This is a genomic window from Corynebacterium sp. HMSC074H12 (assembly GCF_001813755.1).
In the GTDB taxonomy this organism is placed as follows: Bacteria; Actinomycetota; Actinomycetes; order Mycobacteriales; family Mycobacteriaceae; genus Corynebacterium; species Corynebacterium hiratae.
Genome location: NZ_KV813939.1, coordinates 1 through 56,040, shown reverse-complemented (window position 1 = coordinate 56,040; position 56,040 = coordinate 1). Strand labels below are relative to the sequence as shown.

The following is a 56,040-nucleotide window of genomic DNA, read 5'->3' as shown; positions in this document are numbered from 1 at the left end:
GGTTAAAGTCCAGGGAGATGAAGCCCGGACCGGTGAACTGCAGGGCCACCGCGATAACGAAGAGCACCAGGCCCAGCCAGACGCTCTCATTCCAGGCAAAGACATCCAACCCAGCACCCGAGGCGTTGAGGCCGTGGATAGCGGAGAAGCCAGTGACGATAAGACCGAACATGGCCGCCAGCGGCGTCACCAGTCCCAGCAGCAGGAAGGCACCGGCGATAAGCTGGACGGTCGGCACGCCGATGGCAAGTGCCGCTGCCATGGTGTACTCGCCGAACTCGTTCTCCAGACCCGACAGGCCCTCGTTGCCGCCGAGCTTGAAGAAGGTCGAGGCACCCGCCACGAGCAGGTAAACGCTGAGCGCCAAGCGCACGAAGAGCAGACCGAAGTCGATGGTGCCGCGGCGTGCTGGCTCCGGCTTCTCCTCCACGGCTGCAGGCTCGGAGTCCACGGCGGGGTCGGCAACGGCAACCGTGCTTGGTACTTCCTCGTAGGTCTCAGTTGCTGCGGACTCGGTTGCGGTTGCCGATACCGGCATAGCGGTTGTCTGCGTATCAGGCTCGGCCATGGCCTCCGCGCGCGGGAAGGCAGTGGTCTCGGTTTCAGCTGCAGCGCTGTCGAAAGACAAGGACTCGCGGGTGGCGCTCTCAAAGGTTTCGGTTTTGGCTTCAGGCTCTGCCTCAACAGCAGGCTCCTCAGCCTTCTTCGGCTTAATCACCTGCGGCTCGGCGCGGCCGGGGCGTTGGAAGAGGCTACTCTTCTTCGGCTTATCGGCAGCTTCTGCCTCAGGCGTGCTGTCCTTCACGGAGTCTTTCCCCGTGTAGGTCGGGATATCGTCATCAAAGTCGGTGGCTTTATCAGGAGTTTTATCGCTCATGCCTCCAACTTAAGGCAGCACAGCGCCCTTATGGTGCATCTTTATCGGCGCGGCGCGTAGCTAAAACCGCACGGCCTGCGTCTAAGACATCTGCCGTGAGGTCCGCGAGCACCTCCGACTCCAATCGCCAGCGTTGCCAATAGAGGTCGATGTCGAGCGGGAAGTCGTCGAGAAGCACCAGCTCCCCCGTCTCCAGCAGGGGCTGGGCCTGCAGTCTCGCCACCAGACCCCAGCCCAGGCCGTAGCGCACTGCTTCGACATAACTCTCCGAGGAAGGAATCTGTGAGACCCGCGCGCGCAGGACATGGGAGTCGATGAAACGCTCGCGCATGGCGTCGTCCAAAGTCGCGTCGTTCGGCCCGAAGCCCACGATGGGCAGGGTCTCCCAATCTTCAAAGCCCTCCGCCAGGCTGGGTGCGGCGACGGCAAAGTAGCGCATGGTGCCGAGGTATGTAGATTCACAACCGGAGACTGGGGTTTGCTCGCGCGTGACCGCGCCCAGCACATCACCCCGGCGCAGCATCGCGAGCGTTCGGGCCTCATCCTCGATGCGGATGCGCAGCGCCGCCTCACCGCGCTCGGCGGTGCGCTGGATTACAGGTCTGAACCACGTGGCCAGGGAATCCGAGTTGATGGCAACAGTCAACGGCACGCGGGAGAGGCGCTCGGTGAGCCGCGCATCCGCCTCGGCTTGGACCAGAGCCATGCGCCGCGCGGCTTGGGCGACGATCTCCCCTGCCTCGGTCACGGTGACGGGAGTGCCGCGGCGCAGCAGGATTCGACCAGTCGATACTTCCAACGCCTTGATGCGTTGACTGACGGCCGAAGGAGTGATTCCCAACACAGCCGCAGCGCCCTCGAAGGAGCCTTCATCGATGATGGCCAGCAGAGTTTCAGTATGGAGCGGGTTCATGAAGCTATTTTAAACCAGCTGTAGAAGATTTAACTGGACTTCATATGGCGTTATACGCAGACTAGAAGCCATGTCAGTTTTGCTCGCAGGATTTGCGCTGGGTTTGTCCCTCATCATCGCCATCGGACCGCAGAATGCTTACATCATCAAGATGGGCATTAAACGCGATCATGTCGGCCCTATCCTGTTGGCATGCTTGCTTTCCGACGTCATCCTGATCACCGGCGGCACCGCCGGCGTCGGCGTCCTCGTCGAACGCTTCCCCACCGCGCTCATCGTGGTCAAGTACTTGGGCGCGGCTTACCTCATCTACTTTGGGTTCACGTGCTTCCGCGATGCGTTTAAGAAGCAACAGGAATCACTGGTCATTGAGGAAACCGCACCAGTGGCGCAGGTCGTTGAAGAGAACTCGGGCAGCTCGGGAGCACCGGGGAACTCAGTGCTTACGAAGATCCGCCCCCGCGTGCGCTCAAAATCCTGGGTCAAACCCGTCCTCGGTGCGTTGGCGCTGACGTGGCTTAATCCCCTGGCCTACGTCGACGCGCTGGTCATGCTGGGCTCCATTGCCAACCAATATGGCGACCAGCGCTGGGTCTTCGCCGGCGGTGCGATTCTGGCCAGCGCCGTGTGGTTCCCCTCCCTCGGCTTTGGTGCCTACAAGCTCTCCCACGTGCTGGCCAAGCCGACGACGTGGCGCGTAGTCAACATCGTCATCGGCTGCGTCATGCTTGCGCTGACGGCGAAGCTCCTGCTTCTCTAGTTCTTCTTTGATTCTTCAGGGAGCTCTTCGTCTTCGGCGGGGTCTCCCACCGCGCCGGTTTCCTCGACCCAGGCCTTGATTTCTTCGTCGGTGCGATCTTGCTCCACAGCCTCGCGCTCGGTGTAGTAGGAGTGGTCGTTGCGGTTTTCCTCCCACTTTTCCTTGTCGAAGTCGAGCTCTTCATCCGAGTCCAGCTCCTCCACCACATCGGAGACGAGATCCTCGAAGAGGGCTTCATCGTCCATGTTGGAGTCAGCGATCTGCTGGCCGATTTCATCGTCATAACGCGCTGCGTCGTACTCTGTGTCGGGGTGCAGCTTGAGGTGCAGCAGGGCGCGGATGCGCTCACGGCGCAGGCCCTCGTCCTTAATCTTGCCCAGGGAGCGCAGCCACCCAATCACCAAGATGGCCACGAGCACAATGCCCATATAGCCCAGGACCGGGTAGACGTACTGCATCAGAGCCTTGAAGCCGGCGAAGGAGACGGCGAAGCCAGCGAGGCAGCCGGCGATAAAGATGATGCGGTACTTGGACTCGTTACCGGAAGACAGGCGCTTGCCGAGCGCATAGAACATGCCGATGGCGGTATTGAAGATCATCAGGTAAATGATGATGGCCATGATGACGCCGAGTGTCGGGTGGATATTGTCCACCAGGGTCAGCATCGGGATATCGGAATCGCCGACGTTCTCCGCGTTCATCAGCAGCGAGAAACCGGCGATGGCCATGAGCACCGCGTAGACCGCGCCACCCACGATGCCGCCGACGCCTGCCTCGCGCGGGCTGATGTTATCGCCGCCGATCACCAGGGACATCGATACCGCCAGGATGAGGGCCAGGCCGTTGTAGTTCAGCGCGGAAATGAGCCAGTGCGGGATTGGGGACTCAATCGCCTCGGAGGCGGCAATGGCCGCATCGACGTTGTCCGGCATGTGCAGCAGCGTGTAGGTGCCGGCGAAGAGTACGGCGATAATGATGGTCGGCGTAAGAAGACCGATAACGCGGGAAACCTTATCGACGTCGAACATGCCCGTGATAAGAACGAGCACGAGCATGAGCAGGGAACCCACCCAGGCTGGCCAGCCAAATTGCTGCTGCATGTTGGATCCGGCGCCAGCCAGCATGACAAAGCCCACCGCAAAGAGCGTGAGGATCACCGCGACATCCAGAATGCGCGAAATGATCGGGTGGGTAATGTTCCGGAACACTTGGTTGTGTTCGCTGGCGTGGAAGTAGCTTCCCAGCTGAAGGAACACCGTGCCGGCGAGGGTCATGACCAAGCCGGCTACCAGGATTCCCCACATGCCAGGAATACCAAAGGACGTAAAGTACTGGACAACTTCCTGTCCCGTGGCAAAGCCCGCACCCACGAGCAAGCCAATGAAGGACAAAGCGATGCCCACGACGTTTTTATAAGACACGTTTTCCTATCTGTTTTCTAGTTTCTTCTTTTTATGCTTAGTGGCTAGTGCATAAAAACGCGCCATACTTTGGCACAAGCATGGCGTTACATAGGTTCTACCTTACGCCAACCTGATAGGAAAACATGTGTGCGGCTGTGGAGAGATTGCTCCTACAACCGCTCAAGCATGAGCCGGCTCACCTCTTAGTGCTCGGCAAACGTCGCGGTATCGATGACGAAACGGAATTTCACATCACCCGCGACGACGCGCTCATAGGCCGCGTCTACCTCGTCGACGCCCACCTTTTCGATCACCGCGCCCAGGCCATGCTCGGCGCAGAAGTCCAGCATCTCCTGGGTTTCCGCGATGCCACCAATATTGTTGCCGGTCAGCACCTTGCCGCCGCCGACCAGACGGCTGAGGCGCAGCGGCAGTGCTTCCGGCGGTAGGCCGACCACCGACATAATGCCGCGCGGCTTGAGGAGGCGCAGGTAATCTTCGAGGTCATACTCGGCGGAGATGGTGGACAGGATGAGGTCAAATTCGCCGCGGTGGTTCCTGAAGAAGTCTTCCTCTTCGGTGGTGGCCAGGGTACGGCTCGCCCCCAGCTTCTTGGCCTCCTCTGCCTTGCGCGAGGTGCGCGAGATGACCGTGACATCCGCGCCCTTGGCGGCAGCAATCTGCACGCCCATGTGCCCCAGGCCGCCCAAGCCCACGACGGCTACCTTCTGGCCTTCCTTGACGTCCCAGCGGGCCAGCGGAGAGTACGTAGTGATACCGGCGCAGAGAAGGGGTGCTGCCACGTCAAAATCAAGGGCCTCCGGGATGCGTAGGACGAAGTCCTGATTCACCACGATCTTTTCCGCATAGCCGCCCTGAGTAATCGTGCCATCGACATCCGTGGAGTTATAGGTTCCCACACCGCCCTTGAGGCAGTTCTGCTCCATCCCTGCCTCGCACTGCTCGCACTCACCGCAGGAATTCACCAGGCAGCCCACGCCGACGCGGTCCCCCACCTTGAACTTAGTGACCTCCTCCCCCACGGCGGAGACCACGCCGGCGATCTCGTGGCCAACGGTCAGCGGAAAGTGCGCCTCGCCCCACTCGTTGCGGATGGTGTGGATATCCGAGTGGCAGATGCCTGCTGCTTTGATGTCGATGACAACGTCATCGGCGCGCGGCTCGCGGCACTGGATGGTCACGACTTCGAAGGGCTCGTTCGGACCGGTCTTCTGCAGTGCTTTAGTAGAAATAGTCATGGCGACCACGGTACCCCGCAGCCGCCTGACCTCGCCTAATGGAAATCTCTACCGACTAGGAGAGCTTCTTCGCAATCAGCTTGTTGACCTGTCCTGGGTCAGCCTTACCCTGGGTGGCCTTCATGACCGCACCCACGATGGCACCGGTGACCTTCTTGTTGCCGGCCTTGTACTTCTCCACGATGTCCGGGTTAGCGGCCAGGGCATCATCGACGGCCTTCTCGATCGCGCCATCATCGCGCACGACCTCGAGCCCGCGCTTGGCGACGACCTCGTCGACGTCACCCTCACCGGCCAGCACGCCGTCGACCGCCTGGCGAGCCAGCTTGGTGGTCAGCTTGCCTTCCTTGACCAGCTCAACAACGCGAGCGACCTGCGCCGGGGTAATGCCGAGAGTGCTCAGTTCAACGCCAGCCTCATTGGCCTTACCGGTCAGGTAGGACACCCACCAGGAGCGGGCCTCGTCAGGAGTGGTGCCGGCTTCCACTGTTTCGATAATGAGATCGAGAGCGCCGGCGTTGACCAGGTCACGCATCTCCTCGTCCTTGAGGCCCCACTCCTCCTGGATGCGGGCGCGGCGAATCCACGGCATCTCCGGCAGGGTCTGACGGATTTCCTCGACCCACTCGCGGGAGACAATCACCGGCGGCAGGTCCGGGTCGTTGAAGTAACGGTAGTCCTCGGCGGTTTCCTTCGGACGGCCCTTGGAAGTCGAACCATCCGTTTCCTGGTAATGGCGGGTTTCCTGGACGATCTCGCCACCGTCGACAAGCACCTGCGCCTGGCGCTGCATCTCAAAGCGCACCGCCTGCTCCACCGAGCGCAGGGAGTTGATGTTCTTGGTTTCGGTACGGGTGCCGAACTCCTCCTGGCCCACCGGGCGCAGCGAAACGTTGGAATCCACGCGCATCGAGCCTTGATCCATGCGGGCATCGGACACGCCCAGTGCCGCGACGAGCTCACGCAGAGCAGAAACATAGGCGCGGGCGACCTCGGGGGCGCGCTCGCCAGCACCAATGATCGGCTTGGTCACAATCTCGATTAGCGGGATGCCGGCACGGTTGCAGTCCACCAGCGAGGTCGTTGCGCCGTGAATGCGGCCATCGGCACCACCCAGGTGGGTCAGCTTGCCGGTGTCCTCCTCCATGTGAGCGCGCTCAATCTCAACGCGCCACTCAGTGCCGTCGTCGAGGACGACGTCGAGGTAGCCGTCGTAGGCAATCGGCTCATCGTACTGGGAGATCTGGTAGTTCTTCGGCTGGTCCGGGTAGAAGTAGTTCTTGCGGGCGAAACGCGAAGATTCCGCAATCTTGCAGTTCAGCGCCAGGCCGATCTTGATGGCGCCTTCCACGCCCTTGGAGTTGACCACCGGCAAAGCGCCTGGCAAACCGAGGGACACCGGGTCCACGTTGGAGTTGGGGGCTGCGTTGAAGTTCGTGGGCGAGGTGGAGAACATCTTGGTCTCCGTGTTGAGCTCCACGTGAACTTCCATGCCCATAACGGGTTCGAACTTTTCAAGGACCTCGTCATAGTCCATCAGGTCATACATCGCAGCAGTCATGCGTGCCATCTTAGTATGTCAGCGCGACACCGTGCGCAACCGCCTAACCCAACAAGGTGATGCCGTGCGTAATGAGAATCTTGGCTATCATCGCCGCCGGATACACCATGGCATAGCCCAAGGCGACGCGCTGGTCAGTGTTCGTCCGATTGTTCACGAAAGCGAGCACGGCCGGCTGGGTTTGCGCGCCCGCCATAGCACCCGCGGTCTTCGTGGCACCGACGCGCAGGAAGCGGCGCATGACGAGTGCGAATCCGGTCGCCACCAGCGTCGTGATGATCATGCCGAGCAGGAGAATCTTCCACCAGGCTCCACCCGTAAAGGCACCGGCGATTTCCCCGCCCGCATTCGTTCCGGCCTGGGCCAAGAAGAGCAGCAGTCCGAGTTCGGAGAGGATTGTGTTGGCCGAGTGCGGCAGTGCGGTGACGGTATTGCCGATGCGCCCGATACGCGCCATGATCAACGCCACGATGAGGACGCCAGCGGCAGCGCCGAGGCTAAAGGAAGAGCCGCCTGGAAGCGGGATTTCGAGGTGGCCCACGAAAACGCCGAGGGCCATGCCGAGGCCCAAAGACACCGGGTTGATATCTGTCAGGCCTTGCGAGGAATCACCAAGAAAAGTGGAAATCTCCCGCAGGGACTTCTTGGAACCGACGACGCGCACGCGGTCGCCGAGCTCCACGATGTGTTCTGGGATAGCGACCTGATCATTATCGGCGCGACGTACTCGCGAGATACGCGCGCCCCAGCGATCCGCCAGCTGGTTATTGAGCTCCGCGATGGTCAGGCCCGCCAAGCTGTGCTCGGAAATAGTGATGCGGCGAAAGTCCAACTCGTGGCGGTCATCATTGAGGATCTGCGGGGACTCGCGCCCGGCTCGCTCGATGATGTTGTCCAGGTCCTCCGGGGCACCAACGAGCGTGACCACGTCACCGGGGTGCAGCACGTCGAAGAATTTCGGCAAAACGATAAGGTTGCTGCCCACGCGGCGCAGGCGTGTTACCTGCACTTCCCCATTGCCAATATCAGCGATCTCCGCGACTGAGATCTCGCGTTGAATCTGCATGTGCTGGCGCGTGACGGGTGACAGGGTGTCGTCGTCATTGCCGGCGTCGCGAAGCACGAGCACCGTCGCACCGAGCATGCCGATGACACCGAACAGGTAAGCCACCGCGTAGCCCACCGTAGCCGAGCCCGGATCGCCCGTGGCTTCCGACGCCGCCGCCAACGCCGGGGTATTCGTCACCGCACCGGCGAAAGTACCAGCGATGGTGGCATTCGACAGCCCAAAGACATAAGTGCCCAACCCCCACGCGGCAAGCGCCGCGACGATGAAGACTCCGATCATCGACAGCACTGGGCCCGTCGCCGTCTTCAGTGACTTGAAGAAGGACACACCGGAGTTATTGCCAATGCCGAAGGCAAAGAGCACTAAGCCGAACATGCCCAAAATAGGAGGAACGGAGGCCTCCACCCCGGCAGCTGATGCGGCTGCCGAGAATGCGATGCCGAGAAAAAGCACGGCCGCCGCGCCCAAGCTGATGCCCCGCGTCTTGATGCCGCCGAGTGCCATGCCGACACCTATGAGCAGAAACACCAAGAGGACCGGCTGCTCAGCCAGATAAGCTAATACGCTTGTCATCGCTACCTTTAGAAACTATGGATGAGCTAACGGTGGTGTTTAGCCAAACAGGGCCTGTGCGTTGGCATAACGCTTGGCCGGAACCACCTTCAGCTTGCCCACTGCGTCCTCGAGAGGCACGAGGTCAATATTCTCGCCATGGAGAGCCACACACATGCCGGACTGGCCGTTGTGCGCAGCACGGGCGGCATGGGTGCCGTAGCGAGTGGCCAGCACACGGTCATAGGCCGTCGGCGTACCGCCGCGCTGGATGTGGCCGAGTACGGTGGTGCGCACGTCGTAGCCGGTGCGCTTCTTGATCTCATCACCGATGACCTGGCCAATTCCGTTGAAGGTCTGGTGGCCGAACTGGTCCACACCGCCCTCTTCGAAGTCCATGGTGCCTTCCTTCGGCAGCGCGCCCTCAGCGACGCAGACGATGCCGTACTTCTCACCCATCTGGAAGCGGCGCTCCATGGCCTTGGTGATATCGGCGATATCGAACGGGACCTCAGGGATCACCGTGTAGTGCGCACCGCCGGCCATGCCAGCGTGCAGCGCGATCCAGCCAACGTGACGGCCCATAACCTCGACGATGAGGATGCGGTCGTGGGATTCAGCGGTGGTGTGGAGGCGGTCGATCGCGTCAGTTGCCACGGATACTGCGGTGTCGAAACCGAAGGTGTAGTCGGTAGCGTTGACGTCATTATCGATGGTCTTTGGCACGCCCACGACCGGGATACCGTTATCGGAGAGCCACTTGGCACCCTTGAGCGTTCCCTCACCGCCGATGGCGATGAGCGCATCGACCTCAGCATCAGCCATGTTGGCCTTGATGGTGTCCAACCCAGCCTTGAATTTATCTGGGTGGAGGCGGCCGGTGCCAAGGATGGTTCCGCCGCGCAGGAGGATGCGGTCGATCTCTGCGTCGTCATAAAGGTCACGGCGGCGGTCTTCCATCAGACCAACCCAGCCGTCCTCGTAGCCGACGACCGTATCGCCGAACTCGTTGGATGCGGTGCGAACGACCGCGCGGATAACAGCATTCAGACCGGGGCAATCACCACCGGATGTCAGTACAGCAAGACGCATGACATCCAATCTACTCGCTTCCCTATAGCCTCGCAGTTTCCGCTACCGCATGCAGGGTGTCGCGGAAGAAGAGCGAAGCCACACACCCCACCGCCAGCATCGCAACGATGACCACGAGGGAATTCGCGGCCCCCGCTACCTGCATGACTGCGGACACAGCGGCCACACCGATGACCGACCCCACCTGCCTGGACGTGTTGTAGACGCCGGATGCCGCGCCCATGAGATCTGCGTCAATATCGCGCATCGTCGTCGCGGCGTTGGAGCCCCAGATGAAGGACTGTCCCGCTCCCAGCGCCGCGCAGGGCAAGCACAACCACCAGGCCGACACTTCGGCCTGCATGAGGAACCACAGTGCGAGGAAGGTCGCAATCAGGATGCCGAAGCCCGCGACCGCCAGACGTCGTGGGTGCAGCTTATCCGCCAGAATGCCCGCCAAGGGCGACACGCACAGAGAGACCAGCGCCATGGGTGTGACGATGATTCCGGCATCGCGCGCCGACATGTCCTGCTCGACCTGCAGCCACATCATGATTGGAATCATCATCGACGCCGCCATAAAGCCCATGGACACGATGGCCACTGAACCTGCGGAGTAGTTGCGGTCCTTAAACAGCACGAGCGGGACGAGCGCCGCCTTCCCCCGCGATGATTGCAAGCGCACGAAGAGGTAGATGCCCACCACACCAGCAAGGAGCAGGACCCAAATCCACCACGGCCAACCAGTCTCTGGGCCCTGTTGCACTGCGAAGACGAAGCACGTTAACGCGATAAACGACGCCCCCACCGACACGAAGTCAATCTTCCCCATCGCCGTTGGCAAGGAAGGCACCCACAGGCCGGATAAGACAATCGCGGCGACAACAAAAGGAATATGGATCCAGAAAACAGCCTGCCACCCAAATGCAGCGACGACGAAGCCTCCCAAGAGCGGTCCGGCAAGTGTGGCCAAAGACCCAACCACTCCCCAGACGCCGAGCGCACGGCCGCGCCGCTCCCGCGCGAAAATACGGTTGATGACGGCCATAGTCTGCGGCATTTGAATCGACGCGCCGAAACCTTGCAAGGCTCTTGCTGCAATAAGAAACTCCACCGAGGGCGCTAACGCGCACAACAGCGCGCCGATGCCAAAGAGCCCGACGCCCAGCTGGAACATTTTCTTCTGGCCGTAGATATCGCCGAGGCGGCCGGTAAACAACAGCGGCACGACCACGGCGAGCAAATAGATGGCGGAAACCCACAGCACCTGGTTGACATCGGCGTGGAACTCACGGCGGACGTCGGGAAGCGCGACGGCAATCATCGATTGGTCGAGCAAGGACATGAAAAAGCCCAGTGATAGCGCGGCCATGGCGAGCCACCCTTGCTTCTCCGACGGCGGCGTTCCTGCGAGTTTCATGCAGCGAAGTCTAGCCACCGCACGCTCACGCGGCCTAAACTGAGGCGCATGGGAATGATTGATATCAAGAAACCGCAGGACGTATCGACGGCAGCGACCGTCACGCTGGGACTTATCGGCGGCTGGCTCACCGCCCGGGAGACTGGCATTCGCCCGCTTGGCGGCGTGGTGCTCGCCGCCGCTGGCGTGTGGGCGGGCCGCAGCTGGTGGGCTAAGACGAACCCGGCCACTACCGCTGGCCTGGCAGCTCTGTACACCGGCGCTTTTGGCCTCTCCCACCCGCTGGCTAAGAAAATGGGCTCCTGGCCCGCAGTCCTCACCGTCACTGCCGCGAGCGCTGGCGCTGCCTACGCGCTTTCCGACGCCAAGTAGATCCCCCTCCCACGCCCCTTCACGCTGTCCTTGACGGCTGGAGGGGCGTTTTACGTCCTCGCGCGGGCAAAGGCTCCAACATTTTTGCGTCGAACGTGCTGGCTAATGTGGGGTGGCTACCCCCGTTTATAGTAACGACTTGACACGAATTTAACGCAGGCTATGGCCATACGGGGTGTGTGGCACTAGAATCACGTTTAGAACACTTCTTCTAACACATGTTTATCTCGGGGGAGATACCCATGACCACTGCCACACGCCCACCAACCTTCTTCTTTTCCACCACCAACCCGAATAACCCACACGCCATAGCCCGCGCCAAAACACGACGAGCTGCCTATGACACCTGGGTCGGGGCTATGCCCGGCCTGCAGGCTGATATCAACACCACCGCACTATCCCTAGTCGCTGCCTGGTCACTGCCCGAAGGCCACATCAAATCCGGCCTGCGTGCCATCCACCGCCTAGATAGCCTGCCGAAAGTCAAAGCCATACAAGACACCCACTGCCTGCTCGACATCGAGTCCCTTATTGCTATTGATCAACCCATGTCAGCACTGACAGCCTTAACAGATGAAACCCTGGACTTCATCGACACCCTCCTGGCTGACTTCTTCACCCCTTCTAAGCCGAATCAGGCTTTTCCCACGCGTAGTCAAATCAGGCGCAAAGTCCGCGATATCTGCAAAACCCTCGATAACTCCATCGCCTACCAGGACACCCGCCCTAAAAATACGTACCGGTTTTCTTCTAACGGCACCTCAGCCTGGCTGGAACTGCACTGTGATGAAGACACCGGCATTAAACTCGACGCCTTCATCCACCACACCGCAACCAAGCACGATCTGACGATTCCGGAGGCAGTCATAAAACTGCTCTCCGGTGAGATTAAGCCTCCAGCTACTGTGGTGTTACACACCTATCAGGCCTGCGACATTGAGGATGCACCAACCTTTATTGAAGGCTTCGGCTGGCGGGCTAAGCCGATGCCGCATGATAAGACCCGGGACTTAACCGGTGACGTTGCCGAAGCCGATGGCTACCAACCAGGAATCATCATGCGCAAACATGTCGAAGGCCGTGACGGGACCTGCCGGGTCGGCGGGTGCGGCAAACCAGCTTTCCTTAGCCAGTTGGATCATCGGCATAACTGGGCTGAAGGCGGGCCGACCCACCCGAAGAACCTGGCGTGTTTATGCCAGGGTCATCACAATATGAAAACCGATGGCAGCCTCAAATACCTGCTGGACCCCTACAGCGGGGATGTCATCTGCCTGTTTGAAGACGGTACTTGGACTATCACCGAAGCCGACGGGCCGCTAGCACCAAAACAGAAACGGTGGGCACAAACAGTAGCCCAACACATCACCGCCACCAGAAAACGCGTACGCGAGGAAGCCCAACACTTAAAACAAGAACTCGACGACTACGCACAACAACAAGCCAAAGCCAAAGCCGAAGCCGAAGCCAAGGATGAGAGCAAGACCAACGCTGATGCCGGCACCGACGACATCCCCTTCTAAACCCCGTCGTTCCAGACGACGAAGAACTCAGACACACTCCGCGGAGGCTGAACCCAGACTCGTCGTTTCAAACGACGAAACCCGACCAAGGAAACCGAAAGGAAAAAAGAAAGACTACGAACCAACGAACCCACACCGTCGAATAAAACGACGAAGGCCGGCGGCCTCCCACGACAGTGAAAGACCCCGGCTCATGCGCACTACGGGCTGGCCCGAAGTGTGTCTACTACTTGCGCCCTGCTTCGTAGGCGGCGCCGACCTTGTACAGGCGGTCATCCTTAAATGCCGGTGCCATGATCTGCAGGCCGGTGGGCAAGTTGGTGTCGGATGCCATTCCGGAAGGAACGGACATGCCGCACACGCCGGCGAGGTTCAACGGCAGGGTGCACAGGTCGAAGTTGTACATCTCCATCGGGTCCTCGACCTTCTCGTCCAGCTTGAAGGCTGTGGTCGGGGTGGTCGGAGAAACGAGGACATCGACCTGCTCGAAGGCACGCTCAAAGTCCTGTGCAATGAGGGTGCGAACACGCTGCGCTTGGAGGTAGTAGGCGTCATAGTAGCCGACGGACAGGGCGTAGGTACCCAGCATGATGCGGCGCTTGACCTCGGGGCCGAAGCCAGCCGCGCGGGACAGGGACATGACCTCTTCCGCAGAGTGGGTTCCATCATCACCCACGCGCAGGCCGTAGCGCATGCCGTCGAAGCGGGCCAGGTTGGAGGAGACCTCACACGGCATGATGAGGTAGTAGGCAGCGAGAGCGTCATCGAAGTGCGGGCAGTCGACCTCAACGATCTCTGCGCCCTGAGACTTCAGCTGCTCAACGGCTGCATGGTACGCCTCCATCACGCCCGGCTGCCAGCCATCGCGCTCGAATTGCTTGATCAGGCCAACCTTCACACCGGACAAATCGCCGTTAGCGCCCTCCTTGGCAGCGGCGACTACCGGCGCGACCGGCTTGTCCACGGAGGTGGCGTCGAAGGAGTCGTGGCCGGCAATGATTTCGTGCAGCAGTGCGGTATCCAGGACCGTGCGGGCGGTCGGACCAGCCTGGTCCAGGGAGCTTGCAGCGGCGATGAGGCCGTAGCGAGACACCGTGCCATAGGTCGGCTTTACGCCCACGGTGTTCGTCAGAGCGGCCGGCTGGCGAATAGAGCCACCGGTGTCGGTACCGATACCCAGCGGAGCCTGACCAGAAGCAAGGGCTGCCGCGGTACCACCACCGGAGCCGCCCGGAGTGCGCTCGGTGTCATACGGATTGTGGGCCGGACCATAAGCGGAGTTCTCGTTGGAGGAGCCCATCGCGAACTCATCGAGGTTCGTCTTACCCAGGATCGGAATACCGGCCTCGCGCAGCTTGGTCACCAGCGTGGCGTCATAGGGTGAGACCCAACCTTCCAGCATCTTGGAGGCGGCGGTTGTGGGGGCGTCGGTAGTCACCAGCAGGTCCTTGAGCGCCAGCGGCACGCCAGCCAGGGCAGAGGCTGGTTCTTCGCCGGCGTCGAGGGACTTATCGACGGCGTCGGCAGCCGCCAGCGCTTCCTCAGCACCAACGTGCAGGAAGGCGTTGAGTTCACCATCGGTCTCCGCGATTCGGTCCAGGAAGGCCTGAGTTACTTCGCGGGAGGTGAGCTCGCGGGAGTGAATCTTCTCAGCCAGCTCGGCGGCGGTCAGTGCGGTAATGCCCTCGGTGGGCGCAATGAATTGTGCCATTCTTATTCGTCTCCTCCACCCAGAATCTGCGGAACCATGAAGCGGTCATCCTCGGTCGCGGGCGCCTGATCCAGAGCCTGCTCAGCGGTGAGGGTGCGCACGATGACATCCTCACGCATCGGGGCGTTAACGGAGTGCGGGTGCGACATCGGCTCCACACCTTCAGCCTCGACCTTGCCAACCGCGGACACCGAGTCCACGATCTCGTCGATCTGCGCGGCGAACTGTTTTAGTTCTTCCTCGCTCAGGGCCAATCGCGACAGCTTTGCCAGGTGCGCGACCTCGTCACGCGAAATATCAGACACGCGAACTCCATCCTTTTATTCATTGAGACGGTTGATAGCTAAGCACCCATGGTACTGCACGGCTGGTGCCACGCCACCACCACTCCTCCCCCTACACACCACTGAAGCTATTGAATAGTATTCGATACGTTGGGTACCATCGATCAAGTTGTACAAACTATTCGCATCAGCGATTTCCCTACCTAGTCATCTTCCCCCAGAAAGAACGATATGTCGTATCTCGTCCGTGTCCTACTCCCTGACACTCCCGGCAGCCTTGGCCTCCTCGCCAACGCGATGGGCAGCATCGAGGCCGATATTCGTTCCGTGGATATCGTGGAGAATTTCCCGGACGGCACGGTCATGGATGACATCGTCCTCGATCTCCCCCAGTCCACCATGGCTGATGAGATCATCACCGCTGCACAGACCGTGGAGGGCGTAGAAGTTGACTCCATCCGCCCCTTCAGTGGACGCGTTGACCGCCGTGGGCAGATCCACGTGCTGGCTAAGGTGGCTTCGCAACGCAACGTCACCGCCGCTATGAAGGAAGTGTGCGCAGCGATTCCGAAGGCGCTGACCTCCAATTGGGCCATCGTCATTGCTAATGACGACAAGATCAGCCGCATTGCTGCCTCCGACGCCGCGCCTGCCGACGACGGCTCGATCCCCACCGACCTCAACATCACCTCGGCGCGCGTGCTCAATCCGGAGAAGGACACGTGGATTCCTGAGTCGTGGACGCTGATCGAATCCGCGCTGGCTGCCGCTCCCCTCGTGGGCACGAAGTATGTCGTCGTCATGGGCCGCGTCGGCGGGCCGGACTACCTTGCCTCCGAGGTCGAGCACTTGGGTGACTTAGGCGCTATCTTGGGCGCCTTCCTCACCTAGTTAGCAATGCGTTGAGTCCCGCGGCGACGTCAGGAACCACGTGGTCCACCTCGTCGGTAATCTGCGTTCCCGGGAACGTGAAGGACTCGGTGGCGATGGAATGCATCGAGAGATCGTTGAAGCTATCGCCGAAGGTGTAGAGTTCAGCTCCTTCGTGACCGAGGTGACCAAGCAACCGCGTCAAGCCCTCGCCCTTGTTTTGCCCGGGCGGCATGATGTCGTAAAAGTCACAGTTGAACGAGGACTCGACTGCACAATGCGCACGGACCCACTCGTCCACCTCGCGGCGCAACTCAGCGTTGCCTGGAATCCACAGGGACATGAGAACGGTGCTGCGCTTGGCGACGTCCCCCGGATCCACCACTTCCGTATTCGCCACCATCGAGGATTCCCGGCCAGCCAGACCGTCCCACGCCACCTGGTCGGCTCCAGACAAGCCAGTGAGGTAGATGTTCAACGGCAACCCGGTGAAACGGTCGATGACGGCTTGGACGATATCACTGGGCAGGTGCTCCTCGTGGAGGATGGAGTAATCGCCGTCTGTGATGACAGTGCCGTTGTAGAGCACGTGATAATCCAGCTCCACGCCGAATGGCTCGAGCGTGTTGCGTGCATTGGCGATGGACTTGCCCGTCGCGGAGATGGCGAGATTGCCAGCGTCCCGCCACGCGGTGATGGCTTCCTTTACGGCCTCAGTTATGTCTTCGTTGACGTAAACGGTTCCATCCATGTCCAAAGCCGCAATCTTCATGCCCCGTAGTGTATTAGACCTTTCACGGCCGAGTCCACCACCGCGGTGCACGCCTCCTGGATGTCGGGTTGCGCCCAGGGGAAGGTCAGGGAGACGTCGGCAAGCGCGTGCATAGGCAGGTCATTGTGACCATCACCTAAGGTGATGAGCTCAATCTCGGAACGCTCGCGGCTAAGATGTTCAAGCAGCCAAGTCAAGGCGAAGCCCTTGTTGTGGCCGGGCGGCGTGATATCGAAGAAGTTTCGGTTCATCGCGGTGCCGACGGGAAAGCGGTCCGTCACCCACTGCGCAATCTCTTTCTGTAGCTCTGGGTTACCCGGCGTCCAGGCGGCGACGAGGGGGAAGACTTCTTTTTCGATGTGCTCGGGTGAAACTGGAACGGGCTCGCTGATGATGGGATTGTGCACGCCCTCCACGTTGCGCACGAGGTGGCCGTCGGGGCCTTCCAAGCGCGTGCAATACAGGTCGAGCTTCGGAATATCACGAACCCGCTCATACACAGCACGGACCACCTCGGGCGGCACGTGGTTTTCGTAGAGCAGTTCATAGTCGCCATCCATGATGACGGTGCCGTTGCACAGCAGGAAGTAATCGAAGTCGACACCGAAAGGCTCAAGCGCACGCCGCGCCGAGTGCGACGACTTACCCGTGGCCACGACGGCGAGGTTGCCCGCAGCGCGCCACTGCGCAATGGCCTCTGGGACTTCCTCAGGCATATACCCATCGAAGTAGATGGTGCCGTCGAGGTCGAAGGCGGCTAGCTTCATGCCTCGCCCGTTTCCAGCAGACGGGTGAAGCCCTCTTCATCCAGGATGGTCAGCCCCAGATCGCGGGCCTTCTGTTCCTTGGATCCGGCATTCTCTCCGACCACGACGTAGTTCGTCTTCTTAGACACCGAACCGGATGCCTTTCCGCCGCGGGTGATAATGGCCTCCTTGGCCGAATCACGAGTGAAGTTCTCCAAGGTACCGGTCACCACCACGGTGATGCCTTCAAGGGTCTGCGCCGGCTTATCGCTGGCTTCCTCCTCCATGGTGACCCCGGCGGCGGTCCACTTCTGCACGATGTTGTCGTGCCAATCCACCTCGAACCACTGCTTGAAGGATTCCGCGATGATGGTGCCCACACCATCGGTATCCGCCAGCTCCTCGACCGATGCTGCGCGCAGCACTTCCATGGAGCCAAAGCGGGTGGCTAGTGCACGTGCCGCAATGGGGCCGACGTGGCGGATCGACAGCGCGACGAGCACCCTCCAGAATTCAGCCTGGCGGGCCGTCTTGAGGTTCTCCAGCAGCTTCTTACCCGAAGCATTGAGCGCGCCCTTCTGCGTGGTGTAGACCGAGGATTTGAGGAGTGCTTGTTCATCGAGATCGAAGAGGTCCGCCTCATCCTTGAGCACTCCGGAGGAAATCAGATCCGCGGCAGCCTTCTCCCCCAGCTCGCCAATGTCGAGCGCCTTGCGGGAGGCCAGGTATTCCAGGCGTGCCGCCAGCTGGGCCGGGCAGCTACGAGTGTTCGGGCAGCGCCAGTCCTGGTCGCCTTCCTTCTGCGGAGCCAGCTTCGTACCACAGGCAGGGCAATTCTCCGGAAAGACCCATTCAGTCTCGCTGCCATCGCGCTTGTCCAGAACGGGGCCGAGGACCTCAGGGATGATCTCTCCGGCCTTGCGGATGATGATGGTATCCCCGATGAGGACATTCTTGTTCTTGACCTCGAATTGGTTGTGCAGGGTGGCCATGGAAACGGTCGAGCCGGAGACGAAGACCGGCTCCATGATGGCGAAAGGCGTCACGCGCCCGGTACGTCCCACACCGACCTCGATGTTGAGCAGCTTGGTGGTGACCTCCTCCGGCGGGTATTTATAGGCAATAGCCCAGCGCGGCGCGCGCGAAGTCGCGCCCAAGGCGCGCTGGCTGGCCAGGTCATCGACCTTGATGACAAGCCCGTCCATTTCAAAGTAGGCGTCGTGGCGGTGCTCCTCCCAGTACGTGACCCGCTCTTGTACCTCCTTGGCTGTGGTGACCCGCTGGGTATAGGGAGACACCGGAAATCCCCAAGCCTCTAGGGCCTTGTAAGCATCGTGCTGCGAGGTGGGCTGGAATCCCTCGCGCGCGCCAATGCCGTGACAGACCATGTGGAGCCGACGCTTCTTGACGTCCTCTGGGTCCTTCATGCGCAGCCCGCCCGCCGCCGCATTACGGGGATTGGCAAAGGTGGGCTTGCCGTCTTCGCGGCGCGCGGAGTTGATCTCCTCAAACTCATCCGGGCGCATGTACACCTCGCCGCGGACCTCGACCAGGGAGGGAACCGGATACTCTTTGGTACCCGTCAGCTCGTGCGGGATATCGGGGATAACGCGTGCATTGGCGGTGATGTCCTCGCCCACACGACCATCACCGCGTGTGGCGGCCGTAGCGAGCTTGCCATCGCGGTAGACCAAATCAATGGACAGGCCATCAATCTTGAGCTCGGTCAGATAAGCCTCGGCCGGCGTGCGGTCCAGCCAGTCCTGCAGCTCATCCGCACTGAAGACGTTGTCCAAGCTGTACAGGCGCTCCAGGTGCTCGATGTCGACAGCACCTTCCGGCGCAGCACCGACCTGCTGGGTTGGCGAATCCGGGGTCTGCAGCTCCGGGTGCTCCGCCTCAAGCGCCAGCAAGCGCTGGAAGAGCGCGTCAAAGTCCGCATCCGGGATTGACGGCTCACCGTTGTAGTACAACTCACGGTGCTTGCGCACTTCCTGGGCAAGCTCGGACCATTCGCGTTGGATATCTACTGCATCACTCACGAGTCACTAGTGTAGCGGGGCTACCGGACATGCCTATGACCTGCGGATGGTCATTCTGCAAGAGTTCGTCCGTCATTCTGCAGCACTTCCACAGTGCGTGTCCGAGCCGGGCGCTAGAGTGTTGTCCATGAACTTCGACGCCACCCGCATGCTCTCCTTCGACCTCGAAACCACCTCCGTGAAGCCCAAAGAAGCCCGCATCGTCACCTCTGCCCTGGTGCGTATCGACGGGCGCGAAGTAGACAAGCGGGAAATGCTCGCCGACCCCGGCGTGGAGATCCCCGAGGAAGCCGCCAAGATTCACGGCATCACTACTGAGAAGGCCCGCGCGGAAGGTCGCCCCCACGAGGAGGTGCTCAAGGAGACGGTCGATTCCATCTATCGGGCCTGGGACGAGGGGCTCACGCTCATCGTCTACAACGCCGCCTACGATCTCTCCGTCTTGCGCGCGCTGACCGGGGACTTCACGGTCAACGGTCCGGTGTTCGATCCTTTCGTCATCGACCGCGTTAAGGACAAGTGGCGCAAGGGCAAGCGCACCTTGGAGGAGGTCTCCGCCCACTACGGCGTGGAGTTGAGCAACGCGCATGAGGCGACTGCCGACGCCCTCGCGGCCGCCCGCGTGGCCTGGAAACAGGTGCGCCAGCACTTCCCCGAGCTAGCACAGATGGATACCAACGAGCTCATGGAGTACCAGGCCGTCGAGTGGTACAAGGACCGCGAATCCTTCAAGAAGTACCTGGAAGGCCGCGGGCGGGACGCCTCGGATGTGTCCACCGCGTGGCCGATGATTTCTTAACTCCCACCCCCTCACCCAAATAGCACTTGCCAGTTTTCTAGAGTTCTGGAATTCTAGAAACCATGGAAACGACAGTCGAAGCACGCCTCGCCGAACTCGAAGCGCGCGTCGCCGCGCTTGAGGGGCGCACCACGCCCACCGACGCCGGCCCCGCATCCACCACTGGAGAAAGCTCGGCCTACTGGCTGGTCGACGCCCTCGCACCCAACGAGCAGTTTCCCGACGGCTCCATCATCTTTGGCGGCAACATAAACGTCGGCAAGCGCACTTATGCCTATCAATGGCAGCGCCCCACGAACTTCGTCACCGACGAGGATTGGGCAGAAAACCTCGAGCGCCTATCCGCCCTTGCCCATCCAGTCCGCGGCGAAATCCTGCGCCGCCTGCTCGCCGCACCCGCGACAGCCGCAGAGCTTGTCGAAGAAGACATCGTCTCCTCTACCGGCACCGCCTACCACCACTTGAGCGCGCTGACCCATGCAGGCTGGACCACGAAGTCTGGCGGCGAGTATTCCATCCGCCCCGCCCGAGTTATCCCCCTTCTCACCATCATCACCGCGAGCGAGGACCACTAATGCGTAGAATATCCCTAGCCGTCATCGCTGCCATTGCCGTTGCAGCCATCCTGCTCATCACGGGGCCGCAAAGAATTGCTCTGGCACAAGACAAAACTGGCGACGAAGCCTTAGCTGCCCAGTTGGAAGAGCACTCAGAGTCCGGCTTCCACAACCTCACTGCCTTTACCCTCCAGGACGGCAAGGTCACCTTTGCGGGACTGGGCAGCGACGAGCACACGGAGGTCGAAATCGGCTCCGTGACCAAGATGTTCACTGGCGAACTGGCCCACCAGCTCGTCGAAGAGGAAAAACTGAGAACTGACACCACTGTGGGCGAGGTCCTCAATGTTGGCGATGCGCCCGTCGCTGACGTCACCGTCCAAGAATTGCTCGACCACACCTCTGGCCTACCGCGACTGGCGAGCGCGAGCCTCCTCAGCAATCTCGCCTCGGGTGTCACCGGCTCGAACCCCTATGAAGGCGAGACCGTAGAGGACATCGTGGCTGCCGCCACGGAGGCCGAACTAAAAGACCGCGGTAAAGAATCCTATTCAAACCTTGGCTATGGGCTCCTGGGCCACATGCTCGAGACCGTTGACGGGCAACCTTATGAACAGATGCTCAAAGAACGCATCTTCGAGCCAGTTGGCATGACAGAGACCTATCTCATGACGCCGGGCTCAGTACCTGACGACGCTCCACGCGGCCTAACCCCCACCGGCCGCCACGCTGAGCCGTGGGAGATGGAAGGCTCCGCACCCGCGGGAGCCATCCGCTCCACGGCAAGTGACATGGCCAAGTTCGCCGAGTGGTTCATGGACAACGGCGATACCGACTACGGCTGGCAGCCTCCCAGCGAAAACAATGCTGGGTACTGGCACAACGGCGGTACATACGGTTACTCGACGATGCTCATCATCGAACCAGAGACCAAACGCGCTGCCTTCGCCAACAACGATTCCCTCGCCGGTACCGAAGACCTCGCCCAAGCTCTATTCGACGAGCTCGGATCCTAAGGAGACACCGTGTTACTCACCATCAGCATGATCGTTATCATCGCCTCCCTTCTATGGTCCGCATGGAAGGCATTCACCACCCCAGGGAAGACAGTCCCGCGCGTTGTTTCCGTAGCAATCACTGCCTTCGTCATCGTGCTCATCGGATATACCTTGCCCTGGAATGCGGACCTCCATTTCTTCTGGTGGTATGGCCTCGTCGCCGCATGTGCTGTGTACGCCGGTGCGGTGGCCTGGCGGGCTATGGATTCGAAGCCCGCAAGCACAATCTAAGTCCTCCCGTAGACTGACGTTATGACTGCTCCCGCTTACCGCACGGTCCATATCCACGACGTCAATCCCTCCGTAATTGCCACCCTTCAGAAGCGCGCTGACGCCGCTGAAGTTTCCTTGGAAAACTACCTGCGCGATCTCCTGACGACCACAGCTTCACGCCCTGAATTTTCGCCGCGTCCCAGCGTCCAGGAAAAGCTCGCGGAGCTCACCCAGCGTGACCCTATAGCTATAAACGGCGATTTTGACATCGTCGGCGCCATTCGGGCGGGGCGGGACGCCTAATTCCACCTGGGGGACGAAAGTCTCCCAAATCTCCGCTTTTAGAAAAGTCTCCCAAATCTCCCAATGCCCTAGGATTGAGACTATGTCCCCACATGAGAACCCATTCCGCCCCACCTTCGGCGTTCCACCACTCTTTTGGGTTGGGCGCACGGCAGTGCTCGACACCTTCCGGGCTGCACTCGACTCCCAGCCGGGCAGCCCGGGCCGCTCGCTCATCATCAGCGGTGCCCGCGGTATCGGTAAGACGGTTTTGCTCAATGAGCTCGAAGATATCGCTTCTAGCCGCGGGTGGATTACCCTGCGGGCCTCGGGACGCAGCTCCATGGTGGAGGAACTCGTGGACACCACCATCCCGCGCATTATGGACAAGCTGGCCCCAGCGGATAAGAGCAAGGTCAACCGCGTGGGGATCGGTGGTGTGGCAACCATTGGCATCCAGCACAACACCGAGGAAGCCTATAAACCCACGCTCAACACCCGCCTGCGCGAGCTTTTAGGTCTGCTCAAAGGCACTGGCGTGCTGCTGACCATCGACGAGGTCCAGGACGCCGACGCCGAGGACCTCACCTCCCTCGCCGTGACATACCAGGACTTGGTGCGCGATGAGCTCGATGTCGCTATTGTCGCCGCGGGCCTTCCGCAGGGAGTCAACCGCCTGCTGGACCTGCCGGGTGTGACCTTCCTGCGCCGCGCGCAGAAGTTCGTTCTGGGGCCGCTCTCCCCCGCGAACGCCGAGGTAGCGTTCACCGAGACCGCCGCGCAGTCCCGGCTCGAATTCACCGAGGATGCGGTTGCGGCTGCGGTGCGGCTGTCCCGAGGCTACCCCTACATGGTGCAGCTGGTGGGCTCATTGGCCTGGGGAAAGGCGCAGCGCGAGGGTGGAAGCCGCATCGAGGAGGGTGACGTCGCGGCAGTGTCAGCCGAGGCGATCTCGGTTCTCGGCGCCCAGGTCCACCAGCCCGCTACCCTGGCGCTTCCGCCAGCGCAGCGCCTCTTCCTCGAAGCGATGAGCGCGGTTATGGAGAACGGCACGGCGGAAATCAAGAACATCGCCGCTCACCAGGACCGGACGGTGCGCTCACTGTCGGCCACGCGCCAAAGGCTTATCGACGCCGACCTGATCGAGCCCACCGCACACGGCCAACTCCAGTTCGTCATCCCTTATATGGAGGCCTACTTCACCGCGACGGACAGCCTGGGGAGGATTGATTAAAAGGGAAATTGGGGAAGCAAAACTAGCCGCAATCCCAGTAAAAGACAGCACCATCGGCCCTGCCAGTGTTTTCGGAGCGGTACACGACAGCCTCGCCAGCCTGCATTTTCTTCAATGCGTCCGGGTGCAGAAATACGTGGGCCACACCGAGGTCACCCCACATGGCCTCGAAAGGAAGCTCTTCTTCTTCCAGATATGTGGAATCGATTTCTAGGAAGTGAACGTACCCTTCAGGCTGCGTAGGGTCTTGTGCGAAGGCTGGGAAACCGCCAAGCATAATGTCGCTTTGGTTTCTGGCTGCGGCTCGCAACTCAACCAGCTCGTCAAAGTAATCAAACTCTTCAAGAAAGTCATCGCCTTTTCTAGACTTCAAAGCCTCGTACACTGCATAGTCGGTGGGAGGGACCATTGCCACTGCACTAGACAAGGAGATCGGAGAGTTCATAACCTCCCCAAGATCCTTGCTAAACGGGGAACAAAAATCCTCGTGCTTTTCATCGAAGGCAGCAGGCTCCGCGGTATGAGGTCCAGGAAAGCTGTGGTTGCCAAAGCCTTCCGCAGGCTCAGGGATATAGCGAATTTCCATGCCATCGCCAGGCGAATCCGAATCGAAACCGCCGAAGAACGGATCAGCACCGACGAAGAGTTGAAAAATTCCTGACTCCGGAATCAATCCGTCGAGAGTTGCTTCGCTTTCCGACGCCCCCTCCGCACGCACATGACAGACAATATCGGCAAAATTTAGCTGAATGATATGGAGTAATGGCTGACCGTTCTTTGAAATGGGCCATGTCGAACCTTCCGGAAGATACGGTCTACCTCCGAAGTACGAGCCATGTTCGGTGGGAGTGCCGTTGGAGTAGGGAAGGACGACGCCTGGCTTGGCAAGTTGGATTAGGTCATCGGCATCTTCGGAGACGAGCTCTCCGGACTCGATCATCGAACGTAACGCTTTAACCTGTGCTGTGAACTCTGGCATGGCAGGTGGTTCTTTCTCTAGGACAACGAGGGATTTAATCAGGGATTATCCTTCAAAAGAAAGCATGCTGCAATAGATATCTAGCCTGTTCTGGTTCATATTCGAGGCCTAGGTCAGGTGAAAGCTCAATTAGAGATCCCCAGCATCGCGGGTGAGAATGCCGGCGGTCTCGTTAACCGAGCGCAGAGAACGAGCGGAAGCCTTGACGGGATAGACGTCGAAACGGTCGACGAGGAGCTCGCGCGGCATGCCGATGCGGTCGAGATGCCGGGCCAGCGCAATGGCCTCCGCGCGGGCATCGGAACCTTCAAGGCCCAGACCAATGCGGTGGCCCGCGTTGAGGTGCTCGCCCAAGCCGTCCAGGTGGCGCGGGGTCTCCAGACCACGGAAATCCGTGAGGAAGGTCGTGGCTGCAGGCGCCACTGACCACAGCGGCGGGGTGTACAGGTAGTCGGCCTCGAAGACGAGAAGCTGCTCAAGAGCTACCTCGTCTGGGACCGGCGGAATGGTATCGAAGTCGGTGGTGCCGGGGATTCGGCCGGCGATAACGTCTGCGAGGAGTGGTTCGTCGAGTTGGACGACGACCTCCCCGTGGAAACGGCGCGCAACATCCGCGGCGTGAGCGCGGAGGCCATAGAGAAGTGACTCCGCGAGTTCGCTAAAGGCGCCGCGGTCGGTGAGGACACGGTGGCCGTCGGAAAGCTCAATGCTCGCCGCAAGCGACCAGGGACCGAGCGCTTGCACCTTAATACGGGGCACGGTTTCGCCCCAGACTTCCTGGACCTCGTCGATATCGCGCTCCAAGCGGTCCCACGTACGCCGGGTCAGCAGCTGCGGGCGCGCCGTCATGCGCCACGAGCGCGGGCCGCGGTCGATGGAGATCGCTTCTAGCATGCTGGCCGTGCGGCCCACCGCATCGGAGCCCAGCCCACGCGCGGGCAGCTGCGGGATGGCGGGAAGCTCGGTCTCCCCCATGATGATGTCCGCTGCTTCCGCCATGGAGGTACCGGGCATGGGGCCAAGGGCGAATCCCGTCATCTGTTCTCCTTCCCGAATGTTTTTCTTTTAATACCGAATCAAAGACTACTGCGACATCTATAATGCAATTCACAAACCACTAAGTCGCAGATAGTAAAGGATACTCCCGTGGCACTTGAACAGTTTTCTGGCTGGACCTTCTATTCTCCTTGCGAGATTCCGAGCGACATTCCGTCAATTCTCGCAGCCAACGAAAAGCCAATCTGCGCATTTAAAACTGTCCGAGACGCAGCGGTCTTCACTAGCCACCGATTGATTATCCGAGATTCTCAAGGTCTCACTGGAAAGAAAGTCGAAATCTATTCTCTCCCTTACTCCTCCATTAACATGTGGTCGACGGAGAATGCCGGAAAGCTCCTAGACGTAAATGCTGAACTGGAGCTGTGGACACGGGCTGGCCACTTCAAAATCAACATCGGGCCCAAAGTCGATATTCGGGCACTCGACCGACTCATCGCTGACTGCGTGCTTCGCTAAAGCTACTCGGTCCCGCAGATGGTGCCGGAGCCCAGGACAATATCACCCAGCTCATCCGGGCTCGGCAGATAGAGCACAGCCGCCTGGCCACGAGCCACACCGGAAAGAGGCTCCTTCAGTTCCAGCGTCATGCGGTCGGCCTCGCGGTCCACGTGAGCGCGGCAGGGAACGACAGAGCCGTGGGCGCGCACCTGCACCTCGCAGTCGAAGTCACCTTCCATAGCCGGGTGCAGGTACTTCAGGCGGTCAGCCTCGATGCGGGTTACGGCCAAGTCGGCACGCGATCCCACGGTGACGGTACCGGTGGCCGCGTCGATGTCGGTGACGTAGCGCGGGGAGCCGTCGGCAGTCGGCGTCTTGATGTCGAGGCCCTTGCGCTGGCCGATGGTGTAGTTCCACGCGCCGTCGTGTTCCTTGAGCTCATTGCCCTCAGTGTCCACGATCATGCCCGGGCGCAGGCCGATGGAACGGCCCAGAAAGGCCTGCGTATTGCCATCCGGAATGAAACAGATGTCATAGGAATCTGGCTTGGCCGCCGTGGAGAAGCCATGGCGCTTGGCTTCCTCGCGGATCTGCGGCTTCGGGGTATCGCCAATCGGGAAGAAGCAGTGATCCAGCTCTTCCTTGGTGATAACTCCCAGCACATAGGACTGGTCCTTGTTCTCGTCCAAGGAGCGGCGCATGTAGCCATCATCGTCGATTGTGGCGTAATGGCCCGTGGCCACCGCATCGAAGCCCAGCGCCATCCCCTTGCGCAGTAGCGCCGCGAACTTGATCTTCTCATTGCAGCGCAGGCAGGGATTCGGGGTCTCGCCGCGGGCATAGGAGTCGACGAAATCGCCGATGACGGCTTCCTTGAACTCCTCAGAGAAGTCCCACACGTAGAAAGGAATGCCGAGCTTGTCGCAGATGCGACGGGCATCGGCGGAATCCTCCAAGGAGCAGCAGCCGCGTGCCTTCTCACGAGTCTGCTGCGCATCCTTGTGCAGGGCCAGGTGCACGCCAATGACGTCGTGGCCCGCCTCCACCGCACGCGCGGCTGCGACCGAGGAATCGACGCCGCCGGACATGGCTACCAATACTCGCATGCTCTCCCCTTCTCGTTTCGTTATCGCCCACCAAGGCTAGTCGCGGTGCACCTCATACCCCAACACACGAACCACGCAGCCTATTCCCTAAGCTAAGAGGCACTATGGGCAGAAAGCGCAACACCACCAATTCCATCGCGGGCACCTACGAGATTTCCACCGGCGAGCTCGTCGTCGAGCCGGATCCTTTCCGCGACGGTGCCTTCATCCTCAACGTCAATGGTGTGCCATCCTCACACCTCATCCCTGAGGAACCTCGCACCCTCGAGTTTGAGTACATGCGCTGGATTGCCGCTGCGGTAGAGAACCTCGCCCCTGGCAAACGTCTGCTCCACCTGGGCGGCGGTGGCTGTTCTCTTCCCCGCTACTTCGCTGACCTCTGGCCGGATTCCCACAACACCGTCGTCGAGCTCGACGCCAAATTGGCCGAGCTCATCCGGGAACTGGCCGATATTCCTTCCGCTCCTCGCGTGAAAATCCGCGCCGGCGAGGCACGTTCCGTCACCGAGGGCTTTCCGCCGAACCGCTTTGACGTCATCATCCGCGACGTCTTCGCCGGCGCCGTCACGCCCGAGCCTCTCACCACCGAAGAGTTCTTCCAGCACGCCCACGCCACCCTATCCCCCGGCGGTCTTTACGTTGCCAACTGCGGTGACCATTCCGATCTCCAGGGCGCGAAGGCGGAACTAGCTGGAATGGCAGAAGTCTTTGCCCACGTCGCCGTTATCGCCGACCCTCCCATGCTTAAGGGTCGGCGCTACGGCAACATTATCCTCATCGGCTCAGACACCGAGCTGCCCCACGACGGCTCCCCCGAAGCCGCCGCCCTGGCCAAGGCGCTACTCTCCGGTGCGGTGCCCGCACACTTCCGCGACGAGTCCTGGACCCGCCGCTTCTTTGACGGCGCGAGCCCCCGCCACGACGCCCCGGCAACCGCCGACGATTAGCGCAGGCTCTTGAGCAGGTCCGCCACCTGCTTGGAATCAAATGCCGGGATCTCCACACCCGCGGCGTGACCAGCACTGCGTGCCGCACGGCTGGCATTCTCCACGTCCTGCTCGCTGACATTGTTGGCATCAAAGTCCTGCAGGTGCTGCGCGTTATCCAGGAAGATGGCTAGGTCGCCGACGGTGGCGTCGTTATTTGCCAGGCTCTTGAGGTCATCAACGCTAATGGCGCCGGTATTGAGCAGCTTCTCTGCCTGCGTCACAAGCCCGGTCGGATCCACGTCCAGACCCGCATCCTTCGCGGCATCGGCCACGGCGGGAACGGCCGCCGCACCTGCTGCCAGTGCCAGGATTCCAGCAATCAGCACGCCGGCGTCATCACCCAAGTCAACGCCCGGAATGACCAGGTCATCCAAGATGCCACCGAAGTCGATGTAATTGCCAGCAGAGAAGGAGTGCAGCTGCGCCTCAGTGCCGTTGAAGAGGTTCAGGTCAACGTCTGTCTCAATGCCGGCTACGCGGCCGCTGCCGGAGCGCTGCCAGAAGGCAAGCTTGTCCCAGCCACCGACCGGGTCCGGTGCGGTGTCCTGGTAAGCCGCCAACCACAGCGGGTACTCGGAGAAGCGCGTGGTGTTCCCCATCTGGCCCATCCAGAAGTACTTGTAGGTGTACAGCATCGGCGTGCGGCCGGTCAGGGACTTGACCTCCGTCATGAAGGTATCAATCCAGTCAGCAAGCTGGTCGGCACTCAGCCCCTCATCAACCTCGATGTCGAGCACCGGTGGCAGGGTCTGCGTCGGCACCAGCGCGATCTGAGAGGCGAAGCTGGCCGCCTGCTGCTTGGCATCACGTGCCGGGCGCGCGTAGTGGTAGGCGCCGACCTTCAGTCCAGCGGCTGCTGCGGCATTGGCATCGCGCACGAAGTGGTTGTTGACAAAGCCGACGCCCTCGGTGGCCTTCACGAAGGCATAGGACTGGCCATCGGACTTCACGGCATCCCAATCGATTCCGCGAAGGGACGCGTGGTTATTTCCGGAGACATCCACACCGGAAGGTGCGTAGGACGGGATGGCAACGGCGGTGGATACGGACAGTGCCACGGCCGCTACTGCGGTAACGGCGGCGGTAACAAGGCGACGTGCATGGCTCATGCGCGCCACACTACCTCCGCTTTAACACTAATCACTGAAGCAACACACGAAACATTGAACTCTTTTGCCACACCACTGACGCAACTCCCCAACAACCGCTCCCAACAGCAGCAACCGCTGCTAAACTGCGCTTCACATCGCCACCACCCCATCAGGTGATCACGACACCGACGAAGGACAGCGCCATGGACCAGCCCACCATCGACCCACACCTTCCCAACGAGCCACAGCAGCCCGCCGACCCCGACGCACCCCAAGAGCCCCAGGAATCGGAACTTCCTCCACGCCGCGACTTCAAAAGGGTCCTTAACGAGAACCTCGCGCTGAGGGGCTCCGCTATCCTTTTGGGCGGGTGGGCGCTGGGGTTACTCTCCTTGATCATTGCAGATAGCGCCGCAACGAGCGGCGATGATGCCGCGTCCTACTTCTTCGGCTTCCTCGGCATATTCACCTTTATCGGGCTGATTTTTGCAACGCTCTTTCTCGCACCATTCTTTGCCTTCATCGCCATCGGGTCACTCGACACTGACGCGCCTAAAGGCAAACGAAAAGCCATCATCGCAATTGTGTTTTCGATAGCGTCGTTGATTCCCGTTGTCGCGTACTTCGGACCGGACTTTTTGTCTTAGGACCCGACTCTCGGTGACAACTCCGCAGCTCTGACTACCACGCTGTGCTTGACGACGCCCCACCCAAGCTTGCGGACTCCGGTCATCCAGGAATCCAGGGCGGGATGCGCTGCCGCCACGAATACCGTGGCTCAGCTTTATGCAACGCTATTCAGAACCCAGCCCATCCACGATTCGCACAGTCTCCATCGCCACGCGCACCACTTTGCCAATCAGGTCCACGATGTAGCGCGGGTTGCCCACCTCGTCGGCCCAGTCATTCGGGTCATTAACAATGCCGGAGGCTTTGTCCTTCTTGACCTGGTAACGGTCAATCAGCCAGGCGACTGCTGAGCGCGAGCCCAACATGTACTCATCCGCCTCGGCCGGAATGCCAGAAATGGTCACGCGTTTGTTGTAGATCAGCTTGGTCACGTCATTGACGTTCTTACCCGTCTCCGGATCCTTGCGCTTGGCCCACTTCATCTTGAGCACGCGCCACGTCTCGCGGTCGGACTCATCGCCCTTGACCTGAATATCCAGCGGCCACGGCTCCACCGACTCGTAGTTGACGTGCAGGTCCATCAACTCCTGGCCCGCAGCAGCGAACTTGTCGAACTCCGCGCGCGAGGATGGCGTCTCAATATGCGGCAACATCTTCTTCAGGTCCGCCGCGTACTTCGTGCGGTAGCCGGGGTCATGCAGCTTGCCGTAGACAAAGTGGAAAATGTCATCACCCGTGATGTCTGAACCCAGCGCATCGCGGTAGAGAGCCTTAATCTCATCCGTGATGTTGTCCACGCGCACGTAGCCGTCAACGACCTCACCAACCGAACCGTAGATGCTGGCCGCGCCCTGCTTGGCGACGCTCCCCTCTCCAAACTGACTTGGCTGCCTCGGATATCGCGTGGAACAGAGACTCCGCGATCAGTTCTTGGCTGCAATACTCCATTAGGCGTTCGTGGGTACCGCGCCGCTGATGTTCCTCCACGAGAGAGCTGGTAAGACGCTCGATATCATCGAATGTGCGTGCCGCCTCAGCGAGTTGGGTCAACTCGCCAGCATCGTCGATATGCCATCCTTCGGTCGCCAGCACCTTGTTGAGCAAGCGGCGCAAATCATTCCAACGCTGACGATCGGTGGTATGCCGTGCCGGGCTCATCGCAGTCGTTATGAACTCACGAGTGAGTTGACCTGCTTGCGCTGCGGACATTCCTTCCGTAAGCGCGCCAAACAGTCCTTCTCGCTTACTCCCGGCAACACGCGGTGGCGCACCAATATCGAGGAGAAGCTCGTCGATTTGGCTTCCGCTTAGGCCCGGCAAATCGGTACTTGCCAGGACATTCGCAATACTGCGGATAGTCGAGCGTTGGGAGAAAGAATCGGACTGCATCACCGCTCCAGCTTCTCATGTGAGCGAGTGGCCTGAGTATTTCAGCAAGACCCGGGTGTCCGGATTCTTGCGCGCTCAGGGGCGTATGCGTGAGAGCCCGACGCGGCCGCACCCGTGGCTTGCTGGAATTCACGTCAATCCTGGCTCTTAGAAGGAGCCAGACATGGCTACGAGAGATCTTCAGGTATTCACCAACGATGCCTTTGGAACGATCCGAACTGTCGAGCATGAGGACAAGGTGTATTTCTGTGGCCGCGATGTGGCCACCGCCTTGGGGTACAAAGATCCAGTTAACGCCATCAAGCAGCATGGACGTGGGGTGGCGTTTCACCACCCCATCACGGATGCGCTCGGTCGCACTCAAGAAGCCCGGTTCATCACCGAAGGTGACCTGTACCGGCTCATCTTCTCCTCCAAGCTCCCCGCAGCCCAGGACTTCGAAGCCTGGGTTGTCAACGAGGTCCTCCCCACGATCCGCCGCCATGGCGTCTACGCCATCGACGAACTCTTAGACAACGACGAGTTCCTCGAGCACGCCATCATCCAACTGCGCTCCGAGCGGGCCAAGCGGCTGGCAGCCGAGCAGGCCCTGCTTGAGGCCGCCCCGAAGGTCTCCTACTACGACGTGGTGCTCCAGTCGGATTCGCTGCTGAGCTTCACAGAAATCGCCAAAGACTACGGCCTGTCAGCCAAGAAGCTGAACACGCTGCTGCACGAGGCTGGGGTGCAGTTCAAGCAGTCCGGCCGCTGGTTCCTCTACGCCCGCTTCGCCGAGCAGGGCTACACGCAGTCCAAGACCCACGAGTACGACGAGGGCAAGACCCGCACGCATATGTACTGGACCCAGAAGGGTCGGCTCTTCGTCTATGACCTGCTGAAGAACCAGTTCGACCTGCTGCCGGTCATCGAGCAGGACGGCGGTGCGGCATGACGACGACTGCTCTCACCGCCGACCTGGGTTTCTCGCCCCACAACACGGAGGGCTACCCAGACCCCACCTCATACAAGGCGCTGAAGAATCTCCAACGCGCCGAGTACGGCTACCGGCCCTTGGTCTACATCTGCTCCCCGTACTCCGGTGACATCGAGAACAACGTGGAGCTGGCTCGCGCGTTGTGTGCTCACGCGGTGTCACGGCACAAGATCCCGCTCGCGCCGCACCTGTTGTTTCCGCAATTCATGGACGACACCGACGCGAGCGAGCGCGAGTTGGCGATGTTTTTCAACCGAATTCTTCTGAGCAAGTGCGAGGCGATCTGGGTCTACACGGCCCGTGTCTCGACCGGGATGCGCTCCGAGATCGAATGGGCCCACCACCTCGAACTGCCGATCACCTATCTCGACGCCGACTTTCAGGAGGTCACCCTATGAAGGCGATGACGATGTTCACCGCGCAGGTGGCAGGCCAGCAAAACAACGCACACTACCCGAACCCGCACACCGTGACCACGGCAGCCGACCTGGAGGCGGTCGCCAGGTTGGATCATGTGGTTGCCGAGTACGTGGGTGGCAGGCGGTCGGCTGGCAGTTTCGTGACCTCGAACTGCCTGGTCATGGACGTCGACAACTCCCACACCGAGGAGCAGGCCGAATGGGTCACCCCGGAATCGCTGATTAAGAGGCTGGAGGGTGTGGCGTTGATGACCGCCACCTCCCGCAACCACCAGCGGGCGAAAGGAGCCCAGTCGGCAAGACCCCGCTTCCACGTCTACTTCCCGATAGACCCCGTAACTGATGCTGAGGCCTACGCGGGGCTCAAGAAGCAGCTCGCCGCCCGGTTCGAGTTCTTCGACCCTAACGCGATCGACGCTGGCCGTTTCATCTACGGCCACACTAATCCGAGTATCACCGTGGTCGAGGGTGAGCGCACCATCGACACCTGGCTTGCCGACACGGTCGATGAGGACAAGTTCGCCCAGTGGGATGAGGGCACCAAGGCGATCGAGGAGGGTTCGCGTAATGCGACCTTGTCGAGGTTTGCTGGCAGGCTGCTGATTCGCCTCGGCACGACCGATGAGGCACGCGACTTGTTTGACCGCAAGGCTGCTCGCTGCAACCCGCCGCTGCCCGAGGCGGAGGTGGAGTCGATCTGGCGGTCGGCCACCCGGTTCGCCAAGACGGTCGAGAACCAGCCCGGGTATGTGCCACCAGAGGATTTTGAGGCGAGCCTGGATTCGGTACGCCCCGCCGATTACAGCGACGTCGGCCAAGCCCACGCCCTATCCAAGGCGTACCCGGACTCGCTGCGCTACTCGGAGGCCACCGACTGGCTCGTCTATTACGACGGTGTCTGGTACGAATCCGCTCCCGCTGCCCAAGCCGTCGCCCAGGAGCTCACCGAACGCCAACTGGCCGAGGCCCACGAGCTGCTCGAAGACGCCAAAGACCAGCTCGCCGCCACGGGGGCTGCCATGTTGTTGGCGTCGATATCGAAGGCGAAAGCCCAGGCCATGTTTAACGCCGCCCAACAGGAGGCGTTCGCCGCGTTCGAGGACGCGAAAACCTATGCGGCCTACGCGCTCAAACGCCGAGAATCACGCGGGATCACCAACTGCCTGAAAGAAGCCCGCCCCATGCTGCTGACCACCCCTGAGCAGCTCGATGCCGACCCGTATCTGCTCAACACCCCATCAGGCACCTACGATCTGCGCCACGGGACCATGTCGCGCCACGACCATGATCCGGCGGATCTGGTGACCAAGCAGACCAGCCTCGACCCGGGCACCGACGGCGCGCACCTGTGGCAGGAAGCCCTCGAGGTGTTCTTCCAAGGCGATGCCGAGCTCATCGCCTACGTGCAGCGCATCGTCGGCCTTGCTGCGATCGGGCAAGTCTTCGTCGAAGCCCTCGTCATCGCTTACGGAGATGGTCGCAACGGCAAATCGACGTTCTGGAACACCATCGCCAGAGTCTTAGGCACGTATGCAGGCAACATGAGTGCTGATGTGCTCACGATCGGTGGGATGCGCAACGTCAAACCGGAGCTGGCTGAGGCCAAAGGCAAACGCCTCATCATCTCTGCCGAATCCGAAGAGGGCGTGCGCATGTCCACCTCGGTGGTCAAGCAGCTGGCTTCCACCGATCAGATCTACGCGGAGAAGAAGTACAAGGCACCGTTTGCCTTCACCCCGTCGCACACCTTGATTCTCTACACGAACCATCTGCCCAGGGTGGGTGCGATGGATGCGGGCATCTGGCGCAGGCTCATCGTCATTCCCTTCGAGGCGAAGATCGAAGGCACATCCGACATCAAGAACTATGCCGACTACCTCTACACGCAGGCAGGCGGGGCGATCCTGGCCTGGATTATGGAGGGCGCGCGCCTCATCCACGCCGAGGACTACCACCTCAAGGCTCCTGCCCGAGTGGTGGAGGCATCGGCGGCGTATCGGGAAGAGAACAACTGGTTCGCTCAGTTCCTTGACGCCAACTGCGACCTTGACCCGGGGCTGTCGGAACGGGCCGGGGATTTGTATCAGGCCTATCGGGCGTGGGCGATGTCGACCTCCGGGTGGGCGCGTCCCATGGTCGATTTCAACGCCACCGTCGAACACCACGGCTTCACACGTAAAAGGACGATGCACGGCATGTTCGTCCACGGTTTGGCCTTGAAGAACGAGTTCGACAACTAATTCAGACGGGCCTTATGACGACCTATGACGACCCATATGTGAGTTTGCTATAGGGCAGAAAATATAGCCCTTAGGAAAAGTCCATATCGCATCGTCATAGGTCGTCATGGGCCTCTCACACGAGAGGACATGAACCATGAACGAGCAAGCAATCGAACAACACTTGAAAAAAGCCGTTGAGGCGATCGGTGGCCTGTGCTGGAAATTCACCAGCCCCGGCACCGCAGGGGTCCCAGACCGCATCTGCATCCATCGCGGACGCGTCATCTTCGTCGAACTCAAAGCCCCCGGACGCCTCCCACGCCCCTTCCAACGCCGCCGCATCCAGCAGCTCAAAGAGCACGGCGTTGATGCGGTCGTCGTCGACAACATTGACGCGATCCAGGAGGTGGCTGATGCGCTACGAGCCGCATGACTACCAACAACAGGCCACCGCCTTCGTTGAAGACCACCCGCAGGCCGCGATCCTGCTCGGGATGGGGCTAGGCAAGACGGTGATCACCTTGACGGCAATCTGGAACCTGCTGCTGGACTCCTTCCACGCCCGCCGCGTCCTCATCGTCGCACCCCTGCGAGTCGCCCGCGATACCTGGCCCGCCGAGGCCACCAAATGGGACCACCTGGCAGGACTCACCATTGCCGTGGCCGTGGGGTCGAAAGCCCAGCGGGTGGACGCGCTTGCCGCCGAGGCGATGGTGACCGTCATCAACCGCGAAAACGTGCCCTGGCTGGTGCGCCACCTCGGCAAAGCCTGGCCGTTCGACATGGTCGTCATCGACGAGCTGAGCTCGTTTAAGAACCACCGGGCGCAACGGTTCAAAGCACTCGCCGCCGTGCGGCCACGTCTCACCCGGATCGTGGGACTGACCGGCACGCCAGCAGCCAACGGGCTGATGGACCTGTGGGCGCAGTTCCGTCTCCTTGATGAGGGCCAGCGCCTCGGCAGGTTCATCACCCACTACCGCAACCGCTGGTTCGTACCCGATCGGCGAAACGGCCAGCAGATCTTCACCTACAAGCCCACACCCGGTGCCGAGGACGAGATCTACGAGGCGATCAGCGACATCACCTTGTCGATGCGCACCACCGACTACCTGCGCCTGCCCGAGCTGACGGTCACCACGACGCTCGTCGACCTCGAACCGAAGGAGCTCAAAGCCTACGAGCGGTTGCGAGATGAGATGGTGCTCGACCTCGACGGGCAGGTCATCGATGCCGCGAACGCCGCAGCACTGTCAGGCAAGCTGCTGCAGCTGGCCTCCGGTGCGATCTACGACGAGGACGGCAACACCGTGGTGGTGCACGACCGCAAGCTCGACGCGCTCGAAGACCTCGTGGAGGCGGCCAACGGCCAGCCGCTGCTCGTGGCCTACTGGTTCAAACACGACCGTGAGCGCATCACCGAACGCTTCCCTGGGGCCCGCGAGCTGAAAACCAGTACCGACATCAAAGCGTGGAACGCCCGCGAGATTCCGCTGGCGCTCATCCACCCGGCCTCAGCCGGACACGGGCTCAACCTCCAGCAAGGCGGCAACCTCCTGGTCTGGTTCTCCCTGACCTGGTCCTTGGAGCTCTACCAACAGACCAACGCAAGGCTCTACCGCCAGGGACAAGACCAGCCGGTGACGATCACCCACCTGGCCGCAGACCACACCCTCGATGAGGCGGTACTGGCCGCGCTGGACAACAAAGACATGACACAGGCTGCGTTGATCAATGCGGTCGCCGACACTCTGGGAAAGCAGGCACACTCATGAACGACCACCCCATCTGGGACTACTTCGACTACCGCAAAGCCGCCATCGGCGTCCTCCAGGACTACGCAACCCAAGCTGTCATTCTCCAGCAAGGCGACGGGTACGCCAACGAGCTCAAAGCCTCACTGACCTCAATCGGCTCACCCCGATTCGACGGCCTGCCACGGGGCAACAACCGGCACGCCGGTGAAGCGAGAGTCTGCTCGATCCTCGACAACCTCGACGCGCTCAAAGCCCGCAACCAAAAAGCGCAGGCCTACATGGATTGGTTCAACCCGGCCTGGGAAAGCCTCAGCGACGATGACCGGCTGGTCCTCGAGGTCTTCTTCCTCGACGACCTCTCCGCCGAGGACGCCGCCGTCAAAGTCGCTGAACACTTCTACGTCGAACGCAAGACTGCCTTCGCCAAGAAGCAGCGCGCCCTTGCCCGCTTCGCGCGTCTCTTGTTCGGCAGAGACTGAAGCATTGGCGCGCATGAGTGTCGCAAAGAGGGGATGACTTTCAGGGTGTGCCTGTCGCATGCTGTAAGTGGTTGAAAAGTAGGTCCCGACCCCCAGACGAATCATCACGGTTCGTCTGGGGGTCGTTGCCATGAACGACAAGGGTGGTGAGACGGATGCCTTTCAAACCCAAGCGCCCGTGCTCCCAGCCCGGCTGCCCCGAGCTGACCGAGACGCGGTTCTGCCCCGAGCACGCCCGCGCCGAGGACACCCGCTACCGGACCTACCAGCGCGACCCGAAGATCAACCGACGCTACGACCACCGGTGGCGAAAGATCCGCGCGGCCTACGTCGAAGCCCACCCGTTGTGCGAGGACTGCCTGGCCCGTGGCCGGTACACGCCCGTGGCTGAGGTCCACCACGTGATCCCGCTCGACCACGGCGGCACCCACGACGAGTCGAACCTGCGCAGTCTGTGCAAGCCGTGCCACTCGCGCCAGTCCGCGCTCGATGGCGACCGGTGGCGGCAAGCCCCTCGGGTCTACAGCTACTAAAAAGGGCTGTGTGCCCGCCTGTCGCGGCCTCCCTGCCGACCCTCACCTGTGCCAACCTCGACCCCGTTCGCCCGGCACGAGGCGACGTGGCGCGCTTGCCGAGGGGGTGGGGGCGAGCGGATCTCCACAGCTGGGCTGCTCCTCAGCGGGCGGGGCCAACCGTACACAAAAAGACCGAATCAAACAGGGTATTAACCCCCAAGCCCTCCATCACCGGGCTAACCGCCTGGAAGGAGGCGAGATTTCATGGCGAAAGACGGAACACTGCGCGGCGGACGCAGAGCAGGCTCAGGTGCGAAGCCCACACCTGCGTTTGAGAAGATCACCGAAGGCAAAGACGCACGCGGCCTCCACATCGCGTCGCTCGACCCACCAGATCTGGAAGCGGGCGGGGATCTTGAAGGTAGCGTAATGCCAGAACCTTCGGCTTATTTGGCGGCTGTGCAGCGTGATGGTAACCCTTTGGGTGCTGACGTAATCTACCGCGATACCTGGAACTGGCTCAAGGAGCGCGGCTGCGAAAAACTCGTAGCTCCACGGTTGATTGAGGCTTATGCGCAGAATTTTGCTCGGTTCATTCAATGCGAAGAAGCAATCTCCGATTTTGGCCTGTTGGGTAAGCATCCGACCACGGGGGCGGCTATCGCGTCCCCATTCGTGGCCATGTCTCAGTCGTTTAGCAAGCAGGCGAATACGCTCTGGTACGAGATTTTCGATGTGGTCAAAGACAACTCGCTGGTGGACTACTCGGGGCCGACTCCTGCGGATAACGTGATGGAACGGCTACTTCAGGCACGCTCATAGTTATTGGCGTAGTGCGGGTGCGGTGTGGGCGTAGATGACGACCACTGCAATCAAGGCGATACAGACGGCGAAGGGTGCCAGCGGGTTCCACCCGTAAAGGGCGGTCGAAGCCAGCGGGGCAATCGCGTACGCCAACCCATTATTAGCGTTAATGATGCCAGCCACTGCGCCTTGCTCATCTGCACTCATCTTCAAGGTTGGGCCAGTGTTGTACCCGGGCATCGCCAGTCCCATACCTACCCCCAGCACGATACACCCGACAACCAGTAAAGCGTGCGAGGAGGTAGGCCAAATGAGCACAGTTGCAACTAGTGTAATGGTCAGACCAGTACGTAAAAGCTTCGCTGCTCCCCACCCTGTCTTTGGAGCAATCACCGCTTGGGCAATGATCATGGTCACGCCCATGATGGTCAGGTAAATCGCGGAAATACCTGCGGTCGCAGTTGCCGACAGGGCGAAGCGGTCTTGGACAGTGAATCCAAAAATCGTAGCAACAGAAGAAAACACAAGAAACATCACCAGACCAGTTGCTAGCCAGGGAGCTACACGCGGATCAGTGAAGCGAATCCGTTGAGGCTTTGCAAAAAGTTGCCCTTGGCTTTGAGGTGCGAAACTCACCAAGAGAACAACCAGACCAATCACCATCACAACGGGCATGACCACCAAGGGCAAGAGCAGGCCACCAGCAGCGGCTAACACACCTCCAGTAACACCTCCAACAATGGAGGCCATCCCTTGAGCCGCTCCAATCATGCCCAGTGCTTTTACCCGCCCGTTCTCGCTGGCAGCATGCGTGACCAGGTGGGCTTGCGCGGTCGGGGCGATCGCTGAAATCCCTCCGCCATAGAGCAAACCACGAGTGATCACAACACCAAAAACTAGTCCGAAACCGCCAACTACCTGGTTCATCCCCAGGTAGGAGACAATACCGAAGGCGCTCAAAGCGATGATCGCGATCACAAGCCCGGCAGCGAGTACACGTTTAGCGCCGACACGTTGGGAAGCTCGCCCCCAATAAGCACTCAAGCTCGCTAGTACAATCGCTGCCAAAGAGATAGTGGCGCCAATATGCCATTCCCGCAATCCCATCTGTCGTGACAGTGGCGCGATGATCGGATTGAGAATCATTTGCCCCATAAAGGCGAGAAAAACGATTCCCACTACCAGGTTCGCTTGCGCTCCTGGATCAATAGAACTCTGTGTCGGCTTATTACTACGAGTGTCAGGCATCACTACACTCCATTACTAGAACACTGTTTCACTTAGGGATATTGTAGAATGGTGTTCTAGTAAGGGTCAAGGAATAAGTTAAGGGTCACCTTATGAACACTGTGCTAACGGGGCGAAGGGCTGGGCTATCACGCGAGCTGATTGTCAAACAAGCTGTACAGTTAAGCGCGATCAGTGGCGTTGAGGGATGGTCAGTACGGGACATTGCCCGTGAACTGGGCGTGGTTCCCTCAGTGATTTATCATTATTTTCCAAACAAGGAAGCCATTTGTGATGCTGTTGTAGACCGGGTATGTGTCGGGATTGAAGTTCCCGACCCGGACCTTGAATGGAAAGCCTGGTTTCGAGCTATGGCTCACAATCTACGCCCCGCATTGTTAGCATATCCAGGGATTACCGACAGGTTCGCGCGGGGCAAGTTCACTGAACAGTTTTTGCCGATGATCGATGGAGCCTGGGCCAAACTACAAGAAGCTGGGTTTGGTGACAATTCGCCTGTGGCCTACACAATTATCGCGAACTCGATCATCCACACGATCGGAGCGAGAAACCTGCGCGCATCCAATCAAATCCAACCTCGCCACAACCTGCACGAAATGCTTGTCAGGCTTGAGCCTATGATGGCTCAATCTGTTGGACTGACCAGTATTGTCAACTCTTACCTGGAGCCTCTCTCACACCTTGATGAAGAAGAAGCGATGTCCGAGGAATACTACGACCTCGTCATCGATGTGATCCTAGACGGCATCGAACACACCCTGCTGCCTTAACTCTGACCCACTTCTCAATCATCGTCTTAGTGAGCGCCCGCACAGCTGGCGCTCACTTTTTTATTCCCACCCCATATCAATTTATGAAAGCGAGTTGTATATGTCGTTGAAAACCGCTGAAAGCGTGCGCGCCGGGCACCCGGACAAGCTGTGCGACTACATCGCCGACTGCATTTTGGATCGTGCCCTCTACGAAGACCCTGCCGCCAGAGTGGCTGTCGAAGTGATGGCAACCAAAGCACGCATCTATGTCGCTGGCGAGATCACCTGCAAGGCAAAGCTTGAGATTCCGATGCTGGTACGCGCAGCGCTTGAGCATGTGGGTTATGATCCGCGCCGGTTCCGCATCCGCGCCAAAATTCACTGCCAATCGAGCGATATTGCTGGCGGGGTCGATAAATCTTTAGAAGCACGCCACGGTGATACGAGTTCTCACGTAATGGTTGGTGCTGGCGATCAAGGCACCGTCTACGGCTACGCCACAGCCGAGAGCGAAGAACGACTCCCGTTGCCACTGGTTTATGCTCACCGGATCTGCAAGCGTCTCGATCAAGCATTCACAGACGGCAAGATTCCAGAGCTCGGCCCGGACGGGAAAGCCCAGGTCACTGTTGAGTATGACGGCGAAACCCCTAAACGTATCGCCACGATTGTGGTCTCGGTCCAGCACAAGCCAGGCATTAACGTGGAGGATTTCAACCAGCGTCTGATTTCGCTGGTTATCTCGGCGGCGTGTCGCGAGATCGAAATCGACGAACACACCGAAATCCTGATCAACCCTTCAGGGCGTTTCGTCGAGGGTGGCCCTGCCGCAGACACTGGGCTGACTGGCCGAAAGCTCATGGTCGATACCTACGGCGGGCTTGCACCCCATGGTGGCGGGGCGTTCTCGGGTAAAGACCACTCCAAGGTCGACCGCTCTGGTGCATACATGGCCCGGCTGATCGCCAAGTCTGTGGTGGATGCAGGCCTAGCTGAGCAATGCCACGTCACCATCTCCTACGCGATAGGTAAAGCAGACCCTGTCGCGTTCGCCGTAGATACGCCCGGCACTGGCGCTTATGCCGAAGCATTGATTGAGCAGGCTTGCCGCGAGGTATTCCCCTTGCGTCCGGCAGGAATTATCGAAGCATTGAAGCTCGGCACACATACGCGCTTTTCGGATTATTCAGCGTATGGGCATTTCGGTGACCTTACCGCTCAGTGGGAGCGTACCTGGGACTGGGCGACACAGTTGCGTCGGATCGTGAAAGGAGATACGTGGTGAGGGTCGACTTCGTTTGTGAAACCTGTGGAGTTTCAGGGCACCGCAGTTATCAACAGGGGCGAGTTCCTCAGCACTTCTTTCGCTCAGTTCCCTGCCAAAACGAGTGGCAAAAGACTCGATAGAATCTTCAAATGAAAAATCGAGACTCTAAATTTCGGGCGAAAGTCAGTGCTGGTCTTAAGAGAAGGAAAGAACGGCTAGGCGATAACTACCATTCGCCTGAAACAAAAGCACGAATCGGTACAACGACACGTGAGCATTGGGCTAGTTACGACGAGTGCAAAAGATCCAAGCTAATCGCAACGCTTCGTTCGAATGCCCAGAAGAAGCGAACATTCAAGCCCTACGACTACGAGTGGCAGTTATTGAGCAAGCGTCTTCGTGAGGATATGTCATGCGCACGATGCGGATCTCGCGAAAGCCTAACCGTGCACCACATTATTCCTGTTAAACAAGGCGGCACAGCTCAACTGCGCAACCTTGCAGTTTTGTGCCGCTCGTGCCACCCAAAGGTGGAAAAGCAGACATATATTCTTCACTCACTATTACCTGATTACGACGTTCTGCAGCTACTTGCCAGAGAAAGGTTGGGGCTATGCCTCTAGAGATTTCAACTCTTCCGATTAGCGCAATTCTGCCTGCCGACTACAATCCTCGCAAGGATCTCCAGCCTGGTGACGCTGAATACGAGAAGCTTAAGGCGAGCATCGAGAAGTTCGGTTACGTCGAGCTGGTCGTGGTGAACAAGCGCAATGACTACACAGCCATCTCCGGGCATCAACGCCTGAAAGTGCTCGCCGATCTAGGCATTCAAGAGATTGAGTGCGTGGTGGTGGATCTTGATGAGAATCAAGAAAAAGCCCTCAACATCGCCATGAACAAGATCAGTGGCGAATGGGATGAACCCAAGTTGGCCCTGTTGATTGCAGACCTGCAGACCGCCGATTTTGATGTCAACCTCACGGGCTTCGACACCGACGAAATCGAAGCCCTGCTGAGTCTCGGCGCTGAGCGCGAAGTCACCGATGACGGCTTCGACCTCAATGCTGCCTTGGAAGAAGCCGCGTTCGTGCAAGAAGGAGACCTGTGGACACTTGGCGAACACAAGCTCTTGTGTGGGGATGCCACTAAGGCCGAGGACGTGGAGCGGTTAATGGGTGGCAAGCAGGCCACCCTCGAAGCCGACGAAAACCGGCTGATGAACAAGCACTACACCAAAGGCCGCAACGGGCGGAAAATCAATAAGGTCATCATCCACCACAACGCAGGCAACCTCACCATCAAGTCCATCTGGGACGTGTGGCAGACCCGCCAAGCATCCGCCCACTACCAGGTCGACTCAGGCGGCCGGATCGGCCAGCTCGTCTGGGATCGCGACACCGCCTGGCATGCAGGCAACTGGGATGCCAACACCACCTCCATCGGTATCGAGCACGCCGACATCTCCTCCAAGCCCTGGCGTATCTCCGAGGCCTGCCTTGACAACTGTGCCCACCTCGTCGCGGCCATCTGCCACTACTACAAGCTCGGACGACCCGTGTGGGGCAAGAACGTGTTCGGCCACAAGCATTTCTCTGCCACCGAATGCCCGGCCTCGCTGGCAGGAAGCCAGCATGCGGCCTACATGGCACGCGCCCAGTACTGGTACGACCGCATGAGCGGCACCAAGCCCGCCCCGACACCACCGGCAAAGCCCACACCGCCCGCACCCAAGCCCTCTGTCAACATCGACGCTCTGGCTGATGCGGTCATCCGAGGCGAGTACGGCAACGGCGAGGAACGCAAACGCAAGCGCCGACTGGGAAGCAACTACGCCGCCGTGCAGAAACGCGTCAACGAGAAGCTCACCGGAGGAAACCCCAACAAGCCCTCCGTCAACATCGATGCCCTGGCTGATGCGGTGATCCGTGGAGACTATGGCAACGGTGAGGAACGCAAGCGCCGCCTCGGCGGCAACTACGCCGCTGTGCAGAAACGCGTCAACGAGAAGCTCGGCATCAGCTAACCCACGCGAAATCAACCCTTGGCCCCGTCATCACCTTCATCGAGGTGGTGGCGGGGCCTTTTCTGCGTTTGCGGAGCTGGTGTTTACCGCAGGTCGTCGAACGGGTCGATGACGGACTGCACTCCACAGCTCGGGCAGATGAACGCGATCCTGATGCCTTGACCTTCGCCTGCAGCAAACGGGTCAGGGACACAATCTGAGCCGCATTCTGAACAGGTTCGGTACGACTGGTCGTCGAGAAACACCGGGAGTTCAAAGTCGTCGCCAGTCATCTTCACCCGCCCTTGCTCTGTCGCGGTTCACACGTCGATCGGCCCGCATTGTGAATTGAGCAAAGAATAACTGCCTTATCTGAATAGAGGCGCAGATCCCAGCCACGGGTGCGAACGCGGCAGGGAGCATTGTTTCTGTTGTCCGGTTTCGTCTGGCGTGACCGGCGTATGGGCGACCACCTTTCGCCTCGTTGCCAGGAGGGCCTGCTCATGGCTCTGAACCAGACTGATCGCCATCACATCCAGATGATGCGCGCTGCGGGGGTTGCCTACTCTCGTATTGCCGCGCACCTGGATCTCAACGCCAACAGTGTCAAGACCTATTGTCTGCGACACGGCATCACCGTCGATCCTGCCGTTGAGCAGGTCACGGACCCAGTTGGAGTGTGGTGTTTGCACTGCTGCAAGCCAATCGAGCTCCGGCAAGGATCGAAGTTCTGCTCCACGGCCTGTCGACGAGCCTGGTGGGCCACCCACCGCAGAGTGGTCACCGAAGAACTGGTCTGCGCGAACTGCCACCGACAGGTCACTGTTGCTCGCACGAGCCAGGTGAAACGCAAGTACTGCTGCCACCCGTGCTACATCCAGCACCGCTTCAACACACGTGGCGGTAAACGATGAACATGGCAGCCGAGCTGACGGCTCATCGCCAGCTCACGCAGGTCAAGCAGCTTCTCGAACGCGGCATCCTCACCCCACGCGAAGCCATCACCGTCTGCCAGCGCCTCGACACCCCAGATGCGCCGCTAGCCGCCCTACAAAGAGCCTGTTTCGTTGACTATCTCGAGGGTTTGAGTGATGTATGGATACAACCTGAAACCCTGTCTGACTAGGAGAAATACCTTGAAGAGAATGGAGCAAATCACCCCGCCACCGATCAGCACTTCTCCGCTTGTGAAAGTGGCAGCGTATGCCCGCATCAGCATGGAAACCGAGCGCACACCGCTGAGTTTGTCCACCCAAGTTTCCTACTACCAGCAACTCATTCACGACACTCCTGGCTGGACGTTCGCCGGAGTGTTCGCCGATTCTGGAATCTCTGGAACCACCACGCATCGACCCCAGTTCCAAGAAATGCTGGCCCTTGCCCGGGAAGGGGCAATCGACCTGATCCTCACCAAGTCGATCTCGCGGTTCGCTCGCAACACCGTCGACCTGCTCGAAACCGTTCGCGAGCTGAAAGACCTCGGGGTGGAGGTGCGATTCGAAAAGGAGAACATCTCCTCAACCAGCGCTGACGGAGAACTCATGCTCACCCTGCTGGCGTCTTTCGCGCAGGCAGAATCGGAGCAAATCAGCCAAAACGTGAAGTGGCGCATTTGGAAAGGCTTCGAAGAAGGCAAAGCGAACGGCTTCCACTTGTACGGTTACACCGACTCCGCTGACGGCACCGACGTGCAGATCATCGAAGAAGAAGCAGCCGTGGTGCGTTGGATCTTCGCCCAGTACATGAAGAAGACCTCGTGCGAAAAGATGGCCGCGCAGCTCATCGCTGACGGTAGGGTTCCGCACCTGGCTGATAACAAGATGCCCGGCGAATGGGTCCGTCACATCCTGAAGAACCCGCACTACACCGGCGACCTCCTGTTGGGCCGTTGGTCGACTCCGGAAGGCAGGCCTGGACGAGCAGTACGCAACACCGGCCAGTTGCCGCAATACCTGGTGGAAAACGCGATCCCCGCGATCATCGACCGCGACACCTTCACCGCTGTACAAACCGAGATCGCACGCCGCCGTGAACTCGGGGCCCGGGCGAACTGGTCCATAGAAACTGTGGCGTTGACGTCGAAGATCAAATGCGTGTCCTGCGATTGCTCGTTTGTGCGCAACGTACGCAATCCGAAAACCCAAAACTCGATCTCCACCGAGCACTGGATCTGCACCGAACGCAAGAAAGGCCGCAAAACCGGATGCGGCACCTGCGAGATCTCTGACACGGCACTCAAAGGCTTCATCGCGCGAGTCCTGGGTATCGATACCTTCGACGAAGAGGTGTTCAACGAGCGTATCGATCACATCGACGTGCAGGGAAAAGACCATTACACGTTTCATTACACCGATGGCACCAGCAGCTCGCACACGTGGCGACCAAACCTGAAGAAGAGCTCGTGGACCCCAGCAAGAAAAGCCGCCTGGGGCGAACTCGTGCGTGCCCGCTGGGCCGAAGCCAAAAGGCTCGGGTTGGACAACCCACGGCAAGCACCAACACCACCAGAAGCATTGGTGAAGTACCGGGCCGTGGCCAAGGCAGAGGCTGAGCGCCTGCGCGCCGAGCGAGGCGAACGCTAAATGGCCCGCACCGTCACAGCAATCCCCGCCACCCGAGCTCTCCACACTGGTGCTCCACTTGGACAGACAACCCTGCGCAGGGTCGCCGGGTATGCCCGCGTGTCCACCGACCACGACGATCAGGTGACGTCCTACGAAGCCCAGGTCGACTACTACACCCGCTACATTAGCGATCACGCGGGCTGGCAGTTCGTGAAGGTCTATACCGATGAAGGCATCACAGGCACCTCAACCAAACACCGCGCTGGGTTCCAGCAGATGGTGATCGACGCGCTCGACGGCAAGATCGACCTGATCATCACCAAGAGCGTGTCCCGGTTCGCCCGCAACACCGTCGACTCGCTCACCACCGTTCGAGCCCTCAAAGACAAAGGCGTGGAGGTCTTCTTCGAGAAAGAAGGCATCTGGACCTTCGACGCCAAAGGCGAGCTCCTCATCACCATCATGAGCTCGCTGGCGCAAGAAGAAGCCCGCTCCATCTCAGAAAACGTCACCTGGGGGCACCGCAAACGCTTCGCCGACGGCAAGGTCACCGTCCCATATTCTCGGTTCCTCGGCTACGACAAAGGCGAAGACGGCAGCCTCGTCATCAACCCCGAGCAAGCCAAACTCGTGCGCCGGATCTACAACATGTACTTAGGTGGCATGTCCATCGGCACGATCGCCCGCACCCTCACCGACGAACCAGAGACCTTCACCGCCGCAGGCAACAAGACCTGGTATTACCGATCCATACGAGCGATTCTCACCAACGAGAAATACAAGGGTGACGCTCTCCTGCAGAAGTCGTACGTCGCTGACTACCTGACGAAACGTCAAGTCATCAACCAAGGCGAAGTACCCCAGTACTACGTCACCGCCAGCCATGAGGCGATCATCAGCCCGGCAGTGTGGGACTTCGTCCAAGCCGAAATAGCTAAAGGGGCTAGAGATCAGCGAACCCAGCATCGCACCCGGCCCTTCTCATCGACCTTGGAGTGCAGCCAGTGCGGGCACTTCTTCGGCTCGAAAACCTGGCACGCGGGCAGTAAGTACGAAAAGGTCATCTGGCGGTGCGGCCACAAATACGCAGGCCAGGAAAAATGCGCCACCGGGCACATCAGCGATCAACGACTCAAGTACATGTTCCTCGAGGCTATCCGCCTCCGCTTCGGCTCACCTGCCGATGACACCGTCAACCACGCCGTACTCGACGCGCTCGACACCAGCGACCTCGAAGTCGAAGCAGCCGGACTGATCGCCCAGATCGACCAGGTAGCGAAAAAGCTCGAATCACTAATCACCCACAACGCACGCGTCGCGCAAGACCAACAGGTTTACGAGAAGGCGTTCAACGCTAGCCACGAACAGCACCAGGCGCTGTTAGCTGAGCACGCTGCCGTGGTCGACGAAATCCACAACAAGCACAACCGACTAGCCGCCTACCACTACTACAGGCAAGAGACCGCCAACCTTGAACTTGAACAGTTGGCCTTCAACCCATACCTCTGCGTAGCTTTGCTCGACAAAGGCACCGTTAACATCGACGGTACGGTGACTTTCCACTTCCGCGACGGCAGCACCCAAGTAGTAGCCATCAAGGCGGACATTGGGCAGGCGCCAGGGTGTGATTAGAGTTGCCACTCCTTAATCAAGATCTCCAAAAGCTCTTTCTGACGTCGCTCGATAACACTCGGAGTCCACACCGGTTCTCCAAGTACCTGCGTGGTGAGTGCGAACACCGCCACGCCTTTCCCCGACTTGAAGTACCTCTCCTTCTTAACATCGAAGTCATAATTGCAAGCACTGGAGTTTTTCCGGCGATTGAGCAGCAGTAGGTTCCCAAGACGATGTGTCCATACTTTTGCTTCGCAGAAAATGACGGGCTCGATGGTGCTGGTTTTGGACAGGTCATCGGAATAGACCGTGCCGCGCAGTGCGTGGGCTTTGCCCTCGACCCGGTGTGCGGGTAGGACGTTTTTTCGTGCTGCCAGCCAAGCTGGTTGCCCGTTAGACGCAACTCCACGGCTTTTGGCACGGCGGGATCGGTGAAGTCCCACGATAGGGATGCTGATTCTCCGCCGATCTCAAGATCGGCCCTCACATTGGTTTTAGCGACGAAGCTGGGGTCACATGACGTTTTCGTGACGGTCGCTGCCTGCCCGTCGATTATCACCTCGCTTTGAGTCTTGGCGAATAGAGCATCGAGTGGCTCGAGCTGAGCTTTGCGCTCAGGGCTCGGTGCGTACTGGCCGTTGGCTACCGACTGATACGGGTCGTCGCGATGATGGCTCTCGTCAGACGTGCAGTCGATCTCCGCTTGGATTTCCATAGCCTTGAGTTCGGCCGCACCGTCGCCGCTGATTTCACGCACGGAGGCCTCGATCCGCCAGCGGTCTGCGTCAACACTCACGAGCGGGTCACGTCCAAAGTAGTCGCCTCCCCAGGAGTGCAGGGTGTTGCCGGCTCGCCATATCACATCCTTGACGGCGCCATCGGCAACCTTGACGGTGAGCAACGACTGCGGCTGATCCGGTGTTTCGAATGACATCGTTGATTCCCCGTCGATCGTGGCGCACGCGGCAGATGTCAGGGGCTTATCCGTGCTGTCAACGCTGAGCTTTGCGCTGATGGAAGGAGCTGAGGTGTTCGGGGGGTGATGTCGTGGCAGGCGAGGCCGAACTCTCAGGTGCGGTCTCGTCGCCACAACCGGCGAGCGTAGCTGCAAAAACCAGAGCCATTGCTGCACAGCGTTTCTTGATGCCATCCTTTCAACCCGGCGGTGAGCTGGGTCACGTAGGCTAGGGCGTTGAATCTACCGTAGGGCTTGGCGGGAGCACTAGCGCACGCGCCAAGCGCTGGCGGCCTGCTGCTGGCGCCAGTATGCGGCGAAGCGGCCATCAAGGGCGAGCAGGTCCTCGATGCTGCCGTCCTCGATGACGCGGCCGGCATCGAAGAAGATGACGCGGTCGGCCTGGCGGATGGAGGACAGGCGGTGCGCGACGATGATGCGGGTGCGGGGCGTGGTCTCCGAGCTCAGGGCAGCGGCGACGGCGCGTTCGTTTTCGGTATCGAGCGCGCTGGTGGCCTCATCGACTAGCAGCACGGGGGCGCAGCTGAGCAGGGCGCGGGCGATCGAGACGCGCTGGCGCTGCCCGCCCGATAGCAGCGTGCCACCGTCGCCGACCATTGTGGCCATGCCGTCGGTGAGTTGCGCGGCAACGGCATCCACGCGCGCGAGTGCGGTGGCGCGCTCGATCTGCTCGCCGGTGGCGTGGGGATTACCGATGGAGATGTTGTCCAGCAGTGTGCCGTCAAACAGGTACGGGTCTTGGAAGATGACGGCGATGAGGGCGCGGCGGGCGGCGGGAGTGAGCTCGGCGAGGTCCGTGCCCTGGATACGGATGCTTCCGGAGGTGGGCTGGTGGAGCCCGGCCAGCAGGAACAGCAGGGTGGATTTGCCCGAGCCAGAAGGCCCGACGATCGCGGTTGTGGTGCCCGGCTGGAAGGTGAGGTTCAGGCCGTCAAGCACGGGGCGCTCGCGCGTGGCGTCATAACCGAAGGTGACGTCGGCGACCTCGATCTGGGGAGCGGTTGAGAGGGTTGGTGTCGCGGTTCCGGGGTGCTCGCGCGGTGCGGCAAGCACGGTGTGGATGGTGCGCAGTGCGTTCGTGGTCAGTTGCAAGCCGGCGGTGATATCGGCCACGAGCGCCAGGGGCTCCAAGAAGCGGACGATGACGACGATGAGCGCGATCGCGGCGGCGGGGGAAACCTCGCCGGTGACGGCGCGGCTGACCGCGAGGGCGCCGAGCGCAATGAGGGCGAGCTGGGTCAGCAGAGTGAAAACCAGCTGCTCGGGCGCGCGGTAGGCGAGCAGTCGACTCATCGCATGAGTGTGCGCGGCAAGTGCCTGGCCGACATGGCTGCTCTCGGTATCGACGCGGCGGGCGGAGCGCAACGCCTGCTGGGTGCGGGCGAACTCCAGGAGGCGCTCGGACAGCTGGGCGTGGGCGCGATCCGCGGCGGCGTCGGCGCTGCGCGCCAGGCGCATCGAGAGGACGAGGGCGCCAAGCAGCAGCGGCAGGAACGCCAGCGCTGCAGCGCCGAGCGTCGGAGAAAACCACAGCAGGCCGATGCCGATCGCGGCCGGAAGAATAAGGGCGTTCAGCAGCGGCGTCACCAGGTAGGCGATCAACCCGACGAGTTCGGGACCGGTGGCAGCGACCGCCTGACGCGTGGTGGCCAGGTTATCGCCGGTCAGCCACTGCAATCGGATGGTGGTGATGCGCTCGGCGACGGTGTGCTGAGCGTGATCCAGCAGCACGAAGCCAACAGCGTAGGCGTGGCGGGCCGCGGCGCTATCGCACCCCCAGCCAAGCGCCGTAGCGATCGCGATCATGGCCAGAGGGCGCCAGGCATCACCCGGCTGCGAGCTGAACAGGGCCGAGATGAGCGGAATGAGGGCGAGCGCCGCTGCGGCGCGTAGCGCGATACTTAGCGCCGTGAGCGCCAGGTAGGGGGTGATATGGCGGCGCTGGGCCGGTGGCAGCAGGTTAATGAGCGTGCGGATCATGAGGTGGCCTTCGTCTCGGCGGCTGCCCAGAGTTCGGCGTAGCGACCGCCGCGTGCGAGCAGTTCCTCGTGCCGACCCTGCTCGATGATCTGGCCGCCATCGAGCACAACGATGGTATCGACGCCAGTGATGGTGTGCAGGCGGTGAGCGATGAGCAGCACGGTGCGTCCGGCGGTCAGGCGGCTGACCGCCTGCTGGACGAGGTATTCGGATTCGGGGTCGGAAAATGCCGTCGCCTCGTCCAGCACGAGGATTGGGCAGTCGGCCAGCAGCGCACGGGCGATGGTGATGCGCTGGCGTTCACCGCCGGATAGGGCGATGTCAGCGCCCAGGATCGTGTCATAGCCGTCCGGTAGGGCGAGGATGCGCTCGTGAATGTGAGCGGCGCGGGCAGCCTGCTCCACCTCGTGCCGACTGGCATCCGGGCGGGCGAGCGCGATGTTCTCGTGGGCGCTGGCGCGCACCAGTTGCGGATTCTGGAAGACGAAGCCAACCCGCGAATACAGCTGTGATGCCTCGAGCGTACGAAGATCGTGGCCGCCGATGCGGATTGCGCCGTCGGTCACGTCGTAGAACCGGGCAAGCAGGCTCGCCAGGGTGGATTTACCCGCACCGGACGGGCCCACGAGCGCAGTGATGGTACCGGGCGCCAGGCGCAGCGAGACGCCCGACAGCACGGGGGTAGACGCGTCGTAGCCAAAGCTCACATCATCGAACTCGACGAGACCAGCGGGCCTCGGCGCGCTCGCCGCATGCTCGACCTCAGGCAGCGTGGACAGCTGCTCCTGGTCGAGCATGACCTGGATTCGGCGTGCCGCGAGCATACCGTCGCGCAGCGCCTGCAGACCGTAGCCGACGCCCAGTAGCCGCGCACCGAACGTCGTGCCAAGAAAGAGGAAGGGCAGCAGCGAGATCGGATCCATCATGCCCGCGGTGATGAGCGCGGTGCCCACCACGCAGCTGAGGAACAGGAACGTCGCGGGGCGCGTGACCAGATCGATGAAGGTTTTGCGGCCGCTGAGCGGCTGCTGCCAGGATCGCAGGAAATCGAGGTAGTCTCGCAGGCTCCGGGTGAAGGGCGCGGCGGCTGCACCCCCGAAGACGCGTACGACGGCCTGCCCCTGCAGGTAGGCGTCAGCAGCGCTGGCCATCTGCTGGCGCCACTGCGGCGCCTGCACTACGCGCGGGCCCGACTGCGTCATCATGATGTACATGCCGATCAGGTAGGCGAGCACCGGCAGCAGCAGGGTGAGCGCCACCCGCCAGTCGATCACGAACAGGTAGCCCAAGACGGCCACAGGCGCGACGATGGCGCCGACCGCATCGGGCACCGCATGCGTGATGAGGTAGTGCATCGCCAGCGGATCATCGTGCACCAGCTGCTTGATGTGCGCCGCGCTGCGGGTATCGAAAAACCCGAGGGGCACGCGTCCGAGCGTCATCAGCAGTCGGGTGCGCAGGTCCTGACTGACGCGCGCATCGACGATGTGCAGCCAGGTCATCAGCCCGGTCGTGAGTAGCGCGCCCGCGATAAGGACCAGGCCGGCCCACCAGCCCAGGCGGATGAGCGCGTCGGTGCCGGCGCCGACGAGCAGCAGCCGGGCGAGTTCGACGAGCAGGACGTAGGGGGCCAGCTGCGCGAGTGTGGCCAGCGCTTGCACGATCGCCGCCAGGATGAAGGTTGTGCGCAGCGGGGCGAGCAGGCGCCGACCGGCCTCAGCCCGCCACGTCCCGCTGATAGGCGCAGCCTCGCCGGCCGCAGGTACCTGCGCGGCGGCAGCCTCGGGCAGATCCTTGGGGCGTTTTTTGCCGAATGCCCGCCCATAACACCAGTAGGCGCGGGCTTGGATTTCGGACTTCGGGAAGCCAAAATCGTTCATCAGGCGGCGACGCACATATTTCAAGCTGTCGGACTCACACGCCACCCACGCGCTCCAGTTCGACCAGTCCCGCGCAGCCAGTCCCGCCGCCAGGCTCGCCTCATCGACGCGCGGCACCCAATGCACTCGCGCGCGCGGATGCGTGCGGATTTCCAGCATGTGGTCATCGAGCGTGTGCTCTTCCAGGTACAGTTCGACCGGCAGCTCGGATGGAAGCACCTCGAGGATTGAATTGATGGCGGGCAGCGACGCGGCATCACCAATGACGAGGTATCCGTCGGGTAGTTCCTCGGGCAGGACGAAACCCGTCGAGCCGAGCGTAGTGACCGCGATGGTATCGCCCGGCTGTGCCTGGCTTGCCCAGCTGGAGGCCGGCCCGGCAGGTTCGTGCAGCACCACGTCGATCGCGAACTCACCGGTATCCGGGTCGGCCTCGACGATGGTGTAGCCGCGCTGATGTTCCTGGTCGCTGCCGTCCGGATCGGGGAACCAGAACCGCAGCCAGGCCGTGGGCGCGAGAACGACCTCGGCAAGCAGACTTGCACTCACCAGGTGGATTCGCACGAAATGCGGGGCGAGGTAGGTCACGGCCGTGACTGTTGCGCTGTGGTCGCGCGCTCCAAATCCGCGCGTCAGCACGCCCTCAAAACCCCGTTTCGCCATGTGCATTCCCTCCTGCGCCGCGCCACAAATTCACAAATTAAGGTAATCCTAACCTAAGTCGAGGGCGGGGTGCAATGCGTCGGCGCGGCGCCTAGGGCTGCAGGCTCGCCACCAGCTCGCGCACCCGAGCCTGAATCTCGTCGCGGATCACGCGCACGGTGGCAAGGTCCTGCCCAGCCGGATCGGCCAGCTGCCAATCCTCATAGCGCGTGCCGGGAAAACGGACACGCATCGCCGCAGCCCATCGTGATGACGACGTCGGAGGATTGCACGTCCTCGGCCACCAGCACCCTCGGGCGCGCCGCGGCCAGATCGATCCCGACCTCCGCCATCGCCTCTCGTACCACGGGGTTGATCGAATCAGCGGGGGCGGAGCCCGCGGAGCGGACCTCAATACGTCCGCCGGACAGCGTCTTGGCAAAGGCCGCCGCCATCTGGGAGCGGCCTGCATTGTGAACGCACACAAACATGATCGTGGGTCGGGTCATAGCCCCACTGAACCGCAGGCGTGGGCAATGGCCAAGGCAGGGTCTAGCCTGGAAGGGTGAGCCTATGGCGCGACAAGCAGCAAGCCCGGGCGGCCGAGGTGCCGCCCTGGCTACTCACCGTCCTTGCCATGCTTTCGGTCCAACTCTCGGGAGCCTTCGCCGTTGGCTTGAGCAACGACGTCGGGCCGCGCGGGGCTGCCTGGCTGCGCGTGGCCGCCGGCGCCGTCCTCATCCTGGCGATCGCGCGCCCGCGCCTGCGCGGTGTGACCTGGCGTGACGCCGGTCTCGTCACCGCCCTCGGCGTCACCACCGGCTCGCTAACTTTCTTCTTTTTGCCGCAATCCAGCGCATCTAACTCGGCACCGCCGTGGCTCTGGAATTCCTCGGCCCACTCGTCCTTGCCGCGCTCACAAGCACCTCGCGGCGCGCCCTTTCCTATCCCGCCCTCGCCATGATCGGCGTCGTCTTACTGACCCGGCCCTGGATCGGTAACGTCGACGTCGTCGGCATCCTGTTCGCCCTCGGCTCCGGGCTCGGGTGGGCGCTGTATATCGTCTTAACCCAACGCGTCGGTGATCGGTTTTCCGGCATCAGCGCCCTCGCCTACACCATCCCGATCGTCGCCATCGCCTACGCGCCCATCGGGCTACCCGAGGCGCTGCCGTACCTGTCCCTGCCGGTCATCGCCACGGCGCTCGGGCTCGCACTCCTGATGCCGGTCATCCCTCTCGCCTTCGAAATCGTCGCGCTGCGTGCCATGGCCCCGGCCGCCTTCGGCACCCTCATGTGCTGGAGCCCGCGATCAGCGTGCTTATCGGCGCGATCGTCCTCGCCCAAGTACCGCTGCCAATCCAGGTCCTTGGCATCGTGCTCGTCGTCGCCGCCGGAATCGGCTCGGAGCGCTTCGCCGCCCGCGATGTGTCGCCCACGCCCATCACGTGGCCGGAGAGCGACGAAGCCTAGGTCAGCAGGGCCCGCACCTTCGCGTCGGTCGCCTTACCCGAGATGACCGTGCCCTTTTCAAACAGCTCGATCACCCGCGGATTGATATAGGAATCGCGCGCGATCGCCGGCGTATTGTGTAGCCACTCGGCCGTCGTCTTGATCGCCGCCGTCACGGCCCCGGGAGAGGTATCGCCCGCCTTGGCCGCGCGCGACAGGGCCTGCGCCGCGACGGCAGCGAACAGACAATCGCGACCAGTTCCTAGTGGCCCTAGGACTCTCCTCTCGTCACCCGGGCAGTTAGACACGTTGAATAAAGTCATGAGCTTTCCGGCAACCGTTCTGCGCGTTCTCGTCGCCTCCCCATCCGACGTACCCGATGCCCGAGATGCAGTCGAGGGCGCTCTGCACTCATGGAATCGACTCCACGCGACGACTCGGAATGTAGTCTTACTGCCGTGGCAGTGGGAGACCAATTCTGTACCGCTGCTCGGAGGTCACTCTCAGGAGATCATCAACACCCAGGGAGTCGACGGAGCCGACATCGTGGTCGCGCTCTTCGGCAGCCGACTCGGCTCACCAACACCAGATGCAGTGTCGGGAACAGTTGAAGAGATTGAGCGAGCAGTAAACAGCGGGAAACCGGTACACCTGTTTTTCTCAAGAGCCCCACTGCCTCATGACGTCGATACTGCGCAACTCGAGGGTCTCCGAAATTTCAAGAATGAAATCAAGGAGCGGGGACTGCTCGGAGAATTCGATGACATCCGCCAACTGGAGAACCAAGTCTGGGCTGCCGTCGAGCATGACCTAGTCAAAATCGATCTCTCCGTGGTCGGGGTGCGCCATGAGCCGCTCGGCGTCCGCTTCCGCGTCGAGTCAAAGAGCGAGCGACACGAAAAGGAAATTGACAAGCGCGGCAAGATCAAATAGGAAACGAAACACTGGTTTGAGGTTACCAATACTGGTGATCTCGCTGCTGAAGCGGTGACCTTCGAAGGCCAAGCCGCATCGGGCCTTATGAGACTCCTTGTGGATGATCAGCCAATCACGCTGGAACCTGGGGTCATCTGGAAAGTGCCAGTCTCGTATTCGATGGGCACCGCAGGCACAAAGCTAACCGTTCACTGGGTCGAAGATAATGAAAAACAGTCGAAGACTTTCGACGTCCAATGAAGCGCGATGAGGTTACCCTCGTTTAGTGGACACCCTATTTGTACGGATCTTGTGTCCGTAAGAGAGGATGTTCATTGTGAGTCAACAGCGCAAGAAGTACACGCCTGAGTACCGGCGTGAGGCCGCGAACCTGGTAATCGAGTCAGAGCGACCGATCGCTCATGTGGCTAAGGAAATCGGTGTTTCCGCCGGGCTTTTGGGCCGGTGGGTCAAACTCGAGCGTGAGCGCCGAGGATCCTCCGATGGGATGAGCGAGGCTGATCTTCGTGCTGAGAATGCTCGTCTGCGCC

At 60.7% G+C, this 56,040-nt stretch carries 56 protein-coding genes and 3 pseudogenes (1 of these 59 only partly in view); 35 read left to right on the top strand and 24 right to left on the bottom strand.

Annotated features, from left to right (window positions below; translation table 11 throughout):
* Window positions 1-877: the 5' portion of a DoxX family protein gene (locus HMPREF2932_RS09560; RefSeq protein WP_046648099.1), read on the bottom strand. 110 nt of this gene lie to the left of the window's left edge; the window shows 877 of its 987 coding nt (coding positions 1-877); its start codon is at window positions 875-877; the stop codon falls past the left edge of the window.
* A gap of 28 nt (window positions 878-905) precedes the next feature.
* On the bottom strand, window positions 906-1,790 hold the full coding sequence (locus HMPREF2932_RS09555) for a LysR family transcriptional regulator ArgP (protein ID WP_046648098.1): 885 nt from the start codon (window positions 1,788-1,790) through the stop codon (window positions 906-908).
* 70 nt (window positions 1,791-1,860) lie between these two features.
* On the opposite strand from HMPREF2932_RS09555, the gene HMPREF2932_RS09550 reads away from it, so the two are divergent.
* A complete protein-coding gene (locus tag HMPREF2932_RS09550) occupies window positions 1,861-2,550 on the top strand; it encodes a LysE/ArgO family amino acid transporter (RefSeq protein ID WP_070681114.1) in 690 nt (229 codons plus the stop codon).
* On the opposite strand, the gene HMPREF2932_RS09545 is transcribed toward HMPREF2932_RS09550, so the two are convergent.
* The 6 genes from HMPREF2932_RS09545 to HMPREF2932_RS09520 all read right to left on the bottom strand — a co-directional run bounded on the left by HMPREF2932_RS09545 (window position 2,547) and on the right by HMPREF2932_RS09520 (window position 10,885).
* Complete coding sequence (locus tag HMPREF2932_RS09545) at window positions 2,547-3,971, bottom strand: YkvI family membrane protein (RefSeq protein WP_071410059.1); 1,425 nt, start codon at window positions 3,969-3,971, stop codon at window positions 2,547-2,549. The genes HMPREF2932_RS09550 and HMPREF2932_RS09545 overlap by 4 nt on opposite strands.
* Window positions 3,972-4,156: 185 nt before the next feature.
* Window positions 4,157-5,212, bottom strand: coding sequence for an NAD(P)-dependent alcohol dehydrogenase (locus tag HMPREF2932_RS09540; protein WP_071410058.1), 1,056 nt, complete (start codon window positions 5,210-5,212; stop codon window positions 4,157-4,159).
* A 55-nt stretch (window positions 5,213-5,267) separates the two neighbouring features.
* A complete protein-coding gene (gatB, locus tag HMPREF2932_RS09535) occupies window positions 5,268-6,773 on the bottom strand; it encodes an Asp-tRNA(Asn)/Glu-tRNA(Gln) amidotransferase subunit GatB (protein ID WP_010186967.1) in 1,506 nt (501 codons plus the stop codon).
* A gap of 43 nt (window positions 6,774-6,816) precedes the next feature.
* Window positions 6,817-8,415, bottom strand: a complete 1,599-nt coding sequence (locus HMPREF2932_RS09530) for an aspartate:alanine exchanger family transporter (protein WP_049157216.1) — start codon at window positions 8,413-8,415, stop codon at window positions 6,817-6,819.
* A 39-nt stretch (window positions 8,416-8,454) separates the two neighbouring features.
* Window positions 8,455-9,486, bottom strand: coding sequence for a 6-phosphofructokinase (locus tag HMPREF2932_RS09525; RefSeq protein ID WP_010186971.1), 1,032 nt, complete (start codon window positions 9,484-9,486; stop codon window positions 8,455-8,457).
* Between the two features lie 22 nt (window positions 9,487-9,508).
* Entirely contained in the window at window positions 9,509-10,885 is a 1,377-nt protein-coding gene (locus tag HMPREF2932_RS09520; protein WP_046648094.1) for an MFS transporter, read from the bottom strand.
* 48 nt (window positions 10,886-10,933) lie between these two features.
* Here HMPREF2932_RS09520 and HMPREF2932_RS09515 point away from each other — a divergent pair, with 48 nt between their 5' ends.
* Window positions 10,934-11,257 carry a hypothetical protein gene (locus HMPREF2932_RS09515; RefSeq protein ID WP_049157219.1) on the top strand — a complete coding sequence of 108 codons (324 nt, stop codon included), beginning with the start codon at window positions 10,934-10,936 and terminating at the stop codon, window positions 11,255-11,257.
* Window positions 11,258-11,499: 242 nt separating this feature from the next.
* Window positions 11,500-12,780, top strand: coding sequence for an HNH endonuclease signature motif containing protein (locus tag HMPREF2932_RS09510; protein ID WP_071410075.1), 1,281 nt, complete (start codon window positions 11,500-11,502; stop codon window positions 12,778-12,780).
* A 226-nt stretch (window positions 12,781-13,006) separates the two neighbouring features.
* On the opposite strand, the gene gatA is transcribed toward HMPREF2932_RS09510, so the two are convergent.
* On the bottom strand, window positions 13,007-14,491 hold the full coding sequence (gene gatA, locus HMPREF2932_RS09505; RefSeq protein WP_071410057.1) for an Asp-tRNA(Asn)/Glu-tRNA(Gln) amidotransferase subunit GatA: 1,485 nt from the start codon (window positions 14,489-14,491) through the stop codon (window positions 13,007-13,009).
* A 2-nt stretch (window positions 14,492-14,493) separates the two neighbouring features.
* Window positions 14,494-14,796, bottom strand: coding sequence for an Asp-tRNA(Asn)/Glu-tRNA(Gln) amidotransferase subunit GatC (gene gatC / locus HMPREF2932_RS09500; RefSeq protein ID WP_046649343.1), 303 nt, complete (start codon window positions 14,794-14,796; stop codon window positions 14,494-14,496).
* 210 nt (window positions 14,797-15,006) lie between these two features.
* Here gatC and HMPREF2932_RS09495 point away from each other — a divergent pair, with 210 nt between their 5' ends.
* Complete coding sequence (locus HMPREF2932_RS09495) at window positions 15,007-15,666, top strand: ACT domain-containing protein (protein ID WP_046649342.1); 660 nt, start codon at window positions 15,007-15,009, stop codon at window positions 15,664-15,666.
* On the opposite strand, the gene HMPREF2932_RS09490 is transcribed toward HMPREF2932_RS09495, so the two are convergent.
* From HMPREF2932_RS09490 to ligA, 3 genes are read right to left on the bottom strand one after another with little or no spacing between them, the layout of a single operon-like run.
* Window positions 15,659-16,417, bottom strand: coding sequence for an HAD family hydrolase (locus HMPREF2932_RS09490; protein ID WP_071410056.1), 759 nt, complete (start codon window positions 16,415-16,417; stop codon window positions 15,659-15,661). The two genes, HMPREF2932_RS09495 and HMPREF2932_RS09490, sit on opposite strands and share 8 nt — an antisense overlap.
* Window positions 16,414-17,184 carry an HAD family hydrolase gene (locus HMPREF2932_RS09485; RefSeq protein WP_070547390.1) on the bottom strand — a complete coding sequence of 257 codons (771 nt, stop codon included), beginning with the start codon at window positions 17,182-17,184 and terminating at the stop codon, window positions 16,414-16,416. Before HMPREF2932_RS09485 ends, HMPREF2932_RS09490 begins: the two co-directional genes overlap by 4 nt.
* Complete coding sequence (ligA, locus tag HMPREF2932_RS09480) at window positions 17,181-19,205, bottom strand: NAD-dependent DNA ligase LigA (RefSeq protein ID WP_070515613.1); 2,025 nt, start codon at window positions 19,203-19,205, stop codon at window positions 17,181-17,183. Before ligA ends, HMPREF2932_RS09485 begins: the two co-directional genes overlap by 4 nt.
* Before the next feature lie 127 nt (window positions 19,206-19,332).
* Between ligA and HMPREF2932_RS09475 the strand changes: the two genes are divergently transcribed.
* From HMPREF2932_RS09475 to HMPREF2932_RS09450, 6 genes are all read left to right on the top strand, one after another.
* Complete coding sequence (locus HMPREF2932_RS09475; RefSeq protein ID WP_070711005.1) at window positions 19,333-20,004, top strand: 3'-5' exonuclease; 672 nt, start codon at window positions 19,333-19,335, stop codon at window positions 20,002-20,004.
* A 62-nt stretch (window positions 20,005-20,066) separates the two neighbouring features.
* Window positions 20,067-20,579 (top strand): ArsR/SmtB family transcription factor, encoded by a 513-nt coding sequence (locus HMPREF2932_RS09470; protein WP_071410055.1) that lies wholly within the window; start codon window positions 20,067-20,069, stop codon window positions 20,577-20,579.
* Window positions 20,579-21,577, top strand: a complete 999-nt coding sequence (locus HMPREF2932_RS09465) for a serine hydrolase domain-containing protein (RefSeq protein WP_071410054.1) — start codon at window positions 20,579-20,581, stop codon at window positions 21,575-21,577. The genes HMPREF2932_RS09470 and HMPREF2932_RS09465 overlap by 1 nt, the downstream gene beginning before the upstream one ends.
* A gap of 9 nt (window positions 21,578-21,586) precedes the next feature.
* Window positions 21,587-21,850, top strand: coding sequence for a hypothetical protein (locus HMPREF2932_RS09460; RefSeq protein WP_049157231.1), 264 nt, complete (start codon window positions 21,587-21,589; stop codon window positions 21,848-21,850).
* 21 nt (window positions 21,851-21,871) lie between these two features.
* Window positions 21,872-22,135 carry a hypothetical protein gene (locus HMPREF2932_RS09455; protein ID WP_049157232.1) on the top strand — a complete coding sequence of 88 codons (264 nt, stop codon included), beginning with the start codon at window positions 21,872-21,874 and terminating at the stop codon, window positions 22,133-22,135.
* 82 nt (window positions 22,136-22,217) lie between these two features.
* On the top strand, window positions 22,218-23,348 hold the full coding sequence (locus HMPREF2932_RS09450; RefSeq protein WP_071410053.1) for an ATP-binding protein: 1,131 nt from the start codon (window positions 22,218-22,220) through the stop codon (window positions 23,346-23,348).
* A gap of 22 nt (window positions 23,349-23,370) precedes the next feature.
* On the opposite strand, the gene HMPREF2932_RS09445 is transcribed toward HMPREF2932_RS09450, so the two are convergent.
* Together HMPREF2932_RS09445 and HMPREF2932_RS09440 are read right to left on the bottom strand one after the other, a co-directional pair.
* Window positions 23,371-24,327: a DUF1963 domain-containing protein gene (locus HMPREF2932_RS09445; RefSeq protein WP_046649330.1), complete on the bottom strand. Its 957-nt coding sequence runs from the start codon at window positions 24,325-24,327 to the stop codon at window positions 23,371-23,373.
* A 129-nt stretch (window positions 24,328-24,456) separates the two neighbouring features.
* Window positions 24,457-25,365 carry a uroporphyrinogen decarboxylase/cobalamine-independent methonine synthase family protein gene (locus tag HMPREF2932_RS09440; RefSeq protein WP_070511606.1) on the bottom strand — a complete coding sequence of 303 codons (909 nt, stop codon included), beginning with the start codon at window positions 25,363-25,365 and terminating at the stop codon, window positions 24,457-24,459.
* A 108-nt stretch (window positions 25,366-25,473) separates the two neighbouring features.
* Between HMPREF2932_RS09440 and HMPREF2932_RS09435 the strand changes: the two genes are divergently transcribed.
* Window positions 25,474-25,842: a PH domain-containing protein gene (locus tag HMPREF2932_RS09435; RefSeq protein ID WP_046649328.1), complete on the top strand. Its 369-nt coding sequence runs from the start codon at window positions 25,474-25,476 to the stop codon at window positions 25,840-25,842.
* Between the two features lie 2 nt (window positions 25,843-25,844).
* Here the strand turns inward: HMPREF2932_RS09435 and mnmA are convergent, their stop codons facing one another.
* Entirely contained in the window at window positions 25,845-26,930 is a 1,086-nt protein-coding gene (mnmA, locus tag HMPREF2932_RS09430) for a tRNA 2-thiouridine(34) synthase MnmA (RefSeq protein ID WP_070511603.1), read from the bottom strand.
* A gap of 104 nt (window positions 26,931-27,034) precedes the next feature.
* Between mnmA and HMPREF2932_RS09425 the strand changes: the two genes are divergently transcribed.
* Entirely contained in the window at window positions 27,035-27,877 is an 843-nt protein-coding gene (locus HMPREF2932_RS09425; RefSeq protein ID WP_071410052.1) for a spermidine synthase, read from the top strand.
* Here HMPREF2932_RS09425 and HMPREF2932_RS09420 read toward each other — a convergent pair.
* Window positions 27,874-29,028: a glycoside hydrolase family 25 protein gene (locus HMPREF2932_RS09420; RefSeq protein WP_049157245.1), complete on the bottom strand. Its 1,155-nt coding sequence runs from the start codon at window positions 29,026-29,028 to the stop codon at window positions 27,874-27,876. The two genes, HMPREF2932_RS09425 and HMPREF2932_RS09420, sit on opposite strands and share 4 nt — an antisense overlap.
* 185 nt (window positions 29,029-29,213) lie before the next feature.
* Here HMPREF2932_RS09420 and HMPREF2932_RS09415 point away from each other — a divergent pair, with 185 nt between their 5' ends.
* A complete protein-coding gene (locus HMPREF2932_RS09415) occupies window positions 29,214-29,657 on the top strand; it encodes a hypothetical protein (RefSeq protein ID WP_071410051.1) in 444 nt (147 codons plus the stop codon).
* 147 nt (window positions 29,658-29,804) lie between these two features.
* Here the strand turns inward: HMPREF2932_RS09415 and HMPREF2932_RS09410 are convergent.
* A pseudogene (locus HMPREF2932_RS09410) lies at window positions 29,805-30,518 on the bottom strand (type ISP restriction/modification enzyme); the annotation flags it as partial.
* 79 nt (window positions 30,519-30,597) lie between these two features.
* Between HMPREF2932_RS09410 and HMPREF2932_RS13745 the strand changes: the two are divergent.
* The 9 genes from HMPREF2932_RS13745 to HMPREF2932_RS09365 all read left to right on the top strand — a co-directional run bounded on the left by HMPREF2932_RS13745 (window position 30,598) and on the right by HMPREF2932_RS09365 (window position 38,216).
* Window positions 30,598-30,951 (top strand): hypothetical protein, encoded by a 354-nt coding sequence (locus HMPREF2932_RS13745; RefSeq protein ID WP_210397778.1) that lies wholly within the window; start codon window positions 30,598-30,600, stop codon window positions 30,949-30,951.
* A 241-nt stretch (window positions 30,952-31,192) separates the two neighbouring features.
* Complete coding sequence (locus HMPREF2932_RS09400) at window positions 31,193-31,960, top strand: phage antirepressor (protein WP_071410050.1); 768 nt, start codon at window positions 31,193-31,195, stop codon at window positions 31,958-31,960.
* Entirely contained in the window at window positions 31,957-32,400 is a 444-nt protein-coding gene (locus HMPREF2932_RS09395) for a DUF7768 domain-containing protein (protein ID WP_014320319.1), read from the top strand. Before HMPREF2932_RS09400 ends, HMPREF2932_RS09395 begins: the two co-directional genes overlap by 4 nt.
* A gap of 161 nt (window positions 32,401-32,561) precedes the next feature.
* Window positions 32,562-34,661 (top strand): phage/plasmid primase, P4 family, encoded by a 2,100-nt coding sequence (locus tag HMPREF2932_RS09390; RefSeq protein ID WP_246818656.1) that lies wholly within the window; start codon window positions 32,562-32,564, stop codon window positions 34,659-34,661.
* A 136-nt stretch (window positions 34,662-34,797) separates the two neighbouring features.
* Window positions 34,798-35,076 (top strand): PDDEXK family nuclease, encoded by a 279-nt coding sequence (locus tag HMPREF2932_RS09385; protein WP_049157240.1) that lies wholly within the window; start codon window positions 34,798-34,800, stop codon window positions 35,074-35,076.
* Window positions 35,057-36,418, top strand: coding sequence for a DEAD/DEAH box helicase (locus HMPREF2932_RS09380; RefSeq protein WP_049157241.1), 1,362 nt, complete (start codon window positions 35,057-35,059; stop codon window positions 36,416-36,418). Before HMPREF2932_RS09385 ends, HMPREF2932_RS09380 begins: the two co-directional genes overlap by 20 nt.
* Complete coding sequence (locus HMPREF2932_RS09375) at window positions 36,415-36,879, top strand: hypothetical protein (protein WP_042406075.1); 465 nt, start codon at window positions 36,415-36,417, stop codon at window positions 36,877-36,879. The genes HMPREF2932_RS09380 and HMPREF2932_RS09375 overlap by 4 nt, the downstream gene beginning before the upstream one ends.
* Before the next feature lie 155 nt (window positions 36,880-37,034).
* Window positions 37,035-37,412 (top strand): HNH endonuclease, encoded by a 378-nt coding sequence (locus HMPREF2932_RS09370; protein WP_014320314.1) that lies wholly within the window; start codon window positions 37,035-37,037, stop codon window positions 37,410-37,412.
* Between the two features lie 246 nt (window positions 37,413-37,658).
* Window positions 37,659-38,216 (top strand): P27 family phage terminase small subunit, encoded by a 558-nt coding sequence (locus HMPREF2932_RS09365; protein WP_071410048.1) that lies wholly within the window; start codon window positions 37,659-37,661, stop codon window positions 38,214-38,216.
* Here HMPREF2932_RS09365 and HMPREF2932_RS09360 read toward each other — a convergent pair whose 3' ends face one another.
* Complete coding sequence (locus HMPREF2932_RS09360) at window positions 38,217-39,446, bottom strand: MFS transporter (protein ID WP_053089102.1); 1,230 nt, start codon at window positions 39,444-39,446, stop codon at window positions 38,217-38,219.
* A 92-nt stretch (window positions 39,447-39,538) separates the two neighbouring features.
* Here HMPREF2932_RS09360 and HMPREF2932_RS13740 point away from each other — a divergent pair, with 92 nt between their 5' ends.
* From HMPREF2932_RS13740 to HMPREF2932_RS09320, 9 genes and pseudogenes are all read left to right on the top strand, one after another.
* The gene (locus HMPREF2932_RS13740) at window positions 39,539-40,216 is read left to right on the top strand and encodes a TetR/AcrR family transcriptional regulator (protein ID WP_065422052.1); all 678 of its coding nucleotides are present in this window, start codon (window positions 39,539-39,541) and stop codon (window positions 40,214-40,216) included.
* Between the two features lie 100 nt (window positions 40,217-40,316).
* Window positions 40,317-41,483: a methionine adenosyltransferase gene (metK, locus tag HMPREF2932_RS09350; RefSeq protein ID WP_049157413.1), complete on the top strand. Its 1,167-nt coding sequence runs from the start codon at window positions 40,317-40,319 to the stop codon at window positions 41,481-41,483.
* 131 nt (window positions 41,484-41,614) lie between these two features.
* On the top strand, window positions 41,615-42,088 hold the full coding sequence (locus tag HMPREF2932_RS13235) for an HNH endonuclease (RefSeq protein WP_084739017.1): 474 nt from the start codon (window positions 41,615-41,617) through the stop codon (window positions 42,086-42,088).
* A pseudogene (locus HMPREF2932_RS14045) lies at window positions 42,079-42,351 on the top strand (ParB N-terminal domain-containing protein); the annotation flags it as partial. The gene HMPREF2932_RS13235 and the pseudogene HMPREF2932_RS14045, both read left to right, overlap by 10 nt.
* A gap of 285 nt (window positions 42,352-42,636) precedes the next feature.
* On the top strand, window positions 42,637-43,488 hold the full coding sequence (locus HMPREF2932_RS14040) for an N-acetylmuramoyl-L-alanine amidase (protein WP_071410074.1): 852 nt from the start codon (window positions 42,637-42,639) through the stop codon (window positions 43,486-43,488).
* Window positions 43,489-43,970: 482 nt separating this feature from the next.
* A complete protein-coding gene (locus tag HMPREF2932_RS09335) occupies window positions 43,971-44,381 on the top strand; it encodes a hypothetical protein (RefSeq protein WP_049157412.1) in 411 nt (136 codons plus the stop codon).
* Complete coding sequence (locus HMPREF2932_RS09330) at window positions 44,378-44,593, top strand: hypothetical protein (RefSeq protein ID WP_049157411.1); 216 nt, start codon at window positions 44,378-44,380, stop codon at window positions 44,591-44,593. The genes HMPREF2932_RS09335 and HMPREF2932_RS09330 overlap by 4 nt, the downstream gene beginning before the upstream one ends.
* A 19-nt stretch (window positions 44,594-44,612) precedes the next feature.
* Window positions 44,613-46,049 (top strand): recombinase family protein, encoded by a 1,437-nt coding sequence (locus HMPREF2932_RS09325; protein ID WP_080975138.1) that lies wholly within the window; start codon window positions 44,613-44,615, stop codon window positions 46,047-46,049.
* A complete protein-coding gene (locus HMPREF2932_RS09320) occupies window positions 46,050-47,663 on the top strand; it encodes a recombinase family protein (protein WP_049157410.1) in 1,614 nt (537 codons plus the stop codon). It abuts the gene before it with no gap.
* On the opposite strand, the gene HMPREF2932_RS13885 is transcribed toward HMPREF2932_RS09320, so the two are convergent.
* The 4 genes and pseudogenes from HMPREF2932_RS13885 to HMPREF2932_RS09300 all read right to left on the bottom strand — a co-directional run bounded on the left by HMPREF2932_RS13885 (window position 47,660) and on the right by HMPREF2932_RS09300 (window position 53,632).
* Entirely contained in the window at window positions 47,660-48,088 is a 429-nt protein-coding gene (locus HMPREF2932_RS13885; protein WP_070491109.1) for a GmrSD restriction endonuclease domain-containing protein, read from the bottom strand. The genes HMPREF2932_RS09320 and HMPREF2932_RS13885 overlap by 4 nt on opposite strands.
* 779 nt (window positions 48,089-48,867) lie before the next feature.
* Window positions 48,868-50,601 (bottom strand): ABC transporter ATP-binding protein, encoded by a 1,734-nt coding sequence (locus tag HMPREF2932_RS09310; RefSeq protein WP_071410046.1) that lies wholly within the window; start codon window positions 50,599-50,601, stop codon window positions 48,868-48,870.
* Window positions 50,598-53,144 carry an ABC transporter ATP-binding protein/permease gene (locus tag HMPREF2932_RS09305; RefSeq protein WP_070510587.1) on the bottom strand — a complete coding sequence of 849 codons (2,547 nt, stop codon included), beginning with the start codon at window positions 53,142-53,144 and terminating at the stop codon, window positions 50,598-50,600. The genes HMPREF2932_RS09310 and HMPREF2932_RS09305 overlap by 4 nt, the downstream gene beginning before the upstream one ends.
* Before the next feature lie 91 nt (window positions 53,145-53,235).
* A pseudogene (locus tag HMPREF2932_RS09300) lies at window positions 53,236-53,632 on the bottom strand (arsenate reductase ArsC).
* A gap of 56 nt (window positions 53,633-53,688) precedes the next feature.
* Between HMPREF2932_RS09300 and HMPREF2932_RS13880 the strand changes: the two are divergent.
* The gene (locus tag HMPREF2932_RS13880; protein WP_246818654.1) at window positions 53,689-54,087 is read left to right on the top strand and encodes a DMT family transporter; all 399 of its coding nucleotides are present in this window, start codon (window positions 53,689-53,691) and stop codon (window positions 54,085-54,087) included.
* 352 nt (window positions 54,088-54,439) lie between these two features.
* Window positions 54,440-54,595: a hypothetical protein gene (locus HMPREF2932_RS13875; protein ID WP_187357596.1), complete on the top strand. Its 156-nt coding sequence runs from the start codon at window positions 54,440-54,442 to the stop codon at window positions 54,593-54,595.
* Here HMPREF2932_RS13875 and HMPREF2932_RS09290 read toward each other — a convergent pair.
* A complete protein-coding gene (locus HMPREF2932_RS09290; protein ID WP_049157405.1) occupies window positions 54,592-54,897 on the bottom strand; it encodes a hypothetical protein in 306 nt (101 codons plus the stop codon). The genes HMPREF2932_RS13875 and HMPREF2932_RS09290 overlap by 4 nt on opposite strands.
* Between HMPREF2932_RS09290 and HMPREF2932_RS09285 the strand changes: the two genes are divergently transcribed.
* Window positions 54,896-55,507 (top strand): hypothetical protein, encoded by a 612-nt coding sequence (locus HMPREF2932_RS09285; RefSeq protein ID WP_210397776.1) that lies wholly within the window; start codon window positions 54,896-54,898, stop codon window positions 55,505-55,507. The two genes, HMPREF2932_RS09290 and HMPREF2932_RS09285, sit on opposite strands and share 2 nt — an antisense overlap.
* Before the next feature lie 319 nt (window positions 55,508-55,826).
* Window positions 55,827-56,040 (top strand): transposase (locus HMPREF2932_RS09280; protein WP_246818653.1); only part of this gene is annotated, 214 nt, incomplete at its 3' end.

Bases quoted from the DNA above. Each gene is read 5' to 3' on its own strand.
- HMPREF2932_RS09525 (WP_010186971.1), bottom strand. From the start codon at position 9,486: ATGCGTCTTGCTGTACTGACATCCGGTGGTGATTGCCCCGGTCTGAAT.
- HMPREF2932_RS09485 (WP_070547390.1), bottom strand. From the start codon at position 17,184: ATGAAGCTAGCCGCCTTCGACCTCGACGGCACCATCTACTTCGATGGG.
- HMPREF2932_RS09555 (WP_046648098.1), bottom strand. From the start codon at position 1,790: ATGAACCCGCTCCATACTGAAACTCTGCTGGCCATCATCGATGAAGGC.
- HMPREF2932_RS09330 (WP_049157411.1), top strand. From the start codon at position 44,378: ATGAACATGGCAGCCGAGCTGACGGCTCATCGCCAGCTCACGCAGGTC.
- HMPREF2932_RS09470 (WP_071410055.1), top strand. From the start codon at position 20,067: ATGGAAACGACAGTCGAAGCACGCCTCGCCGAACTCGAAGCGCGCGTC.
- HMPREF2932_RS09540 (WP_071410058.1), bottom strand. From the start codon at position 5,212: ATGACTATTTCTACTAAAGCACTGCAGAAGACCGGTCCGAACGAGCCC.
- HMPREF2932_RS09365 (WP_071410048.1), top strand. From the start codon at position 37,659: ATGGCGAAAGACGGAACACTGCGCGGCGGACGCAGAGCAGGCTCAGGT.
- HMPREF2932_RS09465 (WP_071410054.1), top strand. From the start codon at position 20,579: ATGCGTAGAATATCCCTAGCCGTCATCGCTGCCATTGCCGTTGCAGCC.
- HMPREF2932_RS09380 (WP_049157241.1), top strand. From the start codon at position 35,057: ATGCGCTACGAGCCGCATGACTACCAACAACAGGCCACCGCCTTCGTT.
- HMPREF2932_RS09285 (WP_210397776.1), top strand. From the start codon at position 54,896: ATGAGCTTTCCGGCAACCGTTCTGCGCGTTCTCGTCGCCTCCCCATCC.
- HMPREF2932_RS14040 (WP_071410074.1), top strand. From the start codon at position 42,637: ATGGGTGGCAAGCAGGCCACCCTCGAAGCCGACGAAAACCGGCTGATG.
- HMPREF2932_RS09450 (WP_071410053.1), top strand. From the start codon at position 22,218: ATGTCCCCACATGAGAACCCATTCCGCCCCACCTTCGGCGTTCCACCA.
- HMPREF2932_RS09385 (WP_049157240.1), top strand. From the start codon at position 34,798: ATGAACGAGCAAGCAATCGAACAACACTTGAAAAAAGCCGTTGAGGCG.
- HMPREF2932_RS09335 (WP_049157412.1), top strand. From the start codon at position 43,971: ATGGCTCTGAACCAGACTGATCGCCATCACATCCAGATGATGCGCGCT.
- HMPREF2932_RS09320 (WP_049157410.1), top strand. From the start codon at position 46,050: ATGGCCCGCACCGTCACAGCAATCCCCGCCACCCGAGCTCTCCACACT.
- HMPREF2932_RS09475 (WP_070711005.1), top strand. From the start codon at position 19,333: ATGAACTTCGACGCCACCCGCATGCTCTCCTTCGACCTCGAAACCACC.
- HMPREF2932_RS09550 (WP_070681114.1), top strand. From the start codon at position 1,861: ATGTCAGTTTTGCTCGCAGGATTTGCGCTGGGTTTGTCCCTCATCATC.
- HMPREF2932_RS13235 (WP_084739017.1), top strand. From the start codon at position 41,615: ATGAAAAATCGAGACTCTAAATTTCGGGCGAAAGTCAGTGCTGGTCTT.
- gatB (WP_010186967.1), bottom strand. From the start codon at position 6,773: ATGACTGCTGCGATGTATGACCTGATGGACTATGACGAGGTCCTTGAA.
- gatA (WP_071410057.1), bottom strand. From the start codon at position 14,491: ATGGCACAATTCATTGCGCCCACCGAGGGCATTACCGCACTGACCGCC.
- HMPREF2932_RS09445 (WP_046649330.1), bottom strand. From the start codon at position 24,327: ATGCCAGAGTTCACAGCACAGGTTAAAGCGTTACGTTCGATGATCGAG.
- HMPREF2932_RS09490 (WP_071410056.1), bottom strand. From the start codon at position 16,417: ATGAAGATTGCGGCTTTGGACATGGATGGAACCGTTTACGTCAACGAA.
- HMPREF2932_RS09440 (WP_070511606.1), bottom strand. From the start codon at position 25,365: ATGACGGGATTCGCCCTTGGCCCCATGCCCGGTACCTCCATGGCGGAA.
- HMPREF2932_RS09325 (WP_080975138.1), top strand. From the start codon at position 44,613: ATGGAGCAAATCACCCCGCCACCGATCAGCACTTCTCCGCTTGTGAAA.
- HMPREF2932_RS09360 (WP_053089102.1), bottom strand. From the start codon at position 39,446: ATGCCTGACACTCGTAGTAATAAGCCGACACAGAGTTCTATTGATCCA.
- HMPREF2932_RS09370 (WP_014320314.1), top strand. From the start codon at position 37,035: ATGCCTTTCAAACCCAAGCGCCCGTGCTCCCAGCCCGGCTGCCCCGAG.
- HMPREF2932_RS09530 (WP_049157216.1), bottom strand. From the start codon at position 8,415: ATGACAAGCGTATTAGCTTATCTGGCTGAGCAGCCGGTCCTCTTGGTG.
- HMPREF2932_RS13740 (WP_065422052.1), top strand. From the start codon at position 39,539: ATGAACACTGTGCTAACGGGGCGAAGGGCTGGGCTATCACGCGAGCTG.
- HMPREF2932_RS09520 (WP_046648094.1), bottom strand. From the start codon at position 10,885: ATGAAACTCGCAGGAACGCCGCCGTCGGAGAAGCAAGGGTGGCTCGCC.
- mnmA (WP_070511603.1), bottom strand. From the start codon at position 26,930: ATGCGAGTATTGGTAGCCATGTCCGGCGGCGTCGATTCCTCGGTCGCA.
- HMPREF2932_RS09510 (WP_071410075.1), top strand. From the start codon at position 11,500: ATGACCACTGCCACACGCCCACCAACCTTCTTCTTTTCCACCACCAAC.
- HMPREF2932_RS09455 (WP_049157232.1), top strand. From the start codon at position 21,872: ATGACTGCTCCCGCTTACCGCACGGTCCATATCCACGACGTCAATCCC.
- metK (WP_049157413.1), top strand. From the start codon at position 40,317: ATGTCGTTGAAAACCGCTGAAAGCGTGCGCGCCGGGCACCCGGACAAG.
- HMPREF2932_RS09420 (WP_049157245.1), bottom strand. From the start codon at position 29,028: ATGAGCCATGCACGTCGCCTTGTTACCGCCGCCGTTACCGCAGTAGCG.
- HMPREF2932_RS09290 (WP_049157405.1), bottom strand. From the start codon at position 54,897: ATGACTTTATTCAACGTGTCTAACTGCCCGGGTGACGAGAGGAGAGTC.
- HMPREF2932_RS09400 (WP_071410050.1), top strand. From the start codon at position 31,193: ATGGCTACGAGAGATCTTCAGGTATTCACCAACGATGCCTTTGGAACG.
- HMPREF2932_RS09310 (WP_071410046.1), bottom strand. From the start codon at position 50,601: ATGATCCGCACGCTCATTAACCTGCTGCCACCGGCCCAGCGCCGCCAT.
- HMPREF2932_RS09425 (WP_071410052.1), top strand. From the start codon at position 27,035: ATGGGCAGAAAGCGCAACACCACCAATTCCATCGCGGGCACCTACGAG.
- HMPREF2932_RS09375 (WP_042406075.1), top strand. From the start codon at position 36,415: ATGAACGACCACCCCATCTGGGACTACTTCGACTACCGCAAAGCCGCC.
- HMPREF2932_RS09415 (WP_071410051.1), top strand. From the start codon at position 29,214: ATGGACCAGCCCACCATCGACCCACACCTTCCCAACGAGCCACAGCAG.
- HMPREF2932_RS09395 (WP_014320319.1), top strand. From the start codon at position 31,957: ATGACGACGACTGCTCTCACCGCCGACCTGGGTTTCTCGCCCCACAAC.
- HMPREF2932_RS09495 (WP_046649342.1), top strand. From the start codon at position 15,007: ATGTCGTATCTCGTCCGTGTCCTACTCCCTGACACTCCCGGCAGCCTT.
- HMPREF2932_RS09305 (WP_070510587.1), bottom strand. From the start codon at position 53,144: ATGGCGAAACGGGGTTTTGAGGGCGTGCTGACGCGCGGATTTGGAGCG.
- HMPREF2932_RS09515 (WP_049157219.1), top strand. From the start codon at position 10,934: ATGGGAATGATTGATATCAAGAAACCGCAGGACGTATCGACGGCAGCG.